The sequence below is a fragment of the uncultured Roseicyclus sp. genome, assembly GCF_937892565.1.
GTDB lineage: Bacteria > Pseudomonadota > Alphaproteobacteria > Rhodobacterales > Rhodobacteraceae > Roseicyclus.
Genome location: NZ_CALAHQ010000056.1, coordinates 1 through 50,011 on the forward strand (window position 1 = coordinate 1; position 50,011 = coordinate 50,011).

The 50,011-nt window shown below is 63.6% G+C and carries 60 protein-coding genes, 1 tRNA gene and 1 pseudogene; 20 read left to right on the forward strand and 42 right to left on the reverse strand.

Annotation, left to right across the window (positions count from 1 at the left end; genetic code table 11):
* The 4 genes from Q0094_RS07205 to Q0094_RS07220 all read right to left on the reverse strand — a co-directional run.
* Positions 1-1,980, reverse strand: a 1,980-nt coding sequence (locus tag Q0094_RS07205) for a hypothetical protein (protein WP_297617005.1), incomplete at its 3' end; no start/stop codon positions are given.
* A gap of 2 nt (positions 1,981-1,982) precedes the next feature.
* Positions 1,983-4,745, reverse strand: coding sequence for a DUF4159 domain-containing protein (locus Q0094_RS07210; protein ID WP_297617008.1), 2,763 nt, complete (start codon positions 4,743-4,745; stop codon positions 1,983-1,985).
* Positions 4,742-5,635 (reverse strand): DUF58 domain-containing protein, encoded by an 894-nt coding sequence (locus tag Q0094_RS07215; protein WP_297617011.1) that lies wholly within the window; start codon positions 5,633-5,635, stop codon positions 4,742-4,744. Before Q0094_RS07215 ends, Q0094_RS07210 begins: the two co-directional genes overlap by 4 nt.
* Positions 5,632-6,639: a MoxR family ATPase gene (locus tag Q0094_RS07220; protein ID WP_297617014.1), complete on the reverse strand. Its 1,008-nt coding sequence runs from the start codon at positions 6,637-6,639 to the stop codon at positions 5,632-5,634. Before Q0094_RS07220 ends, Q0094_RS07215 begins: the two co-directional genes overlap by 4 nt.
* Positions 6,640-6,727: 88 nt before the next feature.
* Here Q0094_RS07220 and Q0094_RS07225 point away from each other — a divergent pair, with 88 nt between their 5' ends.
* Positions 6,728-7,315 carry a DUF1285 domain-containing protein gene (locus Q0094_RS07225; protein WP_297617175.1) on the forward strand — a complete coding sequence of 196 codons (588 nt, stop codon included), beginning with the start codon at positions 6,728-6,730 and terminating at the stop codon, positions 7,313-7,315.
* Between the two features lie 22 nt (positions 7,316-7,337).
* Here Q0094_RS07225 and Q0094_RS07230 read toward each other — a convergent pair whose 3' ends face one another.
* The gene (locus Q0094_RS07230) at positions 7,338-8,183 is read right to left on the reverse strand and encodes a cobalamin-dependent protein (protein ID WP_297617017.1); all 846 of its coding nucleotides are present in this window, start codon (positions 8,181-8,183) and stop codon (positions 7,338-7,340) included.
* A gap of 426 nt (positions 8,184-8,609) precedes the next feature.
* Here Q0094_RS07230 and Q0094_RS07235 point away from each other — a divergent pair, with 426 nt between their 5' ends.
* Genes Q0094_RS07235 through Q0094_RS07245 form a run of 3 tightly spaced genes read left to right on the forward strand, consistent with a single transcriptional unit; the run spans position 8,610 to position 12,036 of the window.
* Positions 8,610-9,572, forward strand: a complete 963-nt coding sequence (locus Q0094_RS07235; protein ID WP_297617019.1) for a TAXI family TRAP transporter solute-binding subunit — start codon at positions 8,610-8,612, stop codon at positions 9,570-9,572.
* Between the two features lie 47 nt (positions 9,573-9,619).
* Positions 9,620-10,042 carry a DUF1850 domain-containing protein gene (locus Q0094_RS07240; RefSeq protein WP_297617022.1) on the forward strand — a complete coding sequence of 141 codons (423 nt, stop codon included), beginning with the start codon at positions 9,620-9,622 and terminating at the stop codon, positions 10,040-10,042.
* 5 nt (positions 10,043-10,047) lie between these two features.
* Positions 10,048-12,036, forward strand: coding sequence for a TRAP transporter permease (locus Q0094_RS07245; RefSeq protein ID WP_297617025.1), 1,989 nt, complete (start codon positions 10,048-10,050; stop codon positions 12,034-12,036).
* A gap of 33 nt (positions 12,037-12,069) precedes the next feature.
* On the opposite strand, the gene Q0094_RS07250 is transcribed toward Q0094_RS07245, so the two are convergent.
* Complete coding sequence (locus tag Q0094_RS07250) at positions 12,070-12,969, reverse strand: hypothetical protein (RefSeq protein WP_297617028.1); 900 nt, start codon at positions 12,967-12,969, stop codon at positions 12,070-12,072.
* A 663-nt stretch (positions 12,970-13,632) separates the two neighbouring features.
* Between Q0094_RS07250 and Q0094_RS07255 the strand changes: the two genes are divergently transcribed.
* Entirely contained in the window at positions 13,633-13,983 is a 351-nt protein-coding gene (locus Q0094_RS07255; RefSeq protein WP_297617031.1) for a helix-turn-helix domain-containing protein, read from the forward strand.
* A gap of 4 nt (positions 13,984-13,987) precedes the next feature.
* On the opposite strand, the gene Q0094_RS07260 is transcribed toward Q0094_RS07255, so the two are convergent.
* The gene (locus Q0094_RS07260) at positions 13,988-14,263 is read right to left on the reverse strand and encodes a hypothetical protein (RefSeq protein WP_297617034.1); all 276 of its coding nucleotides are present in this window, start codon (positions 14,261-14,263) and stop codon (positions 13,988-13,990) included.
* A gap of 173 nt (positions 14,264-14,436) precedes the next feature.
* Here Q0094_RS07260 and Q0094_RS07265 point away from each other — a divergent pair, with 173 nt between their 5' ends.
* Positions 14,437-15,447, forward strand: coding sequence for a YafY family protein (locus Q0094_RS07265; protein ID WP_297617037.1), 1,011 nt, complete (start codon positions 14,437-14,439; stop codon positions 15,445-15,447).
* Between the two features lie 84 nt (positions 15,448-15,531).
* Here the strand turns inward: Q0094_RS07265 and Q0094_RS07270 are convergent.
* From Q0094_RS07270 to Q0094_RS07285, 4 genes are all read right to left on the reverse strand, one after another.
* A tRNA-Arg gene (locus Q0094_RS07270) sits at positions 15,532-15,608 on the reverse strand.
* A 57-nt stretch (positions 15,609-15,665) separates the two neighbouring features.
* Positions 15,666-17,051: a HAMP domain-containing sensor histidine kinase gene (locus Q0094_RS07275; RefSeq protein WP_297617041.1), complete on the reverse strand. Its 1,386-nt coding sequence runs from the start codon at positions 17,049-17,051 to the stop codon at positions 15,666-15,668.
* Between the two features lie 24 nt (positions 17,052-17,075).
* Positions 17,076-18,488: an FAD-dependent oxidoreductase gene (locus Q0094_RS07280; RefSeq protein WP_297617044.1), complete on the reverse strand. Its 1,413-nt coding sequence runs from the start codon at positions 18,486-18,488 to the stop codon at positions 17,076-17,078.
* Positions 18,485-19,210: a VTT domain-containing protein gene (locus Q0094_RS07285; protein ID WP_297617047.1), complete on the reverse strand. Its 726-nt coding sequence runs from the start codon at positions 19,208-19,210 to the stop codon at positions 18,485-18,487. Before Q0094_RS07285 ends, Q0094_RS07280 begins: the two co-directional genes overlap by 4 nt.
* A 293-nt stretch (positions 19,211-19,503) precedes the next feature.
* On the opposite strand from Q0094_RS07285, the gene rpmH reads away from it, so the two are divergent.
* The 3 genes from rpmH to yidD are packed head-to-tail and all read left to right on the forward strand — an operon-like array spanning position 19,504 to position 20,257.
* A complete protein-coding gene (gene rpmH / locus Q0094_RS07290; RefSeq protein WP_297617049.1) occupies positions 19,504-19,641 on the forward strand; it encodes a 50S ribosomal protein L34 in 138 nt (45 codons plus the stop codon).
* 14 nt (positions 19,642-19,655) lie between these two features.
* The gene (rnpA, locus tag Q0094_RS07295) at positions 19,656-20,039 is read left to right on the forward strand and encodes a ribonuclease P protein component (RefSeq protein ID WP_297617052.1); all 384 of its coding nucleotides are present in this window, start codon (positions 19,656-19,658) and stop codon (positions 20,037-20,039) included.
* The gene (yidD, locus tag Q0094_RS07300; protein WP_297617055.1) at positions 20,036-20,257 is read left to right on the forward strand and encodes a membrane protein insertion efficiency factor YidD; all 222 of its coding nucleotides are present in this window, start codon (positions 20,036-20,038) and stop codon (positions 20,255-20,257) included. The genes rnpA and yidD overlap by 4 nt, the downstream gene beginning before the upstream one ends.
* Before the next feature lie 2 nt (positions 20,258-20,259).
* Here yidD and Q0094_RS07305 read toward each other — a convergent pair whose 3' ends face one another.
* A complete protein-coding gene (locus Q0094_RS07305) occupies positions 20,260-20,787 on the reverse strand; it encodes a DUF3833 domain-containing protein (RefSeq protein ID WP_297617058.1) in 528 nt (175 codons plus the stop codon).
* A gap of 127 nt (positions 20,788-20,914) precedes the next feature.
* On the opposite strand from Q0094_RS07305, the gene ttcA reads away from it, so the two are divergent.
* The 7 genes from ttcA to Q0094_RS07340 all read left to right on the forward strand — a co-directional run bounded on the left by ttcA (position 20,915) and on the right by Q0094_RS07340 (position 27,328).
* Positions 20,915-21,790, forward strand: coding sequence for a tRNA 2-thiocytidine(32) synthetase TtcA (ttcA, locus tag Q0094_RS07310; RefSeq protein ID WP_297617061.1), 876 nt, complete (start codon positions 20,915-20,917; stop codon positions 21,788-21,790).
* Between the two features lie 150 nt (positions 21,791-21,940).
* Positions 21,941-23,767, forward strand: a complete 1,827-nt coding sequence (yidC, locus tag Q0094_RS07315; RefSeq protein ID WP_297617178.1) for a membrane protein insertase YidC — start codon at positions 21,941-21,943, stop codon at positions 23,765-23,767.
* Positions 23,764-24,507, forward strand: coding sequence for an MOSC domain-containing protein (locus Q0094_RS07320; protein WP_297617064.1), 744 nt, complete (start codon positions 23,764-23,766; stop codon positions 24,505-24,507). Before yidC ends, Q0094_RS07320 begins: the two co-directional genes overlap by 4 nt.
* Positions 24,504-25,157, forward strand: coding sequence for a ribosome biogenesis GTP-binding protein YihA/YsxC (yihA, locus tag Q0094_RS07325; RefSeq protein WP_297617067.1), 654 nt, complete (start codon positions 24,504-24,506; stop codon positions 25,155-25,157). Before Q0094_RS07320 ends, yihA begins: the two co-directional genes overlap by 4 nt.
* A gap of 97 nt (positions 25,158-25,254) precedes the next feature.
* Entirely contained in the window at positions 25,255-26,115 is an 861-nt protein-coding gene (gene argB / locus Q0094_RS07330) for an acetylglutamate kinase (RefSeq protein WP_297617070.1), read from the forward strand.
* A 65-nt stretch (positions 26,116-26,180) separates the two neighbouring features.
* Complete coding sequence (locus Q0094_RS07335; RefSeq protein WP_297617073.1) at positions 26,181-26,831, forward strand: ferredoxin; 651 nt, start codon at positions 26,181-26,183, stop codon at positions 26,829-26,831.
* Positions 26,828-27,328, forward strand: a complete 501-nt coding sequence (locus tag Q0094_RS07340) for a histidine phosphatase family protein (RefSeq protein WP_297617076.1) — start codon at positions 26,828-26,830, stop codon at positions 27,326-27,328. The genes Q0094_RS07335 and Q0094_RS07340 overlap by 4 nt, the downstream gene beginning before the upstream one ends.
* A 90-nt stretch (positions 27,329-27,418) precedes the next feature.
* On the opposite strand, the gene Q0094_RS07345 is transcribed toward Q0094_RS07340, so the two are convergent.
* The 11 genes from Q0094_RS07345 to Q0094_RS07395 form a co-directional block, all read right to left on the reverse strand.
* A complete protein-coding gene (locus Q0094_RS07345; RefSeq protein ID WP_297617079.1) occupies positions 27,419-28,219 on the reverse strand; it encodes an amino acid ABC transporter ATP-binding protein in 801 nt (266 codons plus the stop codon).
* Between the two features lie 12 nt (positions 28,220-28,231).
* Positions 28,232-29,725 (reverse strand): amino acid ABC transporter permease, encoded by a 1,494-nt coding sequence (locus tag Q0094_RS07350; RefSeq protein WP_297617082.1) that lies wholly within the window; start codon positions 29,723-29,725, stop codon positions 28,232-28,234.
* Between the two features lies 1 nt (position 29,726).
* Positions 29,727-30,941 (reverse strand): ABC transporter permease subunit, encoded by a 1,215-nt coding sequence (locus Q0094_RS07355; RefSeq protein ID WP_297617085.1) that lies wholly within the window; start codon positions 30,939-30,941, stop codon positions 29,727-29,729.
* A gap of 126 nt (positions 30,942-31,067) precedes the next feature.
* Positions 31,068-32,090 carry an amino acid ABC transporter substrate-binding protein gene (locus Q0094_RS07360; protein ID WP_297617088.1) on the reverse strand — a complete coding sequence of 341 codons (1,023 nt, stop codon included), beginning with the start codon at positions 32,088-32,090 and terminating at the stop codon, positions 31,068-31,070.
* Positions 32,091-32,288: 198 nt separating this feature from the next.
* Complete coding sequence (locus tag Q0094_RS07365; RefSeq protein WP_297617091.1) at positions 32,289-33,041, reverse strand: ATP12 family chaperone protein; 753 nt, start codon at positions 33,039-33,041, stop codon at positions 32,289-32,291.
* Positions 33,038-33,718, reverse strand: a complete 681-nt coding sequence (locus Q0094_RS07370) for an HAD-IA family hydrolase (RefSeq protein ID WP_297617094.1) — start codon at positions 33,716-33,718, stop codon at positions 33,038-33,040. The genes Q0094_RS07365 and Q0094_RS07370 overlap by 4 nt, the downstream gene beginning before the upstream one ends.
* Positions 33,715-34,761 (reverse strand): RluA family pseudouridine synthase, encoded by a 1,047-nt coding sequence (locus Q0094_RS07375; RefSeq protein WP_297617097.1) that lies wholly within the window; start codon positions 34,759-34,761, stop codon positions 33,715-33,717. Before Q0094_RS07375 ends, Q0094_RS07370 begins: the two co-directional genes overlap by 4 nt.
* The gene (gene crcB, locus Q0094_RS07380) at positions 34,761-35,132 is read right to left on the reverse strand and encodes a fluoride efflux transporter CrcB (protein ID WP_297617100.1); all 372 of its coding nucleotides are present in this window, start codon (positions 35,130-35,132) and stop codon (positions 34,761-34,763) included. The genes Q0094_RS07375 and crcB overlap by 1 nt, the downstream gene beginning before the upstream one ends.
* A gap of 135 nt (positions 35,133-35,267) precedes the next feature.
* Positions 35,268-36,587, reverse strand: coding sequence for a replication-associated recombination protein A (locus Q0094_RS07385; protein WP_297617181.1), 1,320 nt, complete (start codon positions 36,585-36,587; stop codon positions 35,268-35,270).
* Positions 36,588-36,631: 44 nt separating this feature from the next.
* Positions 36,632-37,219, reverse strand: coding sequence for an acyl-homoserine-lactone synthase (locus tag Q0094_RS07390; protein WP_297617103.1), 588 nt, complete (start codon positions 37,217-37,219; stop codon positions 36,632-36,634).
* Between the two features lie 79 nt (positions 37,220-37,298).
* The gene (locus Q0094_RS07395; protein WP_297617106.1) at positions 37,299-37,910 is read right to left on the reverse strand and encodes an autoinducer binding domain-containing protein; all 612 of its coding nucleotides are present in this window, start codon (positions 37,908-37,910) and stop codon (positions 37,299-37,301) included.
* A gap of 104 nt (positions 37,911-38,014) precedes the next feature.
* Here Q0094_RS07395 and Q0094_RS07400 point away from each other — a divergent pair, with 104 nt between their 5' ends.
* Positions 38,015-38,188: a hypothetical protein gene (locus Q0094_RS07400; RefSeq protein ID WP_297617109.1), complete on the forward strand. Its 174-nt coding sequence runs from the start codon at positions 38,015-38,017 to the stop codon at positions 38,186-38,188.
* A 102-nt stretch (positions 38,189-38,290) separates the two neighbouring features.
* On the opposite strand, the gene rplQ is transcribed toward Q0094_RS07400, so the two are convergent.
* The 18 genes from rplQ to rpmC form a co-directional block, all read right to left on the reverse strand.
* Positions 38,291-38,710 carry a 50S ribosomal protein L17 gene (gene rplQ / locus Q0094_RS07405; RefSeq protein WP_297617113.1) on the reverse strand — a complete coding sequence of 140 codons (420 nt, stop codon included), beginning with the start codon at positions 38,708-38,710 and terminating at the stop codon, positions 38,291-38,293.
* Between the two features lie 112 nt (positions 38,711-38,822).
* Positions 38,823-39,839, reverse strand: coding sequence for a DNA-directed RNA polymerase subunit alpha (locus Q0094_RS07410; RefSeq protein WP_297617116.1), 1,017 nt, complete (start codon positions 39,837-39,839; stop codon positions 38,823-38,825).
* A 110-nt stretch (positions 39,840-39,949) separates the two neighbouring features.
* Positions 39,950-40,339, reverse strand: coding sequence for a 30S ribosomal protein S11 (rpsK, locus tag Q0094_RS07415; RefSeq protein ID WP_297617119.1), 390 nt, complete (start codon positions 40,337-40,339; stop codon positions 39,950-39,952).
* A gap of 15 nt (positions 40,340-40,354) precedes the next feature.
* Positions 40,355-40,723: a 30S ribosomal protein S13 gene (gene rpsM, locus Q0094_RS07420; protein ID WP_297617122.1), complete on the reverse strand. Its 369-nt coding sequence runs from the start codon at positions 40,721-40,723 to the stop codon at positions 40,355-40,357.
* Between the two features lie 223 nt (positions 40,724-40,946).
* Positions 40,947-41,528 carry an adenylate kinase gene (locus tag Q0094_RS07425; RefSeq protein ID WP_297617125.1) on the reverse strand — a complete coding sequence of 194 codons (582 nt, stop codon included), beginning with the start codon at positions 41,526-41,528 and terminating at the stop codon, positions 40,947-40,949.
* A complete protein-coding gene (gene secY / locus Q0094_RS07430; protein WP_297617127.1) occupies positions 41,525-42,895 on the reverse strand; it encodes a preprotein translocase subunit SecY in 1,371 nt (456 codons plus the stop codon). The genes Q0094_RS07425 and secY overlap by 4 nt, the downstream gene beginning before the upstream one ends.
* 133 nt (positions 42,896-43,028) lie before the next feature.
* On the reverse strand, positions 43,029-43,502 hold the full coding sequence (gene rplO, locus Q0094_RS07435; RefSeq protein WP_297617130.1) for a 50S ribosomal protein L15: 474 nt from the start codon (positions 43,500-43,502) through the stop codon (positions 43,029-43,031).
* 111 nt (positions 43,503-43,613) lie between these two features.
* Entirely contained in the window at positions 43,614-43,802 is a 189-nt protein-coding gene (gene rpmD, locus Q0094_RS07440; RefSeq protein ID WP_297617133.1) for a 50S ribosomal protein L30, read from the reverse strand.
* Positions 43,803-43,807: 5 nt separating this feature from the next.
* Entirely contained in the window at positions 43,808-44,398 is a 591-nt protein-coding gene (rpsE, locus tag Q0094_RS07445) for a 30S ribosomal protein S5 (protein ID WP_297617136.1), read from the reverse strand.
* Between the two features lie 185 nt (positions 44,399-44,583).
* Complete coding sequence (gene rplR, locus Q0094_RS07450) at positions 44,584-44,943, reverse strand: 50S ribosomal protein L18 (RefSeq protein ID WP_297617139.1); 360 nt, start codon at positions 44,941-44,943, stop codon at positions 44,584-44,586.
* Positions 44,944-44,954: 11 nt separating this feature from the next.
* Positions 44,955-45,488 (reverse strand): 50S ribosomal protein L6, encoded by a 534-nt coding sequence (rplF, locus tag Q0094_RS07455; RefSeq protein WP_297617184.1) that lies wholly within the window; start codon positions 45,486-45,488, stop codon positions 44,955-44,957.
* 13 nt (positions 45,489-45,501) lie between these two features.
* On the reverse strand, positions 45,502-45,894 hold the full coding sequence (rpsH, locus tag Q0094_RS07460) for a 30S ribosomal protein S8 (protein WP_297617142.1): 393 nt from the start codon (positions 45,892-45,894) through the stop codon (positions 45,502-45,504).
* A 12-nt stretch (positions 45,895-45,906) separates the two neighbouring features.
* On the reverse strand, positions 45,907-46,212 hold the full coding sequence (rpsN, locus tag Q0094_RS07465) for a 30S ribosomal protein S14 (RefSeq protein ID WP_297617147.1): 306 nt from the start codon (positions 46,210-46,212) through the stop codon (positions 45,907-45,909).
* A 20-nt stretch (positions 46,213-46,232) separates the two neighbouring features.
* Positions 46,233-46,793 carry a 50S ribosomal protein L5 gene (gene rplE, locus Q0094_RS07470; protein WP_297617150.1) on the reverse strand — a complete coding sequence of 187 codons (561 nt, stop codon included), beginning with the start codon at positions 46,791-46,793 and terminating at the stop codon, positions 46,233-46,235.
* On the reverse strand, positions 46,786-47,097 hold the full coding sequence (gene rplX, locus Q0094_RS07475) for a 50S ribosomal protein L24 (RefSeq protein ID WP_297617153.1): 312 nt from the start codon (positions 47,095-47,097) through the stop codon (positions 46,786-46,788). Before rplX ends, rplE begins: the two co-directional genes overlap by 8 nt.
* Complete coding sequence (gene rplN, locus Q0094_RS07480) at positions 47,097-47,465, reverse strand: 50S ribosomal protein L14 (protein WP_297617155.1); 369 nt, start codon at positions 47,463-47,465, stop codon at positions 47,097-47,099. Before rplN ends, rplX begins: the two co-directional genes overlap by 1 nt.
* A gap of 82 nt (positions 47,466-47,547) precedes the next feature.
* Positions 47,548-47,781: a 30S ribosomal protein S17 gene (gene rpsQ, locus Q0094_RS07485; RefSeq protein ID WP_297617158.1), complete on the reverse strand. Its 234-nt coding sequence runs from the start codon at positions 47,779-47,781 to the stop codon at positions 47,548-47,550.
* The gene (gene rpmC / locus Q0094_RS07490; protein ID WP_278030005.1) at positions 47,781-47,990 is read right to left on the reverse strand and encodes a 50S ribosomal protein L29; all 210 of its coding nucleotides are present in this window, start codon (positions 47,988-47,990) and stop codon (positions 47,781-47,783) included. Before rpmC ends, rpsQ begins: the two co-directional genes overlap by 1 nt.
* A gap of 176 nt (positions 47,991-48,166) precedes the next feature.
* Here rpmC and Q0094_RS07495 point away from each other — a divergent pair, with 176 nt between their 5' ends.
* Positions 48,167-48,391 (forward strand): transcriptional regulator/antitoxin MazE, encoded by a 225-nt coding sequence (locus tag Q0094_RS07495; RefSeq protein WP_297617166.1) that lies wholly within the window; start codon positions 48,167-48,169, stop codon positions 48,389-48,391.
* The gene (locus Q0094_RS07500) at positions 48,388-48,774 is read left to right on the forward strand and encodes a type II toxin-antitoxin system death-on-curing family toxin (protein WP_297617169.1); all 387 of its coding nucleotides are present in this window, start codon (positions 48,388-48,390) and stop codon (positions 48,772-48,774) included. The genes Q0094_RS07495 and Q0094_RS07500 overlap by 4 nt, the downstream gene beginning before the upstream one ends.
* Here Q0094_RS07500 and Q0094_RS07505 read toward each other — a convergent pair.
* Positions 48,775-49,008, reverse strand: a pseudogene (locus Q0094_RS07505) (TIGR02466 family protein); the annotation flags it as partial.
* A gap of 95 nt (positions 49,009-49,103) precedes the next feature.
* On the opposite strand from Q0094_RS07505, the gene Q0094_RS07510 reads away from it, so the two are divergent.
* The gene (locus Q0094_RS07510) at positions 49,104-49,928 is read left to right on the forward strand and encodes a hypothetical protein (protein ID WP_297617172.1); all 825 of its coding nucleotides are present in this window, start codon (positions 49,104-49,106) and stop codon (positions 49,926-49,928) included.
* Positions 49,929-50,011: the final 83 nt, after the last annotated feature.

Here is a 50,011-nt window from a genome sequence, read left to right on the forward strand (position 1 = left end):
CGTCACATCGGTGGTCAGATAGGCCGCGCGCGTCGTCAGGCCGATCCAGCCGCGACCTGCTGCGTTACGCCCTTCGGCCACGCGCCGCAGATCGGGCATCCCGTCTTCGAGCCGCATCACCGCCCCCCCAAGGCCCTCGCTCAGCGGCTCCAGCCGCAGGCCTGAGGCGATGGTGTCCTCGAATTCACGCGGGGCGGCGGGGCCCAGGGCGATCACGCTGTCGAATGCCCCCTCGGCCAGCCGATAAAGCCCTTGTTCCGCATCCATGATTTCGGCGGTAAAGCGACCGGGCGCGGTTTGCACCAACGCCATCTGTGTCACTGTGCCATCGGGCTCGGTCACGCTGAGCGGGCCCACGGCATCGCCCAAGGTGCGCCGTGTCACGCGGATCGTCTGGCCATCGGTCTGTGCGACCAGCGCCTCTTCCTCCAGCTCGGGCTCGCCCATCATCCAATGCGCCAAACGGCGCAGCATCTCAAGCTGGGGGCCGCCGCCTTCATAGCCGCGATCCCATAGCCATGCATGGTCCGAGGCCAAAAGCGCCACGCGCCCCTCGCCCACCCGGTCCAGTATCAACAGCGGCGCATCGCCATCGCCGGTCATCACCGTCTGGCCCGATTGTACCGTCACTTCGATCTGGCGCATCCAGCGGCCCCAGGGCTGGTCGCTGTCTGGCAAGGGTTGATGCGCCTCTTGCAGCCCCGCCGTGACCGGGTGTCGTTGGCCCAGTTCCGAAATCCTGGGCACAAAGGGCGCCTCGATCACCCGCGCGGTGGGCATTCCCGGCAAGATATCCGCCAAAGGCGAGCGATAGAGCGACGCGGCCGAGGCATAATCGGGCCCCGCCGCCACCAGCAGCGCGCCACCGTCTTCGACATAGCGGCGGATGTTGTCGAAATAGCTCAGGGGCAAGATGCCGCGCCGGCGGTAGCGGTCAAAGATGATCAGGTCGAAGTCATCGACCGAGTCCATGAACAATTCCCGCGTGGGAAAGGCAATCAGGCTCAGCTCGGTCACGGGCACGCCATCTTGCTTGTCGGGCGGGCGCAGAATGGTGAAATGCACCAGATCGACAGAGGGGTCGGATTTCAACAGGTTGCGCCATGTGCGCTGGCCCGGATGCGGTTCGCCCGAAACCAGTAGAACCGACAGCCGGTCGCGGATGCCGTTGATCTGCACCACGGCGGCGTTGTTGCGGTCGGTCAATTCGCCCGGCGCCCCGTCGATGATGAACTGCACCACGTTGCGGCCCGCCTGATCCAGCGTCAGGGGCAAGCGCAGCGTCTCGTTTGTGGGCACAACAAAGCTTTGGGCGGGGGCACCGTCGATGGCGATGGCAATCCCGGCCCGGCCGGCAAGATCGGCGGGCACAGCACCTTGATCGTCGATCCTGAGGGTGATCAACAATTCCTCGCCGATGATGCCAAAGGCGGGGGCGGTTTCGATCACAAGGCGGCGGTCCCAATCGGTGGCGCGCCCGGTCAGCAACGCATGCAGCGGCGCGGGCAGATCGGGCACAATCTGGGCATCGTGCAACTGCCCATCGGTGACGATGATGGCCCCCGCCACGCGCGCGCGGGGTTCTTCGGCCAACAGGCGCGACAGCGCCGTCATCGCCAGCGTGCCACCATTGTCGGGGTCATCGCCCACGCGCGCCAGACGCATCTCCATGCCCAGCGCCGCGATGTCGGCCTCAAGCGCGGCCAGGGCCGCCTCGGTCTGCTGGGCGCGGTCGGAAATGCGCTGGCTGGCGGATTGATCGACCACGACCAGCACGATGTCGGACAGCGGCTCGCGCTGTTCGGATTGCAGCGACGGGTTGGAAAGCGCGGCCAGCACCGCGACCGCCCCCGCCAACCGAAAGGGCCAGCCCGACAAGCCCCGCCAGATCGCCAGCGCCACGATCAGCACGCTTGCGCCCCCCAGCGCCCAGATCATCCAAAGCGGCAAAAGCGGATCGAACAAGATCGTCTGTGCCATGGCTATTGCCCCAACCGATCCAGAAGTGCGGGCACATGCACCTGATCGGATTTGTAGTTGCCCGACAGCACATGCATCACAAGGTTGACCCCGAACCGGAGCGCGATCTCGCGCTGGCGGTCGCCGGTTGCGCCGCGACCCACCGGATAGGATGGCCGGCCGGCCGCATCTTGCGCCCATGCCGCGGCCCAATCGTTGCCGCCGATCAGAACCGGGGTCACCCCATCGTTGAGGTTGCGAAACGGCATCCCCTCGACCTGTTCGGCGTCGGCGGGGGCGGCTTCGACCCAGATATCACGGCCCGGATGGCGACCGGGAAAATCTTGCAGCAGATAAAAGGTGCGGGTCAGCACGTGATCGGGCGGGATGGGTTCCAGCGGCGGAATGTCAAGCGCCGCAGCCAAGGCGCGCAAACGCCGTCCTTCGGGGGTGCCGGACCCAAGACCGCCCAGATGGGCGTCGCGCGTGTCAAAGATGATCATGCCACCCGAGCGCAGATAATCGTTCAACCGCCGATAGGCCGCGGCCGAGGGCAAGGGCTGGTCGGGCGCGATGGGCCAGTAAAGCAGCGGAAAAAAGCTCAGCTCATCGGTTTCAAGGGTCACGCCCATGGGTGCGCCCGGCTCGACCGATGTGCGCTGATAAAGCGTGTTCGACAGCCCCTGAAGACCCGCGCGCGACATCTCGTCAAGCGTGACGTCGCCGGTGATGACATAGGCCAGCCGCACATCGGATGTGGCCAGCAGGGCCAATTCGTCCGCGGGGCTCAAGACGGCCTGTGCCTGCCCGCCTTGCGGAAGGGCCAGCGCCACCACCAGCACCCCGGCACCCCGCACCAGCCCCGACAGCCGCCCGGCCAGCCAAAGCGCCGCCAGCGCATCCACCAGAAGCAAGATCAGCGCAGCGCTGAGAAACCCGGCCATCAACTCGGTCGGCGCGATCACCTCCAACCCCTCGACCGGCACAAGGGCCGGCCAATCCGCAGGCACCAGCACCGTCTCGGCGCCGATCACATTGCGGGCGATGCGGCGATCATCGGCGGCGTAGAGCCCCGGCAACAGATCGGCCGACAGGGGTGCGGCGGCCAGATCGGCCCCGTCGACCCCGGGCCGGTTGCCCGCATCGCGCAGATGCCCAAAACCGTCCAGCACCTGTTGCGGGGACCACAGCGTGCCGACCAGATCGACCGCCGCGGGCGTGGCAGCGGGCCGGGTCGAGATCGCCAGCCGTTCCAGCATCTGCACAAACAGCCCCGACAGCGGCAGCGTCGACCAATCCGCATTGGCCGTCACATGGAACAAGACGACCGACCCTTGCCCTTGCGCAAGGCGCGTGACCAACGGCGTGCCATCACTGAGGGTTGCGATGCTGCGGGCGGCAAGCTCGGGATCGGGCTGGGCCATCACCTGAGCGGTGACGGTGACATCGGCGGGGATCGCCAGACCGAAAAAGGGCGAGGTGTCGGCAAAAGGGCTGAGCGCCTTGGGTTCCCCCCAACTCATCGCGCCGCCCACCGACCGCCCGCCCGCGCGCAACCGCACCGGCATCAGGGGGCCCGCCGCATCGCGCGCGACATCGGACGCGGCCAACCGCGGCCCCGCAAAACGCACCAAAAGCCCGCCGCGCGCGACCCATGCGATCAGCGCCGCCTCCTCCTCGGGGGCGAGCGTGGCGATATCGACCAGGATGATGACATCCGGGCTTGCCATCAGCATATCGCCCAAGGCGCCTTCGATCAGATCAGCGCTCGGCGCCAAAGCCTGACGCAGGTAATGGAGCGGCGACAAAAGGGATTGTTGCTCATCAGCGGCCCCCCCGGAAATCAGCGCCACCTTGCGGCGTTGCAGTGCATCATCGGTCAGCGCCACGCCCCCGGCGCCACTCAGCCCCGCGATCTCGAACCGGGTGATCCGGTTGCGGAGTTCCGGGGGCAGGTCGAATTCCGCCTCGGCCAACGTCGCGCCGGCCTCAAAGCGCACGGGCACACGGGCCAGATCGCGGGCGATACCCGCCGGATCCAGCCCATGGGCGATGACATCCACCGCAAGCGGTGCATCGCCCAGCCGGATCAGATCCGCGCGCACCACCCCATCCTCGAACCGCGGCGGCCTGAGCGCCACCAGATCGCGCGCGCCCTCGAACACCGACACCGGGCCCAAGGCCATCAGCGCATCCGTCAGATCCGCCCGCCCCGGATGATCCAGCCCATCGGCAATCCACCATGTCTCGACCGGGGCCGACAAACCCCCAGCCCAGCGCGCAGCAGCCAGCATATCGGGCGCAAACGGCGCAGGCATCAGCAAAGGCAGGCGCGCGGCCCAGGCATTGGCCGCCTGCACCGTCGGATCGCCCACCGGCAGATCGGTCAACTGCACCAGCGCCACGGGGCGGCCCGCGCGCGATGCCTCATCCAGCAACAGGGCCGTGCGATCCAACTGGGCCGACCAGTCGCGCGCCGCGGCCCAAGAGCTGTCCATCACGATCAAAAGCGGGCCCGTGCCAGCCCGCTCGGCCTGTGGGTTCAGGATCGGGCCGGAAAAACCGATGATCGCCGCCGCCAGTGCGGCCATGCGCAACACCAACAGCCACCACGGTGTCTTGTCGGTCTGGCTGTCGTCGTCTTTCAGGCCCAACAACAACGCCACACCCGGAAACCGCCGCCGAATGGGGGCGGGGGGCACTGCGCGCAAAATCCACCACAAGACCGGCAGCGCGATCAGCGCGCTAAGCAAAAGCGGCATCGCAAAGGCAAGCCCCGCGATCATGACCGCACCCGTTCCAGGGCGCGATAAAGCCACAACAACGTCGGCTCGGCGGGCTGGTCGGTATGGTGCAGATGATAGCGCCATCCAATGCGCCGGCAGATGTCTTGCAGATGTGCCTTTCGCGCGGCCAGCCGGTCAAGATAGGCGTCGCGCAGGCTGCGTGCCTTGAGGGTTTCAAAGCGGATCGCGCCGGTCATCGATTCAAACACCGTGCGCCCTTCAAAGGGAAAGACCTCTTCGTCGGGGTCAAGGATCTGCACCAGGGCGCCCTTGACCTCGCGGTCGGCGGCGCGGCCCACCGCCGTCTCGATCGCCGAGGCATCGCCAAGGAAATCCGAAAAGAACACCGCGCGACTGCCCAAGGGCATGATCTGAGGGCGGGGGGCGCCGTAATCGCCGGGCTCATGGGGTTCCATCAAGGCCGCCGCCATGCGCATCAGTTGCGTGGCCCCGCCGCGGGGCGGATCGTTCAGATGGGTCAGGCCGACACGCTCACCGCCGCGCACCGCGACAATCGCCAGCGCCATCGCCAAGGTTTGCGCGCGGCGCAGCTTGGGCGGGCGGGTGCTGGCGCCCGAAAACGTCATTGCAGCCGCATCATCCACCCCGATCATCACCGCCTGCGCGGCCTGCCATTCGGTCTGGCGGATGAAATGCCCATCCGACAGGGCCGACCGGCGCCAATCGATCTGTCGATAGCCATCCCCGGGCTGGGCAGGGCGATATTGCCAGAATTCATCGCCCGTGCCCGCACGCTTGCGCCCATGCACCCCAAGCAGCACGGTGGCCGCCAGATGCTGGGCATCGGCCATCAATGCAGGCAAGCCTGCCGCGACCGTTTCAGCCCGCGAGCGCAGCGTCTGGGGCGTATGCAGCGCCGGGTCGCTCAAGCGGCCAGCCCCTTCCGGCTGACACTGGCCGTGACCTCATCGATGACCTGTTCCAGCACCGCCCCTTCGGCGCGTGCGCCATACCCAAGCGCCATGCGGTGGCTCAGGACCGGGCGGGCCAGTGCCGCCACATCCTCGGCCGAAGGGGCAAGGCGCCCATCCAGCAGCGCGCGGGCGCGCACGGCCAGCATCATGGCCTGCGCGGCCCGTGGACCGGGCCCCCACGCAACGGTGCGGCGTACAATCTCGGGCGCCTCTTGCCCATCGGGGCGGCAGGCGCGGACCAGATCAAGGATCAGCTCTACCACGCCTTCGCCCACGGGCATCCGCCGCACGACGGCTTGGGCCGCGATCAGCGCCTCGGCGGTAAAGACGGCCGGCGCGCGCGCCTCATGCGTGCCGGTTGTGGCCAAGAGAATACCGCGCTCGGTCGCGCGGTCGGGATAGGCCACATCGATGCGCACCAGAAAGCGATCCAGCTGCGCCTCGGGCAAAGGATAGGTGCCTTCCTGCTCGATCGGGTTCTGGGTGGCCAGCACATGAAAGGGGCGCGGCAAGGCGCGATGGGTGCCCGCCACCGTCACCTCGCGCTCCTGCATCGCTTGCAGCAGCGCAGATTGCGTGCGGGGGCTGGCGCGGTTGATCTCATCGGCCATCAACAGCTGGCAAAACACCGGCCCCTCGATAAAGCGAAAGGCGCGTGCGCCATCGGCGCCCGTCTCCAGCACCTCGGAGCCAAGGATATCGGCGGGCATCAGATCGGGGGTGAATTGCACGCGGTTTGCGCTCAGGCCCATCACCGTGGCCAGGGTGTCGACCAAAAGCGTCTTGCCCAGCCCCGGCAGCCCCATCAACAAGGCATGCCCCCCCGACAGCATCGCGCCCAGCGCAAGATCGACCACCTCGGTCTGGCCGATGATGCGGGTGGCGATGGCGTGCCGGGCTTGCGCCAGCTTGGCGCCCAGTGCTTCGATTTCGGACACAAGGGCGTCAGGATCAGACATGGCAAGGCTCCGCTGGGTGATTACGCATTCCCGTGCTATCAGACCTATTGCGCACAGACCAAATGGCAAAGCACGAACGGGACAAAAGATCGTGACGGATGCTCAGACACCAAACACCGACCAGCTTGTCCGCGCGGCCAAGGCCGCAGAAAAGACCGGGCGCTTGCCACCCATCCACCTTTGGAACCCACCCTTTTGTGGCGATATCGACATGGAAATCCGCCGTGACGGCACATGGTTCCACGAAGGTACGCCCATCGGGCGGCCCGCTTTGGTGCGGCTGTTTTCCACCATCCTCAAGCGCGAAGGCGCGCGCTATTTTCTGGTCACTCCCGCCGAAAAAGTGGGCATCCGCGTCGAGGATGCGCCCTTTGTCGCACAGGATCTCGAGGTGACAGGCAAGGGCCGGTCACAGATCGTCACCTTTGTGACAAATGTGGGCGACCGCGTGCCGGCCGGCCCCGATTGCGCCATCCGGGTAGAGCACGACGCCAGCGGCGCCCCGCGCCCCTATGTGCATGTCCGCGCCGGGCTCGAGGCGCTGATCGACCGCAAAAGCTTTTACCGGCTGGTCGATCTGGGACAAACCGGCCCCGAGGCCGAACAAGGCTGGTTCGGGCTTTGGTCGAGCGGCGTGTTTTTCCCGTTTCTTCCCCTTGATGAGCTGGCGCCCTGACCGCGGGTGGCGGCAAATGGTCTTAGGCGACCGCGCTGCTTCGGCCGCGTGTGTTGCCGGGGCGGCCGACCTTGGGCGCTGACGCGCGCGCGTCCATGCGGGCCATTTGTGCTTCGGCGCTGGCCAGATCGGTGACGGTCAGAACCGAAACCGGCAGGCCCGCGATGCGGTCGGGCCGGTTGATGATGTGCCCCGACAACAAGACCGTTGCATCGGGCCGGGCATTGCCGATGGCCGCCAGCAGCCGCCGCAGCGCCGGATAGCTGTGATCGCCCGCGCAGCTCAACCCGATCACCGGCCTGTCGTCACGGGTGATGCGGGCCAGCAATTCATCATGCGTCAACCCCACAAGCAAGCTGACATCCCATCCGCCCCGGCGAAACAGATCGGCCGCCATCATCACGCCCAGCGTGTGCATTTCGCCGGGAACAGCGGCGAAAACCGCACCCGGTCGCGTGCCGCGGCCCGCAACGGCGCGGCCTGCCGGGATGCGGCGCAAGATGGATTGGATGCGGGTGGTGGCCATCGCCACCTCGGTGAAGGGCAGGCGATCGTGATCCCAAAGCGTGCCAAGCCGCCGGGCGGCAGGGGCAAGATGGTCGCGGCACAGATCCTCGACCGACAGACCCGCCGCCAAAAGATCATCTACAAGAATTCCCGCCGCGTCCTCATCGGGGTCGCACAGGGCAAAAGCCATCGCTGCGGCGCAAGGATCGCCCAGAACGGACTGGGCATCGCGTGGAACCCCACGTGGCGCGAGCTGGGCGCACAGGCGCACCAAAGCGGCACGGGCAAGATCGGCCAAGGCATCTTGTCGGGACGCGTCGTCAATCGCCACCAGCGAAAGAAATTCGGTCGTCTTGGTCATTGCGGTCGTTCTTTTCAACTCATGTCCGGTTCAGCCCGGAACCGGCCCTGTTTCTCTGGCGCAGCGTGTTTCCTGTCACCAGTTGTACACAGAATAAACTGTCAAGCAAGATTTACATTTTCTACGCTCAGGCAATCGCACGCCGTGCCGGGCAAGCGCCCGTTCGTTCCACCGCGCATGGTGTGTGCAGCGCCCGCAAAGCGGCTGGAACGCGGATTGATCGCGATGGCAGCAGGGACAGCACCCCGTGACAAATGGGTGCGCAGCCACCGCGTTTGATCGGCCAGGCGTGCAACTTTCCTGCTCTCTCAGGGCCGCGCTCCGCGCGAAACCCTAAGGTTGCGATAGGAATTTGGATTGCCGGGTTGGCGAAAGACACCAAATATCGTAGATCATCCGCTCCATAAGCATCACAGGGAGGTTATCATGAAACTCTTAAAGGCCATCGCAGCCAGCACCCTGCTGGCGGCTGCAACGCCCGTTCTTGCACAAGAGCAACTGTCGATCGCCACCGGCGGCACGGGCGGCGTCTACTATCCCATGGGGGGCGGGCTTGCGGAAATCATCAACGCGCATGTCGATGGCTATTCGGCCACCGCAGAGGTGACCGGCGCCTCGGTCGAGAATATGGGTCTGATCGCCACCGGCGATGCCGACATTGCATTTGCGCTTGCAGATACCGTGCAGCAAGCTTTTGGCGGCACCGGCCGCTTCGAAGGCCAAGCACTGCCCATGCTGCGCGGTCTGGCCGTGTCCTATGCCAATATGGTGCATATCGTGGCTCTGGAGGGCAGCGGGATCACCGCGCTGGCGGATCTGCGCGGCAAACGCGTGTCCATCGGCGCGCCCGGTTCGGGCACCGAGGTGAACGCGGCCGCGATCCTGAACGCCAACGGCATCACCTATGATGACATCGACGAACAGCGCCTGAATTTCAACGAAACCGCCGATGCGCTGGCCAATGGCGACATCGATGCAGGCATCTGGTCGGTGGGCGCGCCGACCTCGTCGATCATGAACCTTGCCACGACGAATACCATCGTCTTGATCGCCCTGTCCGAAGCCGAAATGGCCGCCGCGCAAGCTGTCGACCCGGTATTCGCGATGACCAGCCTTCCGGGCGGCACATATGAGGGCGTTGCCAACGATACCGCCGTTCTGGGCGTGCCCAATGTGCTGGTCGTATCCTCGGACATGTCCGATGATCTGGCCTATGCGATCACCCGCGCGATGTTCGAACAGATCGAGGCGCTGCGCGCGGTCCATCCGGCCGCCAACGAGACCTCGGTCGAATTCACCATGCTCGCGACCCCGATCCCGCTGCACCCTGGCGCCGTCCGCTACTACGAGGAAATCGGCGCCACCATCCCCGACGCGCTGCGCCCGTGAGCATCAAGGCCGGAGGGGGGCGGTGTATCGCCCTCCTCTTGTACCTGTTGGCCACATCGCAGGTCGTCACGGCCGAAACGCTGGTTGCTTCGCTTGAGGACGGCACCGAGATCGCGCGCCTGTCCGTCCCGGAGGGATCGGGATGGTGCGTTTTGTGGAACCATTCGGTGCGCGGCTTTCCGGTGTCGGACTGCTATGAAAACCGAGGCGGGCAGATGGTGCTGGTGCGCGCCCATCTGCCCGATTTCGCAGCCGGTCTTGACCATATTCCCGGCCGTGGGCGGCAGGTATCGGATGGGCAGGGTGGCTACTGGATCCTTGATATCAACGAAGCGGTTGCGGGCAACGCCTATATCTTGCGCCCCGGCGAAGCTTCGGTCGATCACCGGCTTCGGGTCGGTGAACAGATCGTCTCGCTGTCGGCGCGCGCGCCGCGGCAACGGGTGCGGATCGAACTGACAGGGGATTGATGCGGATGGCCACCGATACCGACATGCCAATGGCAAGCCACCCACAGCCCCCGATCGTGCTGCGTGCGATCGCCGTGGTCGGCATCGTGCTGTCGCTGTTTCATCTTTACGCCGCGGGTATCCAGCCGCTTGGCCTGTTCTATCAGCGCCCGATCCATCTGGGTTTTATCCTTGTCTTGTGTTTCCTGATCTATCCCGTCTGGGGGCCGGCGCACCCACGCGGCATCACCGGCTGGATCATCGACGCAACCTTGATCTTGTGCGGCGTGGTGGTCGGCGCTTGGGTGCCGATCAACATCGACATCATCGCCAATCAGGTCTTTCCGCGCGACATCGATGTCTGGATGGGCGTTCTGACCATTCTGGTCGTGCTGGAGGGCGCACGCCGCGCCGTGGGTCTTGGCATGACGATCATCGGCGCCGCCTTTGTCGCCTATGCCTTTTCTGGCGCGCGCGGCGAAATGCCGTTTCTTGCCGATTGGATGCCCGGCATCATGAACCATCGCGGCTATTCGCTGGAACGGGTCGCCAGCCAGATGACCTTGGGGGCCGAAGGCATATTCGGGCTGCCGCTTGGGGTAGCGGCGACCTTTATCTTTGTCTTCGTCTTGTTCGGCGCCTTTCTGGAGGTGACGGGCGCGGGCAAATTCTTCATCGATCTGGCCTATGCCGCCACAGGCCGCCAGCGCGGCGGCCCCGCCAAGGCCGCCGTCATCGCCAGCGCAGGAATGGGGTCGATCAGCGGATCGGCCATCGCCAATGTGGTCACGACGGGTGCCTTTACCATCCCGCTGATGAAGCGGCTGGGCTATCGCCCGGCGCAGGCCGGCGGGATCGAGGCCGCCGCCAGCACGGGCGGGCAGATCATGCCGCCCCTGATGGGCGCAGGCGCATTTCTGATGAGCGAGTTTACCCGCGTGCCCTATGGCGACATCGTTTTGGTGTCGATCTTTCCGGCCATTCTCTATTTCGGAACGGTCTATCTTCTGGTCCACATCGCCGCCGTGAAACAAGGCATGAGCGGCATTCCCGCCGCTGAGCTTCCCAGCGTGCGCCATGTGCTGGCCGAAGGCTGGCATTTCTTGCTGCCGCTGGTGGCACTGACCTATTTCCTGATTGCGGGCTATTCGCCGATGCGGGTCGGGTTCTTTGCCATCCTTTCGGTGGTCGCGGCTGCATCGGCCAAGGCATTGTGGGTCTTTTTCGTCACGGGACCCACGGTCGCGGGCCTTGTGGCGCTGTGCCGGCGCGGCCTGTCCCTGACACTGCGGGCGATGGAACTGGGCGCGCGCAATGCGGTGGCTGTTTCCATGGCCTGTGCCGTGGCGGGCATCATCGTCGGGGTGGTGGGGCTGACGGGGCTGGGGCTGAAATTCTCGGCCATGATGCTGGCATTTTCGGGCGGCAATCTGGTGCTGGCGCTGCTTTTGGTGCTGATTGCAAGCCTGATCCTTGGAATGGGCTTGCCGGTGACGGCGGCCTATATCGTGCTGATCATTCTGGTTGGCCCGGCGCTGACCTCGGAATTCGGCGTGCCGCTGTTGATCGCGCATCTTGTGGTGTTTTGGTATTCCCAAGACAGCAACGTCACCCCGCCCGTTGCGCTTGCGGGATTTGCCGGAGCAGCCATCGCCGGATCGAAACCGATGGAGACCAGCTTTCAGGCGTGGAAATACGCCAAAGGGTTGTATCTGATCCCGCTGTTCATGGTGTTCAACGAGGAAATCATCCTTGGCGGCCCCCTGCCCTTGCTGATCTGGAGCGGGACCATCGCCATCGTCGCGCTGGTGGGTTTTGCGGCGGCCATCGAAGGCTATTTGTGGCGCCCCATGGCCTTGTGGCAGCGGGCGCTGATCGTGCCGGGGGTGATCGCGGTGTTCTGGCCAAGCTTCGTGATCGAGGCGGGTGGCGTTGCGCTGATCGTGGCCATGCTGGCCTTGAATTGGTGGGGCAATCGCGGTCAGGCCGATCTTGCGCGACCGGACAGTGTATGACGAAACGTCCCGGCGCGCGGCTGGCCCATCCCCCTAGATGAGGGCGGCCAGATACGCGGTCAGGGGTTGCGCATCTTGGCGGGCGGCCTCGCAACGGGCGACCATCTGTGCCAACCACGGCGGGCTGAACAGAACCACATACCCACCGGGCGCGGGCAAGATCGCACGGCCCCCAAAGATCGCCGCAGCACTCAGGCGCGCACGCGCAAAATCGGTGACAAAGGCGTCGATGCCCGGCGGCAATCTGGCCGGGAAATCCAACAGCCGTGCCATCTGTGCGGTGATCGCCCGATCGCTCAAGACCGCATAGCGGCCCAAGCGGGCGCGCATGGCGTCCAGCACCTGAGCGTCAATCAAGATCACGCCGCGCGTCGCCTGTCCAAGATCAACACCAGGGGCCGAGCCTTTGGCATCAAGAGGCACAGGCGCATCCGTGCCAAGTTCCGCCGCGACCAGTTCCCTGCTTTTGGCGCAGTCGGGCAAGGTGATGGGCAGGTAATGAAAACGCTCGGCCGGTGCCTGACGCCACATGCGCCAACTGACATCCTCCAGCCCGGCGGCATCGCCCGGCAGAAACTGACCGGTGATCTCGCTGGTTGCGGCTTCGGCCGTCGCATGCGCATGGTCCAGGATCGCCGCAAGGCTTTGCGCCCGCGCGTTGTCACCGCTTGCCGCAGCAAGATGCGCCTGAAGCCGAATTTCGGTCAGCAATGCGGCATGGATATTGTCGATCTGCGCATCGCCACATCCGGGCACACCATCGCATCGGGCCAGAAAAGCGCCCAAGCCCCCGGGTGCGGCGATGATCTTGTCAAGCGTGATGTCCAGCACCGGATCGACCAGAACGCTTTTGCGAAATTTCAGATGCCCATAGGCTTGCTGCAGCAACCGGGCGATGCTCCAGGTCATGCGTTGCTGTTGTTCGATGCTCACTGCGCTCACCTTTGCCGATAAAAAAAGGCTGATATCGGCGCGATCCCGCCGGGCTGGAGCAAACACCGCGATTGTGTTTGTCGACAGGACGCACACCTGCACAAGGTGCATGCAAGAGTGCAACACACCCAAGTGCCCAGTTTGGGCATGATGACGTGACCGGCTTGATCGCGCCGTGATCAACTGCGTCCGGGCCGTGGGCCAGCGCTTGTGCCGACTGCGGCTTTGGCACCGCCGGTCAACGCCCAAATTGGGCACGTGCCCCGGTTGAAACCCGGCCCTGAGACTGAACAAATGATGATCCGGCAACACCCACTGGCTGCGTTTTGGGCGCCACCCGGCGGCCCTGCGCCGCATGACAGAGCCTGCAATTCAAAAGGGTGAGCGTAAGTGAACACCAACACACGGGCGGGCCCGGCTGGGACAATCCGGAACTGTCCTTGTATCGGCACCGCAACGGCGCGCCGCGCGAGCCGATCGATGCAACCGGACACCAGCCGTGACTGGCCCAAAGCCATATCCCGGCGCTTGGGCCCGGTCATGTGGAGCGCGTGACGCAACATGGTCGCCAAACCCGGTCAGAAACAACAACGCACCCTGATACAAAGCGCGTTTGGCACGGTTTTTCCTGCCTACCTCAGAAGTTCGGCGCGATTGCTCAACATGGCGCGGCAGCAGTTCGGGGGCGATCTGGATGCGATGTTCATCTTGTGCGTGATCTTGGCCTCTGAGGATAGCACAACGTGGCAGGATGCAGCGTTCGACACGCTGGACCGGCTGCCGCGCATGGGGTCAACCAACACCGCCTCGATCGCGCTGGCCACGGGCATCCCGCGCGCGACGGTGCAGCGCAAGCTGGCCGACCTGACCGCACGCGGCTGGATCGAACGGCGCCCCGTGACCGGCTGGAGCATGACCCCAAAAGCGGCGCAAGAGCTGCGCGGGCTGGCCTTGGAAACGCTGCGCTATCTTGAGGTGATCGTCACCGCGCTGCGCAAAAGCGAAGAGCCGTAAGCCATCACCGCTCAGGCATCGACAACAGACCACAGACGCGATGATCGCTCGCGGCGGTCTTGTTTCTGCGATCGACAGGTAGGGGCGGGCACAAGACCGCATCGCACAGCCGGGCCGCATCGCTTTGCGCCTGTTCCAGCAGCCGCAGACAGATGCGCCCCTGGATCTCGATTTCTTCGTGGTCGGCGCCTTCGGGAAAGATGTGGATGATCTCATCAATCAGATGCTTGAGCGAGCTTGCCAGATGTTCCACATGCGGTGCGGTCGTTGCAGATGTCATATGCATGTCCATTGTCGATCCTGTTGCCCCGGCCATTCAGCGCCGGGGGGCCAATTCAGACTCTGTTCGGAACCAACGACCGACACGCAAAGACCGACAACACAGCAAGCTCCGAATCAGAAGGTGACTTCATCACATCACCTCTTTACAAAGCCTCCACGTCAGAACCTTACGTGGATTACCGACCGACCATGGCCTTCGAGAAAAGTCTTTCCTTGTTGCGTTTGGCCGAAATGGCCGCAGCCCGACATCAGGGCGTGTGCTTGCTGGATGTGATGGAAGAATTCGCGGTCAACCAACGCACCGCGCAACGCATGATGCGCGGGCTGGAAGCGGCCTTTGCAAGCGTGGTGCATTCCATCGACGATGACCGGCGCAAATGGTGGAAGCTGCAAGATGCAACCGTTCTGCGATGGCAGGGCGTCCGCGACAGCGAACTGGCCGCACTCGACATGAGCATCCGCCGCGCCCGGCGCGAGGGCGCCGATCTGGATGCGGCCGCCCTTGTTTGCTTGCGCGACAGGATCTTGGCCACCATGCCCGGCCCCCATGCCCGCCGCGCCGAAGCGGATGCAGCCGCCATGCTGGAGGCACAGGGATATGCCTGTCGGCCCGGCCCCAAGGCTCAGATCGCGCCCATGATCCTTGGCAACATCGCTTTGGGCATCAAGGCGCCCTTTGCGCTCGACCTTGTGTATCAGGGCGCGCGCGATACCGATGCCACGCCGCGAAAGGTTGAGCCCTATGGCCTGTTGCTGGGCGTGCGGCAATATCTGGTGGCCCGCGACACGCAACAGGGCGGAGCCTATCGGCGCTTTCGCCTCGACCGGATCACGGATGCAAGGATCACCGGGCAATCTTTTGCCCGCGACCCTGAATTCGACCTGACCAGCTTTGCAGCACAGGCTTTCGGTTCTTTCCATTCCGACAGCGAACACGGCCCGGTCATCTGGCGCTTCACCCCCAAGGCCGCGCCGGTCGCGCGCGATTTCGAATTTCACCCCACGCAACGCCTGATCGACGAGCCCGACGGAAGCCTGCGGGTGGAATTCACCGCCTCGGGTTGGATCGAGATGATCTGGCATCTCTACCAATGGGGCGATCAGGTCGAGGTGGTGGCGCCCGAGGCGCTGAAACATCTGGTCAAGGGTTTCCAGCGACAAGATCTTGAGGTCTTGCCCTAGCACACACCTCGATCACGACAGATGCCCCGAAAAGCACCCGAACCAGGCCAAGGCGCCCGCAAGCTGTCCATGATTTAGGGAAAGTGGCGCACTGGGGAGGATTCGAACCCCCGACCCCTTGATTCGTAGTCAAGTACTCTATCCAACTGAGCTACCAGTGCGTGAGGGCGGGGTTTAACGTCGGCCTCGGGGTGTTGCAAGGAAAAAACCCGCGCAGATCAGGTGGCCAATCCAGCCGGCAACATGATGCGGAAAACGGTGCCATCGGCGTCGGACCGAACCAGTTCCAGCTTGCCGCCATGACCCTTGACCAGCTCGGCGCAGATGGCCAGCCCCAAGCCCGTGCCGCCCTTGCGCACGCCGCCATGAAACGGCTTGAACAGATGCGCGCGCGCCTTTTGCGGAAGGCCTGGCCCCGTGTCTTGCACGCCGATTTCCCAGCCCTCGTCGGTCTCGCGGCCGGTGATCGTCACGCTGCCGGGATTGCCGGTGGCCGCAATGGCAAGGCGGGCGTTGCGCACAAGGTTCGACAAGACGCGGTGCAATTGTTCGGCATCCGCGCGCACCATCAGCCCCGGTGCCACGTCGCAGCCATATTCAATCGCTGCACTGTCGTCGCTGAGCCGTTCGTTTTCGATCACATCCTCGACCAAGCCGCGCAGGGGCAACCGCGTCAATTTGGGTGCTGGTTCTTCGGCCCGCCCAAAGGCCAGCGTCGCCTCGGTCAGATGAATGGCCCGGTCAAGCGATGCCAAAAGCCGGGGCGCGATGCGTTGCACGGCCGGATCTTGCGATGCCTCCAGACGGTCGCCCAGCATGGTGGCCACCGACAGCATGTTGCGCAGATCATGGCTGATCTTGGCCACCGCCTCACCCAGTTGGGCCAAACGCTCACGCTGTTTGAGGGCCCCGGTCAGCTCGGTCTGCAAGCTGTTCAGCGCGTCCTCGGCATCGCGCAATTCGCGCACGCGCCCTTGTGGCTGGATGATGCGTGCGGGGTCCTCTGGTGCCGCGGCATAGCGTGTCATGCTGGCCACAAGACGTTTGATCGGGCTGACCATCAATTGGCGCACGGCAATAAACAGCAGCACCGCCGTAAAGATCGAGATCACCGCCGACAGCGCCAGAATGCGCAGGCCATAATCGATCAGCGCCGCCCGCAAGGGTTCGGTCGGCATGGTGACTTCGATCAACAGCCCCGCTTCGCGCACCGGTTCCCCGATCACGCGAATGACCTGCGGTTCGGGGTTGACCATGCGCGCCAGCGCGTCGCGCATCAAGACCCAGCCCGGCGGATCGCGCAGATCATAGGTGGCCGAAATCTGCGGCATCGCATCTGACGACAAGATCAGTTGCCGCACCGCATCGCGGCGCAAGACCACGTTCAGGACTTCGGCGTTTTCCAAAAGCTCGGCCTCAAGCGCCGCGTCGATGCGCCGATCCGTGGCCAACAAGGCAAGCGAGGCGATCTGTGCCCGTTCCAAACGCGCCAGCAGGTAATCCTCGCGGAAGCGCGCGACAGAGGGCACGAAAATGAACACTTCGGCCAGCATCACAAAGATGATGGTCAGGATCAGAAACCGCCCTGAAAGTGTATGTCCCACACGAACCCCGGTCTGCCCGACGGATCAGGGAAGCCGCTGCACGAAGCGCACCACCCGTTTCACCCATGGGCTTTCAAACAGCCTTGGGGCAAAATAGGCACCCGCGACGCGTTTGTTAATCTCTCCCAGTGTGGGATAGGGCGAAATCATCCCCGCCACAGCCGAGATTTTCAGCCGTGCGGCCAGCGCAAGCGCCCAAACCTGGATCAATTCGCCCGCTTGCGGCCCCACGATCACGGCCCCAACGGGGCGGCCGCGCACCACCATCACCTTGGCAAAGCCCTGCGCCTGGCCGGTGGCGATGGCGCGGTCATTATGGGCGAAATCAGCCCGCACGATGGTCAGCCGCGCACCATGGATCTTGCGCGCCTCGGCCTCGGTCAGGCCGACTTGCGCAAGCTCGGGATCGGTATAGGTGACGCGCGGGATATGGTCGGAGCGCCCGCGCGCCCGCAGGCCAAAGAGCATCGATCGCACGATCACGCCCGCCTGATAGCCCGCGACATGGGTGAATTGCGCGCCGCCCGTGACATCCCCGATGGCAAAGATGCGGCGGTTGCTGCTGCGCAGGCCCGCATCGACCGCAATGCCCCCTGGCCCGTGATCGACCCCCGCCAGATCCAGCCCCAGCCCATCGACCACCGGTTGCCGCCCGATGGCGATCAACAGATGGGTGCCTGTCACGCTCTGGCCTTGGGCGGTGTCCACGCGCACAGCGCCCGCCTGGCCGGATACGGCGGTGACGGCCGCCCCCTCGTGGATCGTCACCCCCTCGGCGCGCAGCCGCGCCAGCACCAGCGCCACCGCCTCCGGGTCGTCGCGGCCCAGCGCGCGCGCAGCTTCCACCACGGTCACGGCGCTCCCCAGACGGCGATGGGCCTGTGCCATTTCGATCCCGATGGGGCCGCCGCCAATGATGATCAGATGATCGGGCCGCGCGCTCAGATCAAAGAGCGTCTCATTGGTCAGATACGGCACATCGCCCAGACCGGGAACAGACGGCACCGCTGGGCGCGATCCGGTGGCAATCACAAAGCGCCGTGCGGTGATCACATGGTCCCCCGCCGTCAGGGTCGTGGGCGAGCGGAAGCGCGCCCTTGCGCGGATGACGCGCACGCCAAGGCCCTCGAATCGGGCTTGGCTGTCGACCGGCGCGATGCGCGCGATCACGCTGCGCAGATGATCCTTGGCTGCGGCGAAATCGGGGGCGGGATCATGCCCCGCCACGCCAAAGGCCGATTGTGCGGTCTGATGCGCCTTGTGGGCGGCTGCCAGCAGGGCCTTGGACGGCACACAGCCGGAATTCAGGCAATCGCCCCCCATCTCGCCTGCTTCGATCAGCACGACGCGCGCGCCCATCTGCGCCGCGCCCGCCGCCACCGACAACCCGGCAGCGCCCGCGCCGATCACGCAGATATCTGTGTGGATCATGGTCATCCGATGGTCTTTCCGCCGCGCAAGGCCTTGAGTGCGACCGGCAAGACGGCCAAGGCACACAGTCCCAACAGCGGCATCAGGATCGCGGGCTCAAAGATCAGTCCCAGATCGGGCGTGTCGCCGCGGGCCAGGACCTCGGACATGCCCGCGCCGACCGAAGTATAGACCAACGCCCCCGGCAAGATGCCCAAAAAGGTGGAAATCACATAGCGCCCGAGCGGCACCTGAAGAAACGCGGGCACCAGATTGGCGACGAAAAACGGCACCGCCGGCACCAGACGGATCAAGAACAGCATCGACCATTGATTGTCATCGATCCCGTCCTTGATGCGCTTGACCAGCCCTTCGGCCGCCTCGAGCCGGGCACCGATGCGCGCGCCGATGCCCATGCGCACCGCCACAAACAGGGCACTTGCCCCCAAGGTGGCCCCCGTCACATTGAACAAAACGCCCGGAAAGGTGGCGAACAAGAAGCCACCCGTCAGCGTGGCGATCAGCGCGCCGGGCAGCGAAAAGGCCACGATCGCGGCATAAGCCAGGATGAATGCCGCCGCGCTGGCCGCGTAATGCGCATCGCGCAGCGCCAAAAGCGCATCGCGATTTTGCGCCAAAGCCTGAAAGCTGATCTGATCACTCAGCCACCACCACCCCAGCCCCGCGCCCAGCGCGAGAGCGATCAACGGCAGCGCGCGGCGCAGCGCAGTGGGGCGGGGTTGGGTCATGGTGCTGGGCATCGATGCATCCTGCGGCAAGATTGACAAGTAGATGCGCCATTGCGGCCCGATCCGACAGGGGGGTCACGCCAGCTTGATCGGATGTAACAAGACCGGGCCAACCCATGCAGCCCCGGGGCCTGGTTTCTCCGCGCTGGGCAAAAAAGCCGCCGCTTTGCGCCTGCGCTTTGTTGACAGCCTGCGCGCCATTCCGTAGATGCCGTGCTCTAGCGGAGATTCCCTTGGGCCGCTGAGGCGCGTGATGCACGCGACCCGGTCCGATCGAACCACGGAGAAGATAAATGTCGAAGCGTACATTCCAGCCGTCAAACCTTGTGCGCAAGCACCGCCACGGTTTCCGTGCGCGCATGGCCACCAAAGGCGGCCGCAAGGTGCTGAGCGCACGCCGCGCGCGTGGCCGGAAGCGTCTGAGCGCCTGATCAAGGTCGGACCGATGGTCCCTGATGCGCCTCCGCCGGGTGATGGCCCGCCGGGGGCTTTTTCTGTCCTGCGCCACCGCGCCGATTTCCTGCGTGCCGCCCGCGCCCAGCGTGTGCCTTTGCCCGCCCTGTTGCTGCAAGCCCGCCTGCGCGACACGTCAGAGCCATCGCAAACAGCGATCCGCGTGGGGTTCACCTGTTCCAAGAAGGTGGGCAATTCCGTGGCCCGCAACCGTGCCAAGCGCCGCCTGCGCGAGATTGCGCGCGCCGTCGTGCCCGTGGATGGTCAACCGGGCTGGGATTATGTGCTGATCGGGCGGGCCGATGCCACCGCCACCCACCCGTTCGAGGCGATGAAGGCCGATCTGGCCCGCGCCTTGCGAAAGCTGCACCGATGAGCCCGCTTGCCTATCTCGTATCGCTGCCCGTGCGCTTTTACCGATTGGTCTTCAGCCCCTGGGTTGGCCACGCCTGCCGCTATCAGCCGACCTGTTCAGCCTATGCGATGGAAGCGCTGGAAAGGCACGGCGCGATCAAGGGTGGTTGGCTGGCCGCGCGCCGCATCGGGCGCTGTCACCCCTGGGGCGGGTCGGGGATCGACAATGTGCCGGATTAAGCTCACCGGCGCTTTTCAAAGGTGATGATCACCTCGCCGATGGTGACGCCAAAGCGCTTCATATAGGCCCGGTTCAGCAGCCGATCTTCGGCCAGAAGCCACATCCAGTCATCAAAGGCGAAACGCGTTGTCCCGCCCCCCGGCAGGGGCAGGTCGATGGTGTAGCGCCAATTGAAGGTATCACCGCGTTCTTCGCCAAAGGCTTCACCAACCACGCCCGGCGCCGTGCCGCGCCATGTGTCGGGGCCGGTCTTGATCAGGGTCCAGATGCGCTGTTCGGTCGATGCGTCTTCATAGACGAAATCCTCGACCAGGGTGAGCCGCTCACCATCCCATGTGCCGGTGATCGCCACTTCGAACCGGCGGCGCACGGTGCCAAGCACATCCTGAAACTGCCCATGGGCCACCAGATCACCCGCGAAAAATTCCTCGAGGTTCAGCTGTCGGCCGGACAGTTGCGGATCGTCCAACGCCGGGCGGCCGGCACAAGCCGCAAGAAACAGGACACAGGCAAGAACAGCACGGCGCATGACAGACCCTTTCGCTGCGTCACGAGGTAACGCGCAAGCCCCGCGCGGCAAGCCCGCTTGACCTTGGCGCGGCGCAAGCCCTATGGCGGTGCGACCGCGCGCTGCGGACAAAACCCATGGGGCCGCCATGCTTGACGATGCCGACGACATCCATCCGCTGTTTAACGGCGCCCCTTCCAGCACCGAATTCAAGAAACTGCGCAAGCGGATCATCCGCGAAACCCGCGAGGCGATCGACCGTTATGCCATGGTCGACCGCGACCCCAACGCCCCGCGCCAGAAATGGCTGGTGTGCCTGTCGGGCGGCAAGGACAGCTACACGCTTCTGGCCGCGCTGACCGAATTGCAATGGCGCGGGCTGTTGCCCGTCGATCTTCTGGCGTGCAATCTTGATCAGGGGCAGCCGGGCTTTCCTGCAACCGTCTTGCCCGAGTTTCTGACCCGCATGGGCGTGCCGCACCGCATCGAATATGCCGACACCTATTCCATCGTGATCGACAAGGTGCCCCAGGGGCGAACCTATTGCGCGCTGTGCTCCCGGCTCAGGCGGGGCAATCTCTACCGGATCGCCCGCGAAGAAGGCTGTAGCGCCGTGGTTTTGGGCCATCACCGCGACGATATTCTGGCGACCTTTTTCCTGAACCTGTTTCACGGCGGCAAGCTGGCCACGATGCCGCCCAAGCTTTTGAACGACGAGGGCGATCTGTTCGTCTATCGCCCGCTTGCCCATGTGGCCGAGGCCGATTGCGAGGCGTTTTCGCGGGCCATGAATTATCCCATCATCCCCTGCGATCTGTGCGGCAGTCAGGATGGGCTGCAGCGTCAGGTGATCGCGCGCATGCTGGACGACTGGGAAACCAGGGCACCGGGACGCAAGGGCAAGATATTCTCGGCGCTGATGAATGCGCGCCCCTCGCATCTGCTGGATCCGGCGCTGTTCGATTTCGCGGGGCTCAAGCGCAGCGTCGATCACACGGATGATTGCCTCCCTCCCGCCGGCTGACGCATCGCGACAGGAATTGCCCCTCACATCCCGGGCCAACAGATGCGCGACCAAGGTGCTTGGCCCCGGGCCGCGCCGAAAAGGCCCCTTGACCTTTTGCCCCCTGATCTGTTGAACCCGGTCGAACACCAATCGCGGGATATTCAAGACATGCAAGATCAGAACAAGAACCTGATCCTGGCCACGGCGCTGAGCTTTCTGGTCATCCTTGTATGGTTCATGCTGTTCCCGCCCCCCGATCCGACCATTGACCCCAACGCCCCCGCAACGGTCGAAACCCAAGCCGGCGCGAGCGGTGTCGATATGGCGCTTGCCCCGCCGGCCGCCGGGGGCGATGGCGCCACCCCGGCCGAGGGCGGCGCCCCTGCCGTTACCCAAGCCACCGCCCCCCGTGTGCCGATCGCCACAGCCGAGGTCGAAGGCTCGATCTCGCTGATCGGGGGCCGGATCGACGATCTGTCGTTGCGCGGCTATTTCGAAACGCTCGACGAAGGCAGCCCCATCGTGCGCCTGCTGTCGCCCGTCGGCACCGAAGACCCCTATTATGCGCTCTATGGCTGGGCCCCCGGCGGCGATCTTGGCTTTGATCAGGTGCCCGGCGCCAACACCGAATGGCGCATCGAACAGGGCGAGACCCTGACGCCCGATACCCCGGTCACGCTGGTCTGGGACAATGGCAACGGCCTGATTTTCCGCCGGATCGTGGCAATCGATCAGAATTTCATGTTCACGGTGACCCAATCGGTTGAAAACACCGGTGCGGGCGCCGTGCGCCTTGCGCCCTATGGGATCGTGGCACGCCACGGCCTGCCCGATGATCTGCAGAATTTCTTCATCCTGCACGAAGGTGTGGTGCGCAAGGTCGATGGGCAGCTGGACGAGCTGGGCTATGACGATGTCACCGATCTTGATGTCGTGGCCCGTGAAGCCGCCGCCGCCGAGGTGGTGGAGGTCGCTGAAAACGGCTGGATCGGCTTTACCGACAAATACTGGATGACCACGTTGATCCCCGGCGCGGCGCAGCCCTTCACTTCGGTCACCAAATACGTTGCATCGGCCGACATCTATCAGACCGAGGCCCGTCTGCCCGCGATGACGGTCGAACCCGGACAGACGGCACAAGTGACCACGCGTCTGTTCGCGGGGGCCAAGGAATGGGAAACCATCCGCACCTATCAAGACGAGGGCGGCATCGACCGCTTTATCGACTCGATCGACTGGGGCTGGTTCTATTTCCTGACCAAGCCGATGTTCTGGCTCTTGCACACGCTTAACGTCACGATCGGCAACATGGGTCTGGCGATCATCGCGCTGACCGTGATCGTCAAGGCAGCGCTCTTTCCCTTGGCCTACAAATCCTATGCCTCCATGGCGCGGATGCGCGAATTGCAACCGCAGATGGAAAAGATCAAGGAACGCGTGGGCGACGACCGCCAGAAGATGCAGCAAGAGATGATGGATCTCTACAAGCGCGAAAAGGTGAACCCGGCGTCGGGCTGCCTGCCGATCCTGTTGCAGATTCCGATCTTTTTCTCGCTCTACAAGGTGATCTTTGTCACGCTGGAATTGCGCCATGCGCCGTTCTTTGGCTGGCTCAACGACCTGTCGATGCCTGACAGCTCGTCGACGTTCAACCTGTTTGGGCTGTTGCCTTGGGCGGCGCCCGAACCCACCAGCATCCTTGCGCTTATCTTTATCGGGGTTCTGCCGATCCTTTTGGGCATTTCGATGTGGTTGCAGCAAAAGCTGAACCCGCAGCCGACCGACCCGACACAGGCCGCGATATTCGCATGGCTGCCTTGGGTCTTCATGTTCATGCTGGGCGGCTTTGCCAGCGGTCTTCTGGTCTACTGGATCGCCAACAACATGATCACCTTCGCGCAGCAATACATCATCATGAAGCGCCACGGCTACACCCCCGACCTGTTCGGCAATATCCGCGGCAGCTTTCAGCGGAAAAAGCCCGCGGGCAAATGAACGGGCACCTCGCCCAGATCTGGCGCCATCCGATCAAGGGCATCGGGGCGGAACGGCTCGATCATGTGGGCCTGCATCCTGATCGCCCCCTGCCGCTTGACCGCGCATGGGCCGTGCTGGAAGAAGGCGGCGAGGCTGCCGAGGGCTGGCGCGCCTGTCGCAATTTTGTGCGCGGGGCCAAGGGCGCGTCGCTGATGGCGGTGCGCGCCCGCGTCGAGGGCGATGGGGTCCATCTGTTCCATCCTGACCGGCCTGATCTGTTCGTGATACCGGGCACGCCCGAGGCGTCGGCGGCCCTGATCGCCTGGCTCAGGCCCATTTACCCCGCCGATCGCCGACCGCCTGCGGCCCTGGTCAAGGCACCGCCCACGGGCATGTCGGACGTGCCCTATGCATCGGTCGCGGTGCTCAACCTTGCCTCGCTGCGTGCGCTGTCCGAAAGGCTGGGCCAAAGCCTCGACCCGCGGCGCTTTCGCGGCAATCTCTGGCTCGATGGTCTGGAACCTTGGGCCGAATTCGATCTGGTCGGCAAGCGGCTTCGCATCGGCGAGGCCGAGCTTGAAGGCATCGAGCGCATCACCCGCTGCCGCGCGACCGAGGCCAACCCCGAGACCGGCCAGCGCGACGCAGCCACGCTTGCCGCGCTCGAGGCTGGCTGGGGGCACAGCGATTTCGGCTTTTACGCCATGGTCCGCCGCGCGGGCCGCGTGGCCACTGGTGACAAGGTAACCCGCATATGACCGCCCTGCCCTTTCCGCTGGCCCCGGACCCCGATGACATCACCGCCGAGGTGGGCCGCAAGCTGTTTGCGGGCGGGGCCGAGTTTCTCAAGGGCGTCGTGGCGATGGATGGCCTGCCGCCGGCAGACCGGATCGAGGTCTGTTTTGCCGGGCGCTCGAATGTGGGAAAATCGACGCTGATCAACGCCTTGACCGGGCGACGCGCGCTGGCGCGGGCGTCAAACACGCCGGGGCGGACGCAGGAAATCAACTTCTTCACCCTCAGTGACCAATACTATCTCGTGGATCTTCCCGGCTATGGCTATGCCGAGGCGCCGGTGGCGGTGGTCGAGAAATGGCAAAGATTGCTCAAGGCCTATCTGTCGGGTCGTGCCACGCTGCGCCGGGCCTTTGTGCTGATCGACATGCGTCACGGGGCCAAGCAGGTGGACGAGGACATCATGAAGCTGCTCGACGGGGCGGCGGTGCCCTTTCAGGTGGTGATGACCAAATCCGACAAGGTGCGCCAGAATGACCGCGACGCGGCGCTGGCACGCACCCGCAGCGCCTTGGCCAAACATCCGGCCGCCTTCCCTGAGATCATCTTGACCTCTTCGGAAATCGGCGAAGGCATTCCCACGCTGCGCGCCACCATCGCCGGCATGTCCTGACACAATCGGCGCCACCTTTCGCCAAATACGCGATGCACCGCTTCACAGCGAGCGCGCGCTGTCCTATGCATCGCCCAAGTCAGCCAAGGGCCCCCAAATGAAACAAAGAGACATGACCCGCGATCACCTTGCCGTCGCCCGCACGCTGAGCGAGGCGCTTCCCTATCTTCAGCGCTTCAACGATGCGATCGTGGTCGTCAAATTTGGCGGCAACGCCATGGGTGATGACGAGACGATGACCAGTTTCGCGCGCGATATCGTGCTGCTGCGGCAGGTGGGGGTGAACCCGGTCGTGGTTCATGGCGGCGGGCCGATGATCAACGAGCTGCTGGACAAGCTTGGCATCCAATCCGAATTCATCGACGGCAAACGCGTCACCGATGCGGCCACGGTCGAGGTGGTGGAAATGGTCCTGTCGGGCCTTGTGAACAAGCGGATCGTGCAGGCGATCAATGAGCAGGGCGGCAAGGCGGTGGGGCTGTCGGGCAAGGATGCCTCGCTCATGATCTGCGAGCCGGCGGATGCGAAATTCGGCTTTGTCGGTGAGCCCGTCGAGATCAATCCAGCGGTCATCAAGAACCTGTTCGAGGACGACATGATCCCCGTGATCGCCCCCGTCGGCGTGGGTCGCAAGGGTGAGACCTTCAATGTCAATGGCGACACGGCCGCAGGGGCGATTGCCGCAGCCCTCAAGGCTGACCGCTTGTTGCTCTTGACGAATGTGTCGGGCGTCAAGAATGCACAAGGCGAGCTTGTGACCGAACTCAAGGCCGCCGAAGTCGAGGAGATGACCCGCGCGGGCGTCATCTCGGGCGGCATGATCCCCAAGACCGAAACCGCGATCGCGGCGGTGCGGGGTGGGGTCCGGGCGTGCACCATCGTGGATGGGCGGGTGGCCAATGCGGTGCTGCTGGAACTGTTCACGGAACATGGCGCAGGCTCGATGATCCGGGCCTGAGGCCCGATCACAGGGCGTACACAGGCCGTACACATCACGTACAGCGGGCATGAGGACGGGCAAGGATGACCCTGGAGGAGATCGAGGCCCGCCTTGCCGCCCATCACATGGCCATCTTTGGCGGCTTTCACCCCCGACCCGAGGACGGCGCGCCCAACGGATGCCAAACGCTTGTGCTGCTCGGCCCGCGCGAGCCGGGCTTTTGGGACCATGTCAACGCGCAGGCCGAATTCGACGATGGCGCGCCCGATCCGCTGGATCGCTGGTCGCGCCGGGTGATCGGGCGGCTCGCCTGCGATCTGGGGGGCAAGGCGCTGTTTCCCTTTGGCGGGCCGCCCCATCGCCCCTTTATCGCCTGGGCCATTGCCACGGGCCGGGCGTGGTCCAGCCCCGTGGGGCTGCTGGTGCATGATCAGGCGGGGTTGATGGTATCCTATCGGGGGGCGCTGGCGCTGCCTGAGCGGGTCGCCTTGCCCCCCACACCGCAGCAAGCGCCCTGCACCCCCTGCCCCCGGCCCTGCGTGACCGCCTGCCCGGTGGGCGCGCTGGACGCCACCACCTATGACGTGGCGGCCTGCCACGCCTTTCTTGACACGCAGGACGGGCGGGATTGCCTTGATCAGGGCTGCCGGGCGCGCCGTGCCTGTCCGGTGAGCGAGACATACGGCCGCCGCCCAGCGCAATCGGCGTTTCACATGCGGAGTTTTCACCCATGACGCTGCGCCTGATCCTGACCCGCCATGCGAAATCCGGTTGGGATGACCCGGAACTCAGCGATCATGACCGTCCGCTCAACGACCGCGGGCGCGGTGACGCGCCAAGGATCGGGGCTTGGCTGCGCCACAACGGCTATCTGCCGGATGCGGCACTGGTGTCATCTGCCCGCCGGACGCAAGAGACATGGGAACGGCTGTCGCCGGAACTGGGCGGGGCCATTGCGATGCACAGCCTGCCCAGCCTGTACCATGCCGAGGCAGAGACGATCCTTGCACATCTGAAGGCGCAAAGCGCGCCGAGGATCATGGTGATCGGACACAACCCCGGCATCGGGGACTGCGCCCGCCGTCTGGTGGATGCGCCGCCGGCGCATCCGCGTTTTCTGGATTATCCGACCTGCGCCACGCTTGTCGCCGAGTTTGCGGGACAGGACTGGTCGGCGCTGGACTGGTGGTCGGGGCGGGTGGTCGATTTCGTGGTGCCGCGCGACCTGTAGGAGGGGGCGCAAAACCCGGGTTTTGCGCACGGGAAAACCCGGGTTTTCCCGTGCGTTTTCCGCTCCGGAAAACGCCCCCCTTGCCCAGCCTCAATGCCCGAGGATCTGGCTCAAAAACAGCTTGGTCCGGTCGTTCTGCGGGGTGTTGAAAAACGCCTTGGGTTCGTTTTGCTCGATGATCTGACCCTGATCCATGAAGATCACCCGGTTGGCCACGGCCTGGGCAAAGCCCATCTCATGGGTGACACAGATCATCGTCATGCCGTCTTCGGCAAGCTGGATCATCGTGTCGAGCACTTCCTTGATCATCTCGGGGTCGAGCGCCGAGGTGGGTTCATCAAACAGCATGATGCGCGGGCGCATGCACAGCGATCGGGCGATCGCCACGCGCTGTTGCTGACCACCGGACAATTGGCCGGGATATTTCAGCGCCTGCTCGGGGATCTTGACCTTTTCAAGGAAATACATCGCCGTTTCCTCGGCCTCGCGCTTGGGCACCTTGCGCACCCAGATCGGCGCCAGCGTGCAATTCTCGAGGATGCTCAGATGCGGAAACAGGTTGAAGTGCTGGAACACCATGCCCACCTCGGAGCGCACCTTGTCGATGTTCTTGAGGTCGGTCGACAGTGTCGTGCCATCGACCGTGATCTTGCCCTTCTGATGTTCTTCCAGCGCGTTGATACAGCGGATCAGCGTGGATTTGCCCGACCCTGACGGGCCGCAGACGACGATGCGCTCGCCCCGGTTCACGGTCAGGTTGATATCGCGCAGCACATGAAACGTGCCGTACCACTTGTTCATGTCGGTAATGTCGATGGCGATCTCATCGGAGACCTTCATCTGCGAGCGGTTGATCTGGCGGTCCTCGATGGAGGTCTGAAGCTCACTCATCGGATGGTCTCCCTAGCGGTGGTCTGTCTGAAGCTTGCGCTCCAGATACATGGAATAGCGGGACATGAAGAAGCAGAAGGTAAAGAACAGCAGGGCCACAAAGATATAGAGTTCCCAGTAGATGCCGTTCCATTCGGGCGTGGCGCGGATCGCGTTGGTCAGGCCAAGCGGGTCGCGCAGGCCGACGAACACCACCAGCGTGGTGTCCTTGAACAGGCCGATGAAGGTGTTGACGATGCCGGGGATCGAGACTTTCAGCGCCTGCGGCAAGACGATCAACTGCATGGATTTCCAGTAATCGAGGCCAAGGCTGTCGGCGGCCTCGTACTGGCCTTTGGGAAGGGCTGCCAGCCCACCCCGCACCACCTCGGCGATATAGGCCGAGGCAAAGAGCGTCACCAGAATGATCACCCGCAACAGCGCGTCAAACGACGAACCCGGCGGCAGGAAGTATTTCAGCAGTGTCGAGGCCACAAACAGCCACACGATCAACGGAACGCCCCGGATCACCTCGATGAAGGTGACGCAGACCCAGCGGATAAAGGGCATGGTCGATTGGCGGCCCAGCGCCAGCAAGATGCCGATGGGCAAAGACAGCACGATGCCCGAGGTGCCGATGATGATCGCCAGCATGAAGCCGCCGAACTGGTCGGACGGGATCGCCGGAAGCCCCAAGGGCATCAGCGCATCCAGCACGCCCTTTGCATGCGGAAACAGCGGAAACAGCCCCGTGTGACCGATCACACCCAAGGGATTGAGAAAGATCATGAAAAATGCGGCCACGACCGCCAAGGCACCCGCCAGCAGGCCAAGACGGGCCGACACCAGGCGCCCGATGTAGAGCGCGGCCACAAGCCCCAGCGCCACCGTCGCCGGGCCCCAGACCGATCCGCCCCAGAACAGGAAGACGGCAACGAAGGGATAGGCCAGCGAGACCCACAGCAAGCCGCGTGGCAAGCTGGCATAAAGGATCGGGGCCACCGCCACGACAAGCAGCACAACCGCAAGCAACGGGCGCCAGTAGCCAAAGAAAAAGATGGTCAGATTGCTGAGGTCGGCCTTCATCGCGTTGACGAATTCGATGCGCGCGGTCGCATTGGACCCCGCCCCGAACACCGCCTCGAGCCCGCCTGCGGCAGCCAGCGGTTCGGCATGAAACACGCTTGCCAGCAGCCGGTCATCGGTCGGGTAGAAGCCGAACAAAAGCTGCAACCAGCGCTCGTTGATCACCGCCCAGCAGGCCGCCGTTTCCAGCCCGCGCGCATCGCGGATTTCGCGGCATTCGTTCAGCGAGCTTGCACCCCAGACACCATTCAGCGTCCAGGGCATGACCGAGGCCAGAACGCTCCAGATCAGATATACCGAAAGCAGGGTCAGCAAGGTGTTGGTCAGGGATGAAAACAGATTCTCACGCATCCAGCGCAGCACGCCGGCCTGACCGGGCGGCGGCGGCGCGGGTGCAATGATGTCGCGGCGGACAAAGGCGATCGATGATGGGCCGCTCATCTCACCGCTCCTTCAGTTTGACGCCGGAATTGTAGTAATTCATCAGCGACGAGATGATCAGGCTGACGATCAGATAGAAGGTGCCCAAAAGCAAGATACCCTCGATCTCGCGGCCGGTCTGGTTGATGGTGATGCCGCCCAGGGTCGAGCGGACATCCATGTAGCCCACAGCCAGCGCCAGCGACGAGTTCTTGGTCAGGTTCAGAAACTGCGAGATCAGCGGCGGAATGATCACGCGCAGCGCCTGTGGCAAGATCACCAGCTGCATGGTGCGGTTGGGCTGCATGCCCAGCGCAAAGGCGGCTTCGGTCTGGCCGCGCGAGACAGCCAAGATGCCCGAGCGCACGATTTCCGCGATGAAGGCCGATGTGTAGAGCGACAAGGCCAGCCACAGCGCGATCAGCGAATTGCGGATCTGAATGCCGCCCACAAAATTGAAGCCGCCCAGCGCCGGGTAATCCAGCGTGATCGGGCGGCCCAGCACAAAAAACACCAGCAAAGTCGGCAAGAAGAACAGCGCCAGCGACAGGCGCACCACGGGGAGTTGCTGGCCGGTCTGTTCTTGCCGTTTGCGCGCGACACGGCGCAGGATGAAAATCGCCGCGAGGGACAGCAAGAAGACGGCCAGGACAAGGCCCGAGCCTTCGCCCCAGACGGGCTTGGGCACGAAAACGCCACGGTTCGAGATGGCGACGCTGTCCCACAAGATCATGGAGGCGCCGCCACCTTCGCGGAAATCGCGCGGTTGGGGCGTCGCCTCGGTCATCACGGCAAACACGATCAGGATCCAGATCAGAAGCGGCGTGTTGCGCATCGCCTCGACGTAGAAGGTCATGATGCCCGAGACGACGAAATTCTTCGACAAGCGCAAGACGCCCGCCAGAACACCGATCACGGTGGCAAGGATGCAGCCCATGAAGGCCACGACCAACGTGTTGAGAATGCCCACCAAGGCCGCGCGCGCGTGGGTGTCTTGCGACGAAAAGGGGATGATCTGCTGGTTGATGTCATACCCGGCAGTCGTCCACAGGAATGCAAAGCTGAAATCCTTGCCCAAGGCGGCGAGGTTCTGGACGGTGTTGTCCACCAGCCAGGCCAGCGACAGCATCAGCAACATGGCCGCGACCACCTGAATGGTCAGCGATCTGTAGCGCGCGTCATACAGCAGCTGGCTGAGGCGAAAGCCGTCGCGCGGCGGGAGGGTCACTTCGGCCATGCGCACTCCACAGGAAATAAGAAACGGTCTGATCAGCCGAATGCCGAGCAGAACGGATTGGAATCATGTTCGAAAAGCGGCGAAAGATGGGGTCCGGGCAAGGCCCGGACCCCGGTCTTTACAAGATCACCGGAACGGCGGCGAATAGAGCAGACCGTCTTGGGTCCACTGTGCGTTCAGGCCGCGGGCCAGACCGACGGGGGTATTTTCGCCGATATAGGCTTCGAAGACTTCGCCATAGTTGCCGACGGCCGAAATGATCTGAACCGCCCAGTCCTTGGACAGACCCATCATCGCGCCCAGTTCACCCTCGGTGCCGAGCAGACGGTTGATCTCGGGGTTCATGGTGGGGGCAGCAGCCATTTCCGCCACATTGGCCGAGGTCACGCCGTATTCTTCTGCCGCGATCATCGCGTTCAGCGTCCAGCGGACGATGTCGCCCCATGCGGAGTCACCATGGCGAACCACGGGGCCCAGCGGTTCCTTGGAAACGACTTCCGGCAAGATCACGTGATCGCCGGGGGCTTCAAAGGTGGCGCGGGTTGCGGCCAGACCGGAAATGTCGGTCGTGTAGACGTCGCAGGCACCGGCAAGGTATTGCTGCTGGCCTTCGGCGTTGGTGGCGACCGGAACCGGCTCGTAGCTGATGGCGTTGACGCGGAAGAAGTCGGCAAGGTTCAGTTCGGTCGTGGTGCCGGTCTGGATGCAGACGGTCGCACCATCAAGCTCGCGCGCCGAAGACACGCCCAGATCGGAGCGGACCATGAAGCCCTGACCGTCATAGTAGTTCACGCCAACGAAATCGAGCTTGAGGTCGGTATCGCGCGAGAAGGTCCAGGTCGAATTGCGGACCAGAACGTCAACCTCACCGGCGGCCAGCGCCGTAAAGCGGGTCTGGCTGGTCAGGGGCACGAATTCAACGGCCTGTGCATCGCCCAGAACGGCAACGGCGATGGCACGGCAGAGCGAAACGTCAAAGCCCTGCATGTTGCCGTTGGCATCGGGTGAAGCAAAGCCAGCCAAGCCTTCGTTGGAGCCGCACTTGAGCGAGCCGCGCGCCTGAACCTGCTCCATCGTCGACTGCGCCGACGCGATCCCGGCTGTCAAGCCAGCTACCGCAAGCGTGCCGAGTAGAATGGATTTCTTCATGTTAACCTCTTCCTGATGGACCGCCCCCAGGGCCGTCGTTTTGAACCCCAAAGGGCTTTGGCAAGTGTTCGTGGATGTCTGTGTCTACCCACCGGCGTTAACTTGGGCAAAAGGCACGCTGCAGGTCAAGGCCCGCGAACGCGCTTATCGCAGGGTCAAGTCACTAATTTTGGCATTTGGCGGTCCAATCGCCCGAATTTACCGCAATTCATGTTTGAAATCATCACGGGCATGTCCGTCGGCCGCCGACATGCCCCAGAATGCCCTTGCCTGCAAGAAAGCCGAACGCTTGCTTTCGGCGATGGCTGCGGCCTCATCATCATGGCCCCACTGGGCAATCTGCCAGTCTTCATCGATTCGGGACAGCGACCATGCCCTATCGGGGGCAATGTCCCCCGCCGCCGTCGCCAGACCAAGGATCAGCGACCCGGAAATCGCCACCAGATCATGCAGCGCCGTGAGGTGGAATTCATCGAGGCCCGCGACATGCGCGCCCAGCACCGCAAGCGCTTGTGGTGGCTGTGCCACGGGCAAGATGCCCTTGGTCGGCACCAGCCGCACGCCATGGGACCGTTCGGCCCAATCGAGCATCGGATCCCAGGCATCGGCCTGAAGCCGGGCCAAGACCTCGGGCGTTTCGGCGCGGTGGCAGATCAGATCGGTTTCGGCATAGGCGCCCAGCATCGCGGCCACCTCGGCCCGTTGGGGGCGAACGCGCTCGATCGCCGAATTGGCCGCGCGCGTCACAGGCATGCTCAGCGGCTCGATCACGCCATCTTGCGCGGCCCATTCCGCAGCCACCGCGTGCGCCATGGCACGGCTGGGCACGGTCAGCGCGATTTTCCCCGGTGTCATGACGCGGCGGGCATCCAGTTGCACGCCATAGCCGCCATCGGTCTCGATCACCGAGACATCGGTCCAGAACCGTCTTGCTGTCCATCCACCTGTCATGACGCCGGACATATCCGGTCAAGCGCCACGGGCAATGCGTCAAAGCTGTGCAAGATGTCACAGGCCCCCGCCGCGGTCAGGGCCTCGGCCGGGTGATAGCCCCATGCGACGCCCAGCGTCTTGATGCCAGCCGCCCGGCCCATGTCGATGTCATAGGTCGTGTCGCCAAGGATCACCGACCGCGCCGGGTCGGTGCCGCTGTCGCGCAAACAGGCCGCCACCATCGACGGGTGCGGCTTGGAGGGGTGGTCATCGGCGGTCTGAACCGACTGGAACAACCCGCGCAGATCGTGCAGATCAAGGATATGGTCCATGCCCCGGCGCGATTTGCCGGTGGCGATGGCCAGAAGCGTGTGGTCCTGCCCGGCCAGCGCTTGCAGCGCCGCCAACGCGCCCGGGAACAGCGGCGACAGCGCGGCGCCATCAGGGCCGCGACGCAGGCCGGCAAAGGCATCCTTGTAGGCTGTGACCAGACCGGGCTGTTGGTCGGGGTGATCCGGGGCAAGCCGCGCCATGGCGACAGGCAGGGACAGGCCGACGATCAAGAGCGTCGCGGCGCGCGGCGGCGCGGGCAGACCATGGGCAGAAAAGGCCGCATCCATCGCGGCCAGAATATGGGCCTGACTGTCGATCAGCGTGCCATCGACATCAAAGATCACCAGCCGCAGATCGGTCACACCGGATCCTCGAACGGATCGGCAGGCACATCGGCCGCCCGCCATTCCAGCTGATCCCATGTGCGCTGCATGTGATCGGGCAAAGGTGCGGTAAAGCTCAGACGCTTGCCCGTGACAGGGTGCGTCATGGTGATGGAGCGGGCATGCAGATGCAGCTTGCGGCTGATCTCGCCCCCCAGTTGGGCGCCCCAGCCATCGCCAAGGTTTTCCTGACCCGAGCCACCATATTTGCCGTCGCCCACAACCGGATGACCGATCGCGGCCATATGCGCGCGCAGCTGGTGCGTGCGCCCGGTGATGGGAACCAGCGCGACCCAGGCCGTGCGCGTGCCAAGCGCCGACAGCACCGCGTAATCGGTATGGGCATGCTTTGCCCCCTCGGTGGTATCGACATCCTTGGGGGCGACGATCTGCATCTTTTCGCCTTCGCCACCCTTGCCATGACCGGGTGCCTTGACCAGACCGTAGCGGATCGTGCCCATGCGCGGTTGCGGCACGCCTGCGGTCACGGCCCAATAGATCTTGCGCGTGTCGCGGGCGCGGAACGCCTTGGTCAGCGCATCGGCGGCCGCCCGCGTGCGCGCCAGAAGCAAGACACCGGACGTGTCCTTGTCCAGCCGATGCACCAGACGCGGCTTTTCGGGCAGATCAAAGCACAAGGCTTCGGCCAGACCATCGACATGGCGGCTGTGGCCCGAGCCGCCTTGCGTGGGCAGGCCCGCAGGTTTGTTCAGCACGATGAGGTGATCGTCGCGCCAGAGCACAGCGTCGCGCATCATCTGGGCATCGGCCTCGGCGATGCGGGGGGGCGGCGCGAAGGTGTCGGGTGCTGCCTCATCGGGCAAGGGCGGAATGCGGATCGTCTGGCCCGCTTCGATCCGGGTGGCGGGCTTGGCGCGTGCGCCGTCGATGCGGATCTCGCCCTTGCGGCACATCTTTTCGATGCGGCCCTGCGGGATATGGGGAAACTGGCGGCGAAACCAGCGATCAAGGCGCTGATCGCCATCGGCTTGGGCCACGGTCAGGGATTGAACACCGCTCATCAAAAGCTCCGGCCAAGGGCGAGGCCGAACATCAGCGCCGCGAGGGAAAGGGTCACATTGGCCAGCACATAGATCGCAGCCAGCCCCAGCGCACCACGCTCGTAAAGCGCGACCGCCTCGAGCGAAAAGGCGGAAAAGGTGGTGAACCCACCCAGAATGCCGGTCACGACAAGAGGCGAGAGATGCAAGACCCCACGCTGCGCGGCGAGGCCTACGAACAGGCCCGCCAGAGCCGAGCCCAGCACATTGACCGTCAGCACGCCCAAGGGCATCGGCGTGGCCCCGAAAAGCCGCAAGATCCCGATGCCGGTGAGGTATCGGAGAACGGCACCGACGGCACCGCCAAGGGCGACCTGAAGAATGGCTGTCATGGGCGGGTGATGATTTGGCCGTCGTGGCAAGTCAATGGGGCATGTCAGGCAGCCAAGCGCGGGGGGGCGAAAAACGCACGTTTTTCGCACGGGAAAACCGGGGTTTTCCCGTGCGTTTTCCTTGCGGAAAACGCGCTACCCCCTGCGTTTGGCGCGAAGACCCGCGAACCAGTCGATCCGCTTTTTCAACTCGCGCTCATGGCCGCGTTCGACGGGCACATAGAATTGCGGACGCGCCATGGTGTCGGGGAAATAGTTCTGGCCCGAAAACCCATCCTCGGCATCATGATCATAGGCATAGCCCGCGCCATAGCCCTGATCCTTCATCAACTTGGTGGGCGCGTTCAGGATATGCCGGGGCGGCGGGGCTGACCCGGTCGATCTGGCCGATGCGCGCGCAGCCTTGTAGGCGACATAGGCCGCGTTGGATTTCGGCGCCAGCGCCAGATAGAGCACCGCCTGCGCCAGTGCCAATTCCCCCTCGGGGCTGCCCAGCCGCTCATAGGTGGCCCAGGCGTCAAGGCATTGGCGCTGCGCGCCGGGATCGGCAAGGCCGACATCCTCGATGGCCATGCGGGTGATGCGGCGCGCCAGAAAGCGCGGATCTTCGCCACCCTCGAGCATGCGCGCCAGCCAGTAAAGTGCTGCGTCAGGGTCCGAGCCGCGCACCGACTTGTGCAGGGCCGAGATCAGATTGTAATGCCCCTCGCCCGATTTGTCGTAAAGCGCGGCGCGCCGTTGCAGGCGTTGGCCCAACGCCTCGGCGCCCAGTGGCGCGTCCAGCTTCCACGCCGCGACCTGTTCCACCAGATTGAGCAGCGCGCGCCCATCGCCATCGGCCATCACACACAAGGCCAAGCGCGCATCGGGGGCAAGCGGCAGGGGATGGTCGAATTCCACCTCGGCCTGGGCGATCAGGCGGTCGAGCGCCACCTGATCCAGCCTGTTCAACACCAGGACCTGCGCCCGGCTCATGAGCGCCGCGTTCAACTCGAAGCTGGGGTTTTCGGTGGTGGCGCCAACCAGCAAGATCGTCCCATCCTCCATATGGGGCAAGAACCCGTCTTGCTGTGCCTTGTTGAAGCGGTGGATCTCATCGACGAACAACAGCGTGCCCTGGCCATTGGCATGGCGGATCCGGGCGGCTTCGAACACCTTGCGCAGATCCGGCACGCCGGTGAAAATCGCGCTGATCTGGACAAAATGCAGGCTTGTCTCTTGTGCCAGGAGCCGCGCGATCGTGGTCTTGCCCACGCCGGGCGGACCCCACAGAACAAGCGAGGACAGCGCGCCCGCATCCAGCATGATCCTGAGCGCGCCCTGCGCGCCCAGGAGGTGATCTTGCCCGATCACATCGGCCAGACGGCTGGGGCGCAGCCGGTCCGCCAAGGGACGGGGGGCTTTCGACCGGGCGGCATCGGGGCCGGATGGGGGCGTGTCGAACAGGTCCATGATGCCAAGGCTAGCGCTCTTGGCGCGGCTGCGCCAGATCGCGTGGTTCAGTGCATCTTGGAGGCCATCGAAACGAAATAGCAGCGATGCGCGACGCCGCCGAACTTCATCAGCGGGCCGGCAGGCTCCATGTCGATCCCGAGGCGGCGGCCCAGACGCGGCACGGCAATCGGCAAAAGCCCGATCAGCGTGGAGGCGCCCAATTCGCGCGCCGAGCGCACCATATGGCCCATCAGCGACAGCTGCACCTCGTGGCGGATATCGGTCGCCACGCCTTCGGCCACGAACAGGCGATTGGCGTCCCAGATGTGATCGGCAATCGGGGCGGTATCGTCGAGCAGATTGGCCGGGATCGAGTCCAGCAGGCCGCGCTGCGCGTCGCGCACCATGTAGGAATACACGCCACAGCGCGCGGTGGTGGGCGTCAGCCGCACGCCCGCCAGCACACGGTCGCCCGCATGCACACAGACCCAGCGGCTTTGCGCGGTGTCGTATTGGTCGAACTCCATCCCGTCGGCAGTGGGCAATTCCCAATGCATGCCCTCGATGAAGGTGCGGTGGCGCGCGCGCAGCATGTTGGAAAACAGCGCCCCATGCTGGTGCAGATTGGCGAAAGACAGTGTCGTCCTTTGCATAAGAAAACTCCCATTGTTGGCCGGTCGCAAATACGCCGCACCGCGGGGGTTCCCCTGTTGCTCAGCTGTCAGTACCGTCTCAGATCAATCCGTATTCCCTTGCGCGCTGAACGGCTTCGGCCGTCGTACGCGCCATAAGCTTTTGCCTGGCCGAGGTCAGGCGCGCTTTGAAGGCACTTTCGGATATACCCAGACGGGCGGCGGCAGCTGCATGGCGGTCCCCATCCGCGATGCATCTCAATGCGTCGGCCTGCGGGCGCGACAGGCGCGCGGGCGGCTCGGACAGATCATGCATGCGCTGCACGATCCGATAGATATGCTCCATCTCGTCATCGGTGAATTCGCGGTCCGGGCGCGCGGCCCCCGCGATGGTGCGCGATGACATGGGCCCCATGGCGGCAATCATGCCATAGGCGAGCCCGTATTGGGCGGCCTCGGACAACAGACCGAACGGATCGGGCAGGCCGATCTGCGACCAGCGCCGCGTTCCCAAATGACTGAGCCCCCAGGCCAGCGTGGGATCGCGCAGCCCATAGACCTTGGCAGTATACACTTCCTGCCAGGCCTCGGGATAGGTGTTGACCATGATGAGCGGCGAGACATAGCGGATGTGCAGCCCAACGGCGAATCCCGCCGGGGCCGCAATCGCCATCTCATTGAGCAAAAGCTCGATTACTGGTACTTTAGACATAAAAACCTATCCAAAAGGTCATGGCTTTTTAGACAGGTTGTCAGAATTCCGGTCAACCGTATTCTCGCAGCCTGTAAAGGTATCTTTGTGTGTTGGTAAGCCGAATGGACGAAAAGGTCGATCCAGGTCTTTTTACGCGTCTCATGCGGTTGTCGCCGACCACGCGCAAGGACCTACTTGAGTATCTTGGCCAAGGGCCGGTGTCGTCACGCGCCATGCTTGACCCGCTGATGCGCAAGGATGCCACGCCGCCGCCACAAACCATACCCGAGAAGTGATCAAGACGAAAACGCCCCCGCTTTGGTGCAGGGGCGCTGGGGGGTGATTTCACCAAAGGCTCCGTGGCAAGAGCGCGCCGGACGCAATGACCCTGTGACGGATCACTCTTCGGCGGTGGCTTCGGTCTCAAGCCGGGCGCGGTCGGCGGCACCCTTGGCATCCAGATCGCGATCGACGAATTCGATGATGGCCATGGGCGCCATGTCGCCATAACGAAAGCCCGCTTTCAGGACGCGCACATAGCCACCCTGACGCTCGGCATAGCGGGGGCCAAGGATATCGAACAGCTTGGCCACATAGGCATCTTGCTTGAGTTGCGACGCGGCCTGACGGCGGGCGTGCAAATCGCCGCGCTTGCCCAGCGTGATCAGCTTTTCGATGATCGGACGCAATTCCTTGGCCTTGGGCAGGGTTGTCTTGATCTGCTCATGTTCGATGAGCGAACCGGCCATGTTGGCAAACATCGCCTTGCGATGTTCATGGGTCCGGTTGAGGCGGCGGTATCCGCTGGCGTGGCGCATGGGTCAGTCTCCATTCACATTTTGCTTTGTCCGGAGGCCCGTGCGTGCAGACCTCTCACCTATTGGGGCGGAATTGCCCGGGGTCGGGTTGGGGGCCCAAGCCCCCGCCCCATCAAAAGTTGTCTTCGTATTTCTTGGCCAGTTCCTCGATGTTGTCTGGCGGCCAATCGACGATATCCATGCCCAGATGCAGGCCCATGCCCGAGAGCACTTCCTTGATCTCGTTGAGCGACTTGCGACCAAAGTTCGGAGTGCGCAGCATCTCGGCTTCGGTTTTCTGGATCAGGTCGCCGATATAGACGATGTTGTCGTTCTTGAGGCAGTTGGCCGAACGCACCGACAGTTCCAGTTCATCGACCTTCTTGAGCAGGAGCGGGTTGAACTCCAGATCATCGTCGGCTTCGGCGCGACCAGCGGCCTCGGGTTCGTCAAAGTTGACGAAGATCGAAAGCTGGTCTTGCAGGATGCGGGCGGCATAGGCCACGGCGTCATCGGGCGACAGCGAACCATCGGTTTCCAGCTTGAGCGTGAGCTTGTCGTAATCGAGAACCTGCCCTTCGCGGGTCGGCTGCACCTCATAGGAGACCTTCTTGATCGGCGAAAAGATCGCGTCGATCGGCATCAGGCCGATGGGGGCATCCTCGGGGCGGTTCTTGTCGGCCGAGACATAGCCCTTGCCGCTGTTGACCGTCAGCTCCATGTACAGCGTCGCGCCATCATCGAGGTGGCAGATCACGTGATCCTTGTTCAGGATCTCGATTCCGGCGCTTTCGGAGATGTCACCCGCCTTGACGACCCGAGGGCCCTTGGCGGAAACCGACACGCGCTTGGGGCCGTCGACATCCATGCGGATGGCCACGCCCTTGAGGTTGAGCACGATGTCGGTGACGTCTTCGCGCACACCGGGGACCGATGAGAACTCGTGCAGGACACCGTCGATCTGGACCGAGGTGATGGCCGCGCCCTGAAGCGAGCTCATCAATACGCGCCGCAGCGCGTTGCCGAGCGTCAGGCCAAAGCCACGCTCCAGAGGTTCGGCGATCACGGTCGCCTTGCGGGCCGGGTCGGTGCCGGGCTGAACGACAAGCTGGGTTGGCTTGATCAGTTCTTGCCAGTTTTTGTGGATCATGCGTCGCCTCCATTCTTGTGTCGGGGGGGATCCGCCCCAGACACGCTCGAGGGTAAAATGACGTCAGCGGGCCGCGCCGAACGCGCAACCCGCCGGAGAGTGTCTTGTGCTCAGACGCGACGGCGCTTGGGCGGACGGCAACCATTGTGGGCAATCGGGGTCACGTCGCGAATGGACGTGATCTGAAAGCCGCAGGCCGCAAGAGCGCGCAATGCGCTTTCACGCCCCGAACCCGGGCCCTGCACCTCGACCTCAAGGGTCTTGACGCCGTGTTCTTGTGCTTTCTTTCCGGCGTCTTCGGCAGCCATCTGGGCCGCAAAGGGCGTCGATTTACGGCTGCCCTTGAAGCCCATGGTGCCGGCCGAGGACCAGGCAATCGCATTGCCCTGAACGTCGGAAATCAGGATCTTGGTGTTGTTGAACGAGGAATTCACATGAGCAACGCCAGCGGCGATGTTCTTGGAGACCTTGCGCTTGGCGGGACGACGATCGCGTGCCATGAAACCAGCCCTCCCTTATTTCTTCTTGCCGGCGATGGCCTTTGCGGGGCCCTTGCGCGTGCGTGCGTTGGTGTGGGTGCGCTGACCGCGAACGGGCAGGTTGCGGCGATGACGCAGGCCACGGTAGCAGCCAAGGTCCATCAGACGTTTGATGTTCATCGTGGTTTCGCGGCGCAAATCGCCTTCGACGGTGTAGTTGGCGTCGATATGTTCGCGGATTTGCAACACTTCGCTGTCGGACAGCTGGTTGACGCGGCGGGCCTGGTCGATGCCGACGGCGTCACAGATGGCTTTTGCGGAGGTCGGGCCGATGCCCGTGATATAGGTCAGCGCGATCGGAACGCGCTTCGAAGTGGGGATGTTCACCCCTGCGATACGTGCCAAGGTTTTCTCGTCCTATGCGTTGCGGGCCCGTCGTGCCAGGCCCTTTTTTCACAACCAAGGGCCCTTGGCCGCAACGGCCACAGAACCCTGACTTTCCGGTCGAAAGCGGGCGGTCAGACACCGCCCGGATTTCGTGATTCCCAAAGGGAAGCCGCCGTGTAGGCGCATTTGACAGGTGCGTCAAGGGCAGCAGCCCCCGCCCCCGCCGCGCATCCCCCACGGATCAACCCAGGATGGCCGCAATCTCAGTTGCAACCACGTCGATATCAGCCAGACCATCGACGCCCTTGAGCAAGCCCTTGGCATGGTAATAGCCGATCAGCGGCGATGTCTGCTTGTAATAGGCCATCAGCCGGGTCTTGAGGCTTTCGGCATTGTCATCGGCGCGCACAGGCTGGCCTGCGGCGCGGGCGTCTTCGGCGCGGCCGACGATGCGACCCACCAGAACCTCGTCATTCACGCGCAGCTCGATCGCCGCGTCGATGCCCTGACCCAGTTCGGACAGCAACGCACCCAGCGCATCGGCTTGCGCCAGTGTTCGCGGAAAGCCGTCAAAGATGAAGCCCGAGCCGCCCTGTTCCAGCTTTTCGCGGATCAGGCCGATGACGATCTCGTCGGTGACGAGTTGCCCCGTTGCCATCACCTCGGCCACGCGGCGGCCCATCTCGCTGCCCGAGGCCTGTGCCTCGCGCAGCATGTCGCCGGTGGACAGCTGCACCAAGCCGCGTGCTTCGGTCAGGATCCGCGCTTGCGTGCCCTTGCCCGCGCCCGGGGGCCCCAGAAGAATGATGTTCGTCACGCTCATCTCCGCTCAGGGCCCTTGCGGGGCTTGGTTCCGGCGCCCTTGCGGCCGCGCAGTTGCGATTTTTCGATCAGCCCCTCGTATTGATGGGCCAGAAGATGGCTTTGAATTTGCTGCACCGTATCCATGCCGACAGACACGATGATCAGGATCGAGGTGCCGCCGAAATAGGCCGTGATGGCAAGGTTCGTGCGCACGATCTCTGGCATCAGACAGACCAGCGCCAGATAGGCCGCCCCCAGGACCAACAGGCGGTTCACCACATATTCCAGATACTCGGACGTTTTCTTGCCGGGACGGATGCCGGGAACAAAGCCGTTCTGGTTCTTGAGGTTATCGGCCACGTCATCGGTCTTGAAGGCCACGTTGAGCGTGTAGAAATAGGTGAAAAAGACGATCATGCCTGCGAAAAACAGCAAGTAAAGCGGCTGACCGGGGCCGAAATTGGCCAAGATCCACCCCATCACGGGCCCCGCCGATTCCCCGCCCGAAAAGGTCGTCAACGTGGTGGGCAGCAGCAACAGCGACGAGGCAAAGATCGCGGGGATCACGCCGGCCGGGTTCACCTTGACCGGCAGATGGCTGGAGCCGCCATCATAGACCTTCATCCCCACCTGACGGCGCGGATACTGGATATGGATCTTGCGCAGGCTGCGTTCCATGAACACCACGAAAAACAGCGTGCCGATCAGCATGACGATGACGCCAAGGATCGCGGGCGTGCTCAGCGCACCAGACCGGCCTGATTCAAAGAACTGGGCCAGTGCGGCGGGGATTTCCGCGATGATGCCCACGAAGATGATCAGCGAAATGCCGTTGCCGATGCCGCGCTGGGTGATCTGTTCGCCCAGCCACATCAGGAACATGGTGCCACCGACCAGCGTGATCACACAGGCCGCGCGGAAAAACCAGCCGGGGTCCGAGGCAAGCCCGCCCGATTCCATTGAAACCGCAAGGCCATAGGCCTGTGCGGTGGCCAGCACCACGGTGCCGTAACGGGTATATTGGTTGAGCTTCTTGCGCCCTGCCTCACCCTCTTTCTTGAGCTGCTCCATCGCGGGCACCATCGCCGCCATGAGCTGCACGATGATCGAGGCCGAGATGTAGGGCATGATGCCCAAGGCAAACACACCCATCCGCGACAGTGCGCCGCCGGTGAACATGTTAAGCACGCCGCCCAGACCGGCCGCTGCCTGATCGAAAAACGCCCGCAGTTCGACACCATCGATCCCGGGAACCGGGATATAGGTGCCGATGCGGTAGATGATCAGAAGGCCAAGAGTGAACCAGATGCGCTGGCGCAGTTCGGTCGCTTTGCCGAATGCCCCCCAGCTCATGTTCGCGGCCATTTGCTCCGCTGCTGATGCCATGGCGCCTCTCTCATGGGCAATGCGCCGCAGAAACCGGGTTTGGCGGTCCTGCGGCGCGAAAAATCCTGATGACTATGTAGGACGTACCAGCACGACCCACAAGCGTCGGGGGGCCGCAGCCCCCCGTGCAAGATCACTCGGCCGCAGCGGCCGTTGTGGTTGTCAGGCTACCACCGGCTTTTTCCACCGCTTCGACCGCGGCGCGCGATGCGCCGGTGACAGCGATGGTCAGCTTGGCGGTGACATCGCCCTTGGCCAAGACGCGGATCCCGTCAAGCTTGCGGCGCACCAGACCCGAGGCGACCAGAGCGTCTTCGGTGATTGCGACGCTGGCGTCGATCTTGCCTGCTTCGACGAATTTCGCGATCAGGCCCAGATTGACGACCGCGAATTTCTTGCGGTTGGGCTTGGTGAAGCCCCGCTTGGGCAGGCGCTGATACAGCGGCATCTGTCCGCCTTCATAGGCGTTGATGGCCACACCCGAACGGGATTTCTGACCCTTGATACCACGGCCGGCGGTCTTGCCCTTGCCCGAACCGGGGCCGCGGGCAACGCGCTTGGCTTTCTTGGTGGCACCGGGATTGTCCCGGAGTTCATGCAGTTTCATGTCGCGTCTCCTTTTGACCGGATGCGGTCTGCCTGCGACGGGCGGACCAACCTCGGCATGTCGATGATGGGCGGGCGGGCAGCGACCCATGGCCACTGCCCGCGCCGGGGCTTAGCCCCGTTCTTCGATGATCTCGACCAGATGCGGGATCTTGGCGACCATCCCACGGACCGAGGGCGTATCCTCAAGCTCGCGGGTCCTGTGCATCTTGTTCAGCCCCAGCCCGATCAGGGTGCGGCGCTGGATGTCGGGGCGGCGTGCAGCCGATCCGATCTGTTTGACAACGATCGTCTTTGCCATGTGACTCAGGCCTCCTCGGCGATCTGGGCGACATCATCGCGCTTGGGCAGGATGTCGGCCACTTTCTTGCCACGACGCGCCGCCACCTGACGCGGGGAGGTTTCGTTGCGAAGACCATCCAGCGTTGCGCGGATCATGTTGTAGGCGTTTTGCGAGCCGGTCGATTTCGCGACCACATCCTTGACGCCCAGCATTTCGAACACGGCGCGCATCGGGCCGCCGGCGATGATGCCGGTGCCTTCGGGCGCGGTGCGCATCACCACATGGCCTGCGCCATGATGGCCCTGTGCGTCATGGTGCAGCGTGCGACCTTCCTTCAGGGGCACGCGGATCAGCTGGCGGCGCGCCTGTTCGGTGGCCTTGCGGATGGCCTCGGGCACTTCTTTCGCCTTGCCCTTGCCAAAGCCCACGCGACCGCGCTGGTCGCCGACAACGACAAGTGCCGCAAAGCCAAAGCGCTTGCCGCCCTTTACGGTTTTGGAAACGCGGTTGATGGCAACCAGACGTTCTGCAAATTCCGGGGTTTCCTCGCGCTCTTCGCGGCGGCGTCCCCGGCGTTGATCACCGCGCTGATCGCGCTGTTCACGTTCTGCCATGTGATGGCGTCCTTTTTGTCGGTGACGCCCGGAGGCGCCGGTTTGATCGACCGCGGTCAGGGGGCGATGCCCCCTGCCCGGTCATCGAGGCAGCATTTGCTGCCTTCGCCTGTTGTCTGGCATCGTCGCGGGATGGACCCGCCAGATTGCCACGCAGCCCATGGTGGGTGACACCCACCATCGGCTCAGAACTTCAGCCCACCCTCGCGCGCGGCGTCGGCCAAAGCCTTGACCTTGCCGTGGAACAGGAAACCGCCGCGGTCGAAGTAGACTTCTTCCACACCGGCTTTCCTGGCGCGCTCGGCAATCGCGGCGCCCACCTTTGCGGCGGCCTCCACGTTGTTCTTGCCCACAACGCCCAGTTCCTTTTCCAGCGAAGAGGCGGCGGCCAGCGTCACCCCGTTCGCGTCGTCGATCAACTGGACGCTGATGTTCTTGTTCGACCGATGCACGGACAGGCGCAAACGCCCATTCGCCATCGCGCGCAATTTGTTCCGGTTGCGCAGGCGGCGCTTCTGGAACAGGTCTCTTGTGCTCAGTGCCATGTGCGTCGCCCTTACTTCTTCTTGCCTTCCTTGCGGAAGATATACTCGCCCTTGTAGCGAATGCCTTTGCCTTTGTAGGGCTCGGGCGCGCGCCACTCGCGGATGTTGGCGGCCACCTGGCCCACCAGCTGCTGGTCAATGCCTTCGACGATGATTTCCGTGTTCTTGGGGGTCGTGACCGTCACGCCCGCCGGAACGTCGAAATCGACATCATGGCTATATCCCAAAGCAAGCTTGAGCACGGCGCCCTGTGCGTTGGCGCGGTAACCCACACCCTGGATTTCCAGCTCGCGCTTGAAGCCCGTGCTGACGCCGGTCACCAGATTGGCAACCATGGAGCGCGACATGCCCCATTGCTGACGGGCGCGCTTGGACTTGCCGCGCGGAATGACCGACACGGCGTTGTCGGCGAGCGTCAGGGTGACGTCGTCGGTTGCGGTAAAGGTGCGGGTGCCCTTGGGCCCTGTCACCTCGATGGTCTGACCCGAGACGGAGGCGGACACCCCCGACGGCAGTCCGACCGGTTTTTTCCCAATACGAGACATGAGCCGTTCCTCCTCAGAACACGGTGCAGAGCACTTCGCCGCCGACATTGTGCGCGCGGGCGGAGGCATCGGTCATCACGCCCTTGGACGTGGAGACGATGGAAACGCCCAGGCCCTGACGGACCTGCGGAATGTCGTCCACGCCCAGATAGACGCGACGGCCGGGTTTCGACACACGCTTGAGTTCGCGGATGACCGGGGTGCCTTCGTAATACTTCAGGCTGATTTCGAAGGCCGGGTGGCCGTTCACATCGGTCGCGGACTCATAGCCACGGATATACCCCTCGGATGCCAGCACATCGAGCACGCGGGCGCGCTGTTTGGAGGCGGGGGTCATGACGGTGGACTTTCCACGCATCTGCGAGTTGCGGATGCGGGTCAGCATATCGCCGATAGGATCATTCATCGGGCGCTCTCCTTACCAGCTCGACTTGACCATGCCGGGGATCTGACCCATCGAGGCCAGATCGCGCAGCATGATCCGCGACATTTTCAGCTTGCGGTAGTAGGCCTTGGGCCGACCGGTGAGCTGGCAGCGGTTGTGAAGCCGTGTGGGCGAAGAATTGCGCGGCAGCTTCGCCAGTTTCAGGCGGGCCTTGAAGCGCTCTTCCATCGGCTTGTGTTCATCGGTTGCGATCTCTTTCAGCGCCGCGCGCTTGGCGGCGAAACGCGCCACCAGCTTTTGACGCTTGAGTTCGCGGTTCACCATGGAAACTTTGGCCATGTGTCTCTCTCCCTCTTGCGTCAGGCGTTAAAAGGCATGTTGAAGTGCTTGAGCAGCGCCTTCGCTTCGGCATCGGACTTTGCAGTCGTGACGATAACGATGTCGAGGCCCCAGACTTCATCGACCTTGTCAAAGTTGATCTCGGGGAACACGATGTGTTCCTTGATCCCCATCGCAAAGTTGCCGCGCCCGTCAAAGGCGGGCTTTACGCCGCGAAAGTCGCGGATGCGTGGCATCGCAACGGTGATCAGGCGGTCCATGAAGTCATACATGCGGTCGCCGCGCACCGTGACCTTGGCGCCCAGCGTCATGCCCTCACGAACCCGAAAGCCCGCGATGGAATTCTTGGCGATGGTTGCCACAGCCCTTTGGCCAGCGATGGTGGACAGATCCTCGACGGCGGATTTGGCCTTTTTCGAGTCACGCACGGATTCCGCACCGCAGCCAATATTGAGAACGATCTTCTCAAGGCGCGGGATCTGCATGTCGTTGGAATACCCGAATTCCGACTTCAGCGCGGGTTTGATGACCTCGCGGAAATGGGCCTTGAGGCGTGGGGTGTAAGTTGCGGTATCAAGCATCGATCACGTCCCCCGTGGTCTTGGCGACACGCAGCTTCTTGCCGTCTTCGATCTTGAAGCCGACGCGCGTGGGCTTGCCGTTCTTGTCCAGGAGCGACAGGTTCGACAGGTCGATCGGCATCGCTTGCGGGATGCGGCCGCCCTGGGTGCTGGCGCTTTGCTTGGTGTGGCGGATGGCGATGTTCACGCCGTCCACGATGGCCTTGCCGTCCTTGGGCATGACAGAGGTGATCTCACCCGTCTTGCCCTTGTCCTTGCCGGCCAGCACGACGACCTTGTCGCCCTTTTTCAGCTTTGCAGCCATCACAGCACCTCCGGCGCGAGCGAGATGATCTTCATGAAGTTCTTCGCGCGCAACTCGCGAACCACCGGCCCGAAGATACGGGTGCCGACGGGTTCGTTGTTGTTGTTGAGGATAACAGCGGCGTTGCGATCAAAGCGGATGGAGGTTCCGTCCTCGCGACGCACTTCCTTGGCGGTGCGAACGACAACGGCCTTGCGGACATCGCCCTTTTTCACGCGCCCGCGCGGAATGGCCTCTTTCACCGACACCACGATGATGTCGCCGACCGAGGCATACCGGCGGTGCGAGCCGCCCAGAACCTTGATGCACTGAACCTTCCGGGCACCGGAATTGTCAGCCACATCCAGATTGGTCTGCATCTGGATCATTTGGTTTCTCCCGACGTCCGGGGTCGCCAGTTACGGACATTGACCCCGGGGTTTCGATCAAACTGAACTGTGCAGGGTCGCGTCAGACGCGGTCCAACACCTCCCAGCGCTTGGTTTTCGACTTGGGCGCGCATTCCTGAATGCGAACGGTGTCACCCACGTTGAACTGGTTGTTCTCGTCATGCGCCCGGTATTTCTTGGATTTCCGGATCGTCTTGGCAAGAACGGGATGCTTGAAGCGACGCTCGACCGACACGGTGACGGTCTGGGCATTGGCGTTCGAGGTCACGGTGCCTTGCAGGATACGTTTGGGCATCAGTTGGCCTCCCCTGCTGCGGCTGCGGCTTTCTCGTTCAGGATGGTCTTCACGCGGGCGGCGTCACGCTTGACGACACGCATGCGCGCGGTGTTTTCAAGCTGGCCGGTGGCCTGCTGAAACCGGAGGTTGAAGGCCTCTTTCTTGAGCTGGACAAGCTGGTCACGCAGCTGATCCGGCGTCTTCTCGCGAAGTTCGCTGGCGTTCATCGCCTTGGTCCTTTCAACATCACGGGGACGCCCCTGTGGACAGGGTCACGCCGATTCCCGTGGAGTTCGGTGAATAGAGGGCGCGTATAGGCGCAAAGCCCCGCATCCGCAACCCCATATTCCTTGCCATGCGCGGACAGGCGGTGTATACAAACGTATATCCTCGGGAGAAAAGCATGATCGAGTCCAAGATCCGCAAGGTGGGCAATTCCGCCGTGATGACCCTGACAGCCGAGATGCTGGCCATCCTCGACGCCAAGGAGGGCGATACCCTTTACGTCGTTCGCGGGGATGATGGGTCGCTGCGCATCATGGCCAATGATCCCGCGCTGGCCGCTGCGCTGACGGCGGGTGAGGCCGTGATGGACGAAAACCGCGACCTGCTTCAGGCGCTGGCGTGAGCATACCTATCTGGGTGCCGCTCCGCGCCGTCATCAGCTTTCACGACCGACAGATCGCCCGCCATGGCGGTGCGTCTGGCATGCGTGATCTGACCCTGCTCGAGGCGGCCTGCGCCCGCCCGCTGAACCGCGCAGCCTATGGCGAGACCGACCTGCATGTTCTGGCGGCCGCTTACGCTTTCGGCATTTGCAAGGCGCATGCCTTTGTTGACGGGAACAAGCGGACGGCCTTTGTTGCGACGCTGACCTTCCTGCGCCTGAACGGGCTACAGATGCAGCCCGACCCGGCGGATGGCGTGCGGATGATGGAAGATCTGGCCGCGGACAAGGTGACAGAGGCGGCGTTTGCGGTCTGGCTGGCAGCACTGACGCGACCGGTCTGATCACCCCCACTTGTAGTTGAAGCTCACGCTGACCCGGTCATCTTCGTCCATGTTCATCGGCACCTCGTGGCGCAGCCAGCTTTCCCACAAGAGCACGTCACCCGCGACCGGGCCGGGGTAGATGAAGGCGCGGAGTTCCTCGCGCGCGTCTTTCTTGCGATTGGGGGCGGCCATCATCATCGCATGGCGCGGATCCTCCAGCTTGATCGACCGCGCGCCGGGGGGCACCTGCACAACACCTGCGCGGCACAAAAGCCGACCGGAAAGCGTGAGCGTTGACTTTAAGCTTTACGCATCGCAGCGTAGCGCAGCGTGTCGGAGGCGTAACGATGTCTGTCGTGCTGTTGCTGTTGCTGGGCGTCACTGCCACATTTGCCCTATCGGGGCTTTTTGACGATCCAGAGCCGGCCACCGAACCGGCGGCCGACGAGGATTTCAGCGAAATCTGTTGCAGCGAGTTTGAAGACTGCGCAGAGATCGATGAGATCATCATGGGCGATGATGGTGACGACTACTTCTGCGGCTGCTCATCGAGTGGCCCGGCCGCCACGATCGACGGCGGCGGCGGCAACGACACGCTGGACGCCAACTTTTCTAATAACATCGTTCTTCGCGGCGGCGATGGTGATGACGTGTTGATAAGCAGGGGCACAAGCTACCAAGGCACGAATTATTTCATCGATATGGATGGCGGCGCGGGTGACGACAGGCTCATCCAACAGGTCGATTTGTTCTCCATTTGGTTCAGGAGCGACGGCGGCGAACTCGACAATTATGGCAGCCGTATGACCGGGGGCGCTGGCGCGGACCAGTTCGAGATCGCAATGATCGAGCGCGAGCCATTGTACCCCATGACTGAAGACATGAACTTGATAGATGCGGCCACGATCAGGGATTTCGAAGCGGGTATCGACACAATCATCGTTGACCTGTCCGGCTTGAGTGGCCACGTCGCCGAAAGCGCTTACATGATTGAAAGAAACATTTCCGACAGAACCGACACCGAAATCTGGATCCGGATGATTGCGGTATCTCCCGACATCAGTGTGCCTTATTGCGACATACTGATCACCGTATCTAATACGAGCGGGCTTAGCTGGGACAACGTGGCCTTCGTCGGAGGGGGCGCGCCGACATTGACGGGCATGGCGTAACGGGGCGAAACCGGCCCCTCACGCCCAGTTGTAGTTGAAGCTCACGCTGACCCGGTCATCTTCGTCCATGTTCATCGGCACCT

What these genes read in the sequence shown, in the direction of transcription:
- Q0094_RS07230 (WP_297617017.1), bottom strand. Translation starts at nt 8,183, where the DNA reads ATGACCAAGACGACCGAATTTCTTTCGCTGGTGGCGATTGACGACGCG.
- Q0094_RS07375 (WP_297617097.1), bottom strand. Translation starts at nt 34,761, where the DNA reads ATGAGCGGTGTTCAATCCCTGACCGTGGCCCAAGCCGATGGCGATCAG.
- rpsN (WP_297617147.1), bottom strand. Translation starts at nt 46,212, where the DNA reads ATGGCCAAAGTTTCCATGGTGAACCGCGAACTCAAGCGTCAAAAGCTG.
- Q0094_RS07285 (WP_297617047.1), bottom strand. Translation starts at nt 19,210, where the DNA reads ATGACCCAACCCCGCCCCACTGCGCTGCGCCGCGCGCTGCCGTTGATC.
- Q0094_RS07320 (WP_297617064.1), top strand. Translation starts at nt 23,764, where the DNA reads ATGAACGGGCACCTCGCCCAGATCTGGCGCCATCCGATCAAGGGCATC.
- Q0094_RS07280 (WP_297617044.1), bottom strand. Translation starts at nt 18,488, where the DNA reads ATGACCATGATCCACACAGATATCTGCGTGATCGGCGCGGGCGCTGCC.
- Q0094_RS07210 (WP_297617008.1), bottom strand. Translation starts at nt 4,745, where the DNA reads ATGATCGCGGGGCTTGCCTTTGCGATGCCGCTTTTGCTTAGCGCGCTG.
- Q0094_RS07395 (WP_297617106.1), bottom strand. Translation starts at nt 37,910, where the DNA reads ATGTCTAAAGTACCAGTAATCGAGCTTTTGCTCAATGAGATGGCGATT.
- Q0094_RS07410 (WP_297617116.1), bottom strand. Translation starts at nt 39,839, where the DNA reads ATGATCCACAAAAACTGGCAAGAACTGATCAAGCCAACCCAGCTTGTC.
- Q0094_RS07220 (WP_297617014.1), bottom strand. Translation starts at nt 6,639, where the DNA reads ATGTCTGATCCTGACGCCCTTGTGTCCGAAATCGAAGCACTGGGCGCC.
- rplR (WP_297617139.1), bottom strand. Translation starts at nt 44,943, where the DNA reads ATGGCACTGAGCACAAGAGACCTGTTCCAGAAGCGCCGCCTGCGCAAC.
- Q0094_RS07365 (WP_297617091.1), bottom strand. Translation starts at nt 33,041, where the DNA reads ATGACAGGTGGATGGACAGCAAGACGGTTCTGGACCGATGTCTCGGTG.
- rnpA (WP_297617052.1), top strand. Translation starts at nt 19,656, where the DNA reads ATGGTCCCTGATGCGCCTCCGCCGGGTGATGGCCCGCCGGGGGCTTTT.
- Q0094_RS07350 (WP_297617082.1), bottom strand. Translation starts at nt 29,725, where the DNA reads ATGAGCGGCCCATCATCGATCGCCTTTGTCCGCCGCGACATCATTGCA.
- rpsQ (WP_297617158.1), bottom strand. Translation starts at nt 47,781, where the DNA reads ATGCCCAAACGTATCCTGCAAGGCACCGTGACCTCGAACGCCAATGCC.
- Q0094_RS07425 (WP_297617125.1), bottom strand. Translation starts at nt 41,528, where the DNA reads ATGAGCGTGACGAACATCATTCTTCTGGGGCCCCCGGGCGCGGGCAAG.
- rpsE (WP_297617136.1), bottom strand. Translation starts at nt 44,398, where the DNA reads ATGGCAGAACGTGAACAGCGCGATCAGCGCGGTGATCAACGCCGGGGA.
- Q0094_RS07335 (WP_297617073.1), top strand. Translation starts at nt 26,181, where the DNA reads ATGACCCTGGAGGAGATCGAGGCCCGCCTTGCCGCCCATCACATGGCC.
- rplO (WP_297617130.1), bottom strand. Translation starts at nt 43,502, where the DNA reads ATGAAACTGCATGAACTCCGGGACAATCCCGGTGCCACCAAGAAAGCC.
- yidC (WP_297617178.1), top strand. Translation starts at nt 21,941, where the DNA reads ATGCAAGATCAGAACAAGAACCTGATCCTGGCCACGGCGCTGAGCTTT.
- Q0094_RS07360 (WP_297617088.1), bottom strand. Translation starts at nt 32,090, where the DNA reads ATGAAGAAATCCATTCTACTCGGCACGCTTGCGGTAGCTGGCTTGACA.
- Q0094_RS07255 (WP_297617031.1), top strand. Translation starts at nt 13,633, where the DNA reads ATGGCGCGGCAGCAGTTCGGGGGCGATCTGGATGCGATGTTCATCTTG.
- yidD (WP_297617055.1), top strand. Translation starts at nt 20,036, where the DNA reads ATGAGCCCGCTTGCCTATCTCGTATCGCTGCCCGTGCGCTTTTACCGA.
- Q0094_RS07235 (WP_297617019.1), top strand. Translation starts at nt 8,610, where the DNA reads ATGAAACTCTTAAAGGCCATCGCAGCCAGCACCCTGCTGGCGGCTGCA.
- Q0094_RS07400 (WP_297617109.1), top strand. Translation starts at nt 38,015, where the DNA reads ATGGACGAAAAGGTCGATCCAGGTCTTTTTACGCGTCTCATGCGGTTG.
- Q0094_RS07390 (WP_297617103.1), bottom strand. Translation starts at nt 37,219, where the DNA reads ATGCAAAGGACGACACTGTCTTTCGCCAATCTGCACCAGCATGGGGCG.
- crcB (WP_297617100.1), bottom strand. Translation starts at nt 35,132, where the DNA reads ATGACAGCCATTCTTCAGGTCGCCCTTGGCGGTGCCGTCGGTGCCGTT.
- Q0094_RS07340 (WP_297617076.1), top strand. Translation starts at nt 26,828, where the DNA reads ATGACGCTGCGCCTGATCCTGACCCGCCATGCGAAATCCGGTTGGGAT.
- rplF (WP_297617184.1), bottom strand. Translation starts at nt 45,488, where the DNA reads ATGTCTCGTATTGGGAAAAAACCGGTCGGACTGCCGTCGGGGGTGTCC.
- argB (WP_297617070.1), top strand. Translation starts at nt 25,255, where the DNA reads ATGAAACAAAGAGACATGACCCGCGATCACCTTGCCGTCGCCCGCACG.
- rpmC (WP_278030005.1), bottom strand. Translation starts at nt 47,990, where the DNA reads ATGAACGCCAGCGAACTTCGCGAGAAGACGCCGGATCAGCTGCGTGAC.
- secY (WP_297617127.1), bottom strand. Translation starts at nt 42,895, where the DNA reads ATGGCATCAGCAGCGGAGCAAATGGCCGCGAACATGAGCTGGGGGGCA.
- Q0094_RS07245 (WP_297617025.1), top strand. Translation starts at nt 10,048, where the DNA reads ATGGCCACCGATACCGACATGCCAATGGCAAGCCACCCACAGCCCCCG.
- ttcA (WP_297617061.1), top strand. Translation starts at nt 20,915, where the DNA reads ATGCTTGACGATGCCGACGACATCCATCCGCTGTTTAACGGCGCCCCT.
- Q0094_RS07495 (WP_297617166.1), top strand. Translation starts at nt 48,167, where the DNA reads ATGATCGAGTCCAAGATCCGCAAGGTGGGCAATTCCGCCGTGATGACC.
- rpmH (WP_297617049.1), top strand. Translation starts at nt 19,504, where the DNA reads ATGTCGAAGCGTACATTCCAGCCGTCAAACCTTGTGCGCAAGCACCGC.
- rplE (WP_297617150.1), bottom strand. Translation starts at nt 46,793, where the DNA reads ATGCTTGATACCGCAACTTACACCCCACGCCTCAAGGCCCATTTCCGC.
- Q0094_RS07305 (WP_297617058.1), bottom strand. Translation starts at nt 20,787, where the DNA reads ATGCGCCGTGCTGTTCTTGCCTGTGTCCTGTTTCTTGCGGCTTGTGCC.
- Q0094_RS07345 (WP_297617079.1), bottom strand. Translation starts at nt 28,219, where the DNA reads ATGAGTGAGCTTCAGACCTCCATCGAGGACCGCCAGATCAACCGCTCG.
- rplN (WP_297617155.1), bottom strand. Translation starts at nt 47,465, where the DNA reads ATGATCCAGATGCAGACCAATCTGGATGTGGCTGACAATTCCGGTGCC.
- Q0094_RS07355 (WP_297617085.1), bottom strand. Translation starts at nt 30,941, where the DNA reads ATGGCCGAAGTGACCCTCCCGCCGCGCGACGGCTTTCGCCTCAGCCAG.
- rplX (WP_297617153.1), bottom strand. Translation starts at nt 47,097, where the DNA reads ATGGCTGCAAAGCTGAAAAAGGGCGACAAGGTCGTCGTGCTGGCCGGC.
- Q0094_RS07510 (WP_297617172.1), top strand. Translation starts at nt 49,104, where the DNA reads ATGTCTGTCGTGCTGTTGCTGTTGCTGGGCGTCACTGCCACATTTGCC.
- rpsK (WP_297617119.1), bottom strand. Translation starts at nt 40,339, where the DNA reads ATGGCACGCGATCGTCGTCCCGCCAAGCGCAAGGTCTCCAAGAACATC.
- rplQ (WP_297617113.1), bottom strand. Translation starts at nt 38,710, where the DNA reads ATGCGCCACGCCAGCGGATACCGCCGCCTCAACCGGACCCATGAACAT.
- Q0094_RS07260 (WP_297617034.1), bottom strand. Translation starts at nt 14,263, where the DNA reads ATGACATCTGCAACGACCGCACCGCATGTGGAACATCTGGCAAGCTCG.
- rpsH (WP_297617142.1), bottom strand. Translation starts at nt 45,894, where the DNA reads ATGAATGATCCTATCGGCGATATGCTGACCCGCATCCGCAACTCGCAG.
- yihA (WP_297617067.1), top strand. Translation starts at nt 24,504, where the DNA reads ATGACCGCCCTGCCCTTTCCGCTGGCCCCGGACCCCGATGACATCACC.
- rpmD (WP_297617133.1), bottom strand. Translation starts at nt 43,802, where the DNA reads ATGGCAAAGACGATCGTTGTCAAACAGATCGGATCGGCTGCACGCCGC.